The following is a 57,223-nucleotide window of genomic DNA, read 5'->3' on the forward strand; positions in this document are numbered from 1 at the left end:
GCCCGTACTGTGATACGGACGCCGCCGACGCGATCCTGGACAGGCCCCCTGGGAGCGGGGAGACGACATCCACGAAGCCTTCCTCGCCTCACCACCCCCTCATCACACACCGGCACATGAAGAGCCTTTGCGAGGACCTCTTAGGGACGTGCGACCATGCACTGCGTCTGTCCGATGAACAGTGGACCTGTCGCGCCGGGTATTCGAGTTGGCGGGCGGGGTGGCCGCCGTCGAGGCTGAGCGGGCGGGGCCACAGACGGCGTGAGCGCTGGACCGAAAGGGTTTGGCACGGGGCCACACATCGACGATGATCACCTCATGACCACCAGAAAGGGCCATGCCTTCTAGGCAGCCCGCTTCGCTCTCCACCGCTCGCGCACCGCCGCCGCTCACCGCAGCGCCCGAACGCCGTGACCGCCCACCCAGGAGAGCCCGCCCGTGCAGAAGACTGCCCTCGTTCCCTACGCCCACCTTCCCCGAGCGCACCACACCCGTCACGTCCTGACCAGCACCGTCGACGTCTTCGGCACCGCCCACTGGCTGCTTGTCGACCACGCTCCGCAGCCCGGCGGCGATGCCCTGCCCTACGAGGCGCTGGTCGTCTCCGTCCACCCGGGCGGCGACGTCGAACTCACCGAGCTGAGCGCCGTGCGGGCCCGCTGGCCGCACCTGGACCGCCTGCCTGACGGCGGGTTCGTCGTCGCAGCATCCCGCGCCCGCTGGTACGAGGACGCGGACCAGGTCCAGGTCTTCGACGCGCTCGGCCGCGAGGCCTCCTCCTTCTCCGTCGGGGACGCCATCGAGCACATGCTCGTGGACGAGGCCGGCCACATCTGGGTCGGGCACTTCGACGAAAACCCGGTTGGAATCCGCCGCTGGAGCCCCACAGGCCACATCTACTGGACGTCCGACGACGCAAGCATCCCTGGCCTCTTCGACTGCTACTCCCTGAACGTGTCGGGCACCACCGCCTGGGCGTGTACGTACACCGACTTCCCGCTCGTCGAGATACGCCCCGACCGGCCCGTGCGGGTGTGGCCGAACCAGGTACGGGGCGCCAAGGCAGTGGCCATCCACGGCGAGCGGGTCGCCTTCTACGGCGGCTACGGCGAAGAGATGCACCGGCTCACCCGCGGAGAGCTCACCGAAGCCTCCGTCGAGCCAACGGACGTCGGCCTGCTCACCTTGCCCGACGGCCACCTGCCCGGCCGCCGCCGCGCCGTCAGCCGAGGAAGCAGGATCTACGTCCAGGCCGAGCCGTTCACCGCGTGGGGCGTGGTCGACCTCAGCAGCTGAGCCCCGAAAGGAGAGACATGCGGCAAGATGCGGACGCATGCCCCTCTCATCGCGTTTCACCATGCCGGGCCAGGTCCGGGCTGTGGCCACATCCGACCCCTCTGGGCCACTGACCGTGACCGGCTACGGCCCGGATCCGCTGGTGACCGTCATCACGAGGGTCGACTTTTCAGGCCAGGTGGAGTGGCAGCGGACCTACCCCGGGACAGGCAAGCCGCAATCCCGTCTGGCCACGGACGGCGCGCTGTGGCTCGCCTGCCCAGACCGCGACGGTCAGCTCCTGGAAAGTATTCTGCCGGACGGTTCCACTGGGCCCACCGCCCGCCCGGAGTGCCGCGCCGATGAGGAGATCGGGGCAGTCGTCCTCCTCGACGACGGGTTCGTCATTTCCTGGGTCAGCGGCGGCTCCCGCGTGGTCCGTAGGCAACGAAGCCGACTCACCTCCGTACCGGAGCCTCGCGTGGCCCGGTACACGAGGGAGGGGGAGTGCCTCTGGTCCACGCCGATTGCGCTCGGTGCGATCTCATTCCCGGGTGTGGTGGAGATGGGAGACCGGACCGGATGGGAGATCCAGCCGTGCAGACCTTGGGTCCCGGAGGAGATCGGCATTGATCACTGGGAGCCACTGCTCGTCTCGGCCGACCGGATCGCAGCCAGTTTCACCGACACACGGGGTGGCATCGGAAGGACGTTCTTCCTCGACCTGGACAGTGGCGCGACCATCTCGGTTACCGCTCCCGCTCCCACAGGCCGAAAGGCGATAGCTGGCCCTGGCCAGTTCCTGCTCGGATCCCAGGGTTACGGTGCCTTCTCGACCGGCCGTTTCGGCCGGGACGGTGTCGAAACCGCGCGCTGGGCCAGCCATGGGGCAATGCTCGTCGACAAGAACGGCGGTGTCTGCGGCCCGGAGCTCGAAAACAGCCTGCCTTCGCGATCACGCTTCCGGCAGCTCGCACCGGACAACAGCCTGGTGGACGGGCCGCCGCTGACGGGTTACTACACGTCCTACCCCGCGATGGACAGCGAGGGAACCGCGGTGTTCTGGCGAGACGGCAAGCTGCTCGCTGTGGACACGGATCTCGCCGGACACGAGCTATTCGCCATGGATGACAGCCGAGCGGTTATCGGTCGTGCGCTACTGCTGAGCGAAGGCAATGTAGTCGTCTCCCTGGGCAACGAGGTTCTGGTCTTCCGTACACCGCTGGGGACCCTGGCCGAGGGACCCTGGCCATGCGGGGAAGCGAACCTCAGGGGCAATCCTCTCCTGAGCTGAAACTGCCTGCGTGACGGCGGAGGAGACGGAAGCTGAGCGTGGAGCTGGCAGGACGGAGCGCCTACAAGACTCGTTCACACGACGCGCTCAACAGCCATGTCGACTCGCCCTTCAGGCCTTGGTCGACGGGCTCGGGACGGGGTTGCGGTGAGTGGGGCTGTCGGTTCGCCTGTCCAGCTCGGTCCGGAGTTCTTGGATGACCTGGGCATAGACGGCGACGCACCCCAGGGCCCGGTGGCCGCCGCCGTCAGGGATCCTGCCCAGTTTCTTGACGTCGACGTGGACGAGTTCGCCCGGGCACTCACGCGGATCACGGCGCCGGTCGGCCGGTCCATCCACGACAGTCGGTTCAGCCCGTGACGGGTCAGGACGCGGTGGGCGGTCGCGACCGGCAGGCCGAGGACCGAACCGATCCGGTCAGGGCCGAGTTTTCGGGCCCGACGCAGGTCACAGGCCTCGTGCCCGAGGTATCCGGGATTACCGTCGGCGATCTCAGCACGCGCCAGAGCGCAGCCCGAGGCTGATCGGGGAAAGGCCGGGGGGCGCGGGCTCGGGGCGGCCGGGGGCTGGTATCACCCGGTGGCCGGGCCGAAGGCAACGCTGTCCGGGCTGCCGGTAAGGGCGATCAGTGCGCGTAGGCTTTTGCCCACGACTTCCTGACGCACTTCGAAACTCTGGCAGACCAGAAGAACCAGTTCCAGGCCGTGCTGGCCGACACGGGTGGGGTCGGCGGCGGAGGCCACCGGGAGAACCGATCCGGAGTCCCACATGACAATGCCTAGCGTGGTGCCATCGGCTTCCAGGTCCACCAGGCACGGCCCCGGTGCGTACTTGCACACGTTCGTGGCCAGCTCGCTGGCCACCAGTTGCGCCACATCCATAGCCCGTGCGGACACGACCCAGCCGCGGAGGTGCTGCGCGCTCATGAGGAACCCCCGCACGAAATCCCGGACCCTGGCTATGTCACCCGAGACCATCTCGTAGGAGGCGCTGTCCCGCATAACGGCGGTGTCACTCACACGTTCCTCTCCTCGGCCGGCGAGACGCCGCCCGGTGTTCCGTGACTCCCCCGTTGCGAACGGACGTGTTCGGCTCATATCGAAGCAGTACACACCCACATGTACCCGGCACACATACTCTCAGGCCATCCGGCGGGCACGTGCACACCGTCGCGTCCCTCGCTGCGGGGGCAGGCTGCGGCCAGGGCGTCCTGGACGCTCGGGTGGATACGCAGAACCGCGTCGGCGCCAACCACACTCAACAGCCGTGCCAGAGTCGCGGAGGGCGCGGCGATGCGAAGATCGGCTTCCTGGTGGGTGGCCAGCAGCAGCCCAAGAAAGGTGGAGTCGGCAAACGTGATGCCGGCAGCGTCCACCACCACCCCGCCGTGCGCGGCGACAGCGGTGTCGATCTGCGCCTTCAGAGGCGGCAGGGATTCCAGGTCGAACCCTCCGCAAGGGGTGATCACCGGCAGCGGCCCGGATCTGTGGCCTCAGGGTTCAAGGGTTGTCATTACGCAATTATCGCAACCCCGACCGCCGGCCCCTCACCGACCTCCCGATCCAGGTCACTGCCGCCGGCAGCGCATGCGGGACGCCAAGGCCATCGACACAGAGATCGCCGAGATGATGATCACCTGGCCGGTCTCGTCAGCTGAGCCCCGGCACAGAATTCGAGCCTGGGGGAAGGACGCGGAACGAGCTGCGCAGCGCGCGCAGCGGCTGGCCGCGGTCGATGAGGACTGGGACTACCCGTGGCCGCTGAACTGGCAGCTGCACTACCGGGTCCTCGCCGACCTGGTCGACGTCGGCAGGGTCCTGCCGGCCGTCGAGCACCCCCACAGCACCACGCACGAGACACAGAGCCTCTCCCTGCTCCGTCCCACCGCATCCGCTGCGCTGAAGCATCTGCCCCGAAACTGGTGGCTGGTCGAACTGGGTGCAGTCCGCCCGCTGACCTGGCGTGATGATCAGGGACAGCGGGCGGCAGCGGCAGTCCGCGCTCAGGTGGAACTTGCGCGTGCACCCGCCTCGCGAGCGCCCCAGGCCCTCACCTCCAGCACCACCTCCACCAGTCGGGCGACAAGAGTCTGCGACGACGTCTCGTCCTGGCGTTCCATCCCTGCGGCCCCCTCTGATCCCGGGGCCGGAGACGGGTCGGTGCGGGCGCCGGCCGCGGCCTGCACCTGCTGGAGCAGACGTTCCCAGGTTCCGTCGGCCGACCACAGGCCACGGCCCGAACCGTTAAGGCAGTTCACGCCATCGCACCCCGTTCGCACCCGGCGCAGAATTCCCGTCGATCACCTGCCGGTGATCCCGCCACCGGCCACAACGCCCGTTGCCCACCGACAGGAACTGCCGCAGCCGTTCCACTTCGCATCACTCAGATCGCCCCGCCCCACGCCCACAGGAACGACTCGGGCACGGAGCAGTCACATGAACGGCCGGAAAAGTCCTAGTTGAACGGGTCCAGCGTGATGTATGCCTGCTGCGGGTCGCCGTCGTGCACGAGCGATTCGTGCGCGCCCACGTCGTCGAAGGCGAAGCCGTATGCCTTGCCGTCGGCCATCTGGGCGTGGATTTTGGCGGAGTAGTGATTGGTGACCGCGTCCTTGTAGAAGTTTGTGTCGTTCGCGTCGGGCTGGTTGGGGTTGCTCAGCAGCGTCGACCGGTTGTATCCGGCGCACAGGGTGCGGGAGATGGGCCCCCGGACGAGGTCGTTGGGCGCGTCGAGGAGCTTGTAGCAGCCGAAGATGCTGTCCGAGTCGGGCTTCTGGAAGCTGGTGACGACTGCTCCCGTGCTGTTGGTGAAGTTCATGGTGTTGCCCTGGACCCGTCCGAAGTACTTGGTGTTCGGCTGGTCCGCGAACGGCTGGACGGTCAGAGTCTGCGAGGAGTACTTGCTCCACACCCGGTTGACGTAGTCGTTCATGACCGCGGCCGACAGCGCCCCGGCCTCGATGCCATGGCCAGGGGCGAGCGCCCGCAGGGGCGTCCCGTCGGAGCGGGTCCTGATGAGCCCGCCCCAGCCACCGGGCTGACTGCGCAGGGAGTCGAAGAACGCCTTGTAGCCACCGGGCTTGAGGTGGCCTGTCGTCAGGGTGGTCCCGTTCGGACGCTTCACCCCGACCGCGTAAGGGGCGGAGAACATGTCGACCTGGGTGCTGTTGATCCACAGGCCGGCGTCGTTGAGCGTGTACTCGGTCCAGTTGAAGAGGATGTTCGCGTTCGGGTCGCTCGGATTTTGCACCGCGGGCTGCACCAAGCCGCCGGTGGTGAGCTTGAAGACGAGCTTCTGCCCATAGGAGAAGTAGACTCGGCCGGAGAACTTGGGCATCCGGATCGTCTTCGACTGTCCCACGGCCGGGCCCGCGATAGACGCGTCGGGGGCGGGCGTCGGCGGGTTGCCACCGACGGGCCATGGATGGAAGGTGCCGCTCACGTCCGCCCAGCCCTGGCGTCCTGACGAGAGCTCGGTGCCGATCACATAGACGTACACCTGCTCGCCGCGTCCGGAGTTGTTGGTCAGCGTGAGCGGGATCGTCGCGGGGACGGCCGCAGCCTCGGTGGCGGCGGTGACCTGGGTAGCAACGAGGCATCCACCGGCCAGTGTGAGCGCGGCAACCAAGGCGGCAGCCCTGGTGCGGCGGGTACGGGGCGTGCGGGGCGTGCGGGGCGCGAAAGGAAGGTTGGCAGACAAGCTCAACTCCTCATCCGGAAGGCCGTGCTGTGGAGGTAGCCAGCGCGAGGCGCCTGAAGCGATCCTGAGAGCGCTCTCAGGGCGATTTCCGAAGCGTATCGACGGGTCAGGAACACGTCAATATTCTGGTCTGGACCAGAATTCGACCCCACCACCAGGAGAGATCACGCGACTTAGCGAAGCACTACTAGGGCGTGTTTCGAAAGTAGCGCCGTCCGCCCGGAGGACGGGTCCGGCGGCGTCTGGTGCGTGCGATCGCAAGGCGGAGGGTCGCCCCGATACCGGGTATATCGGGGCGATCCCGACAACGCGGCGAGCGTGCGTGCCAGACGTCGCCGGACAGGCGGGACTTTCGCAACACCCCCTAGCCGCCCTTCAAGATGGCCATGGACTGCACACCGAGGCGGCGGCACTTGACGTGCGTGCCGTTGAGGCGGCGCGCGGCCCAGAATTCGAGCCGGGCGTCACAGCACGACCACCGGGGCGGCTGCCGGACCGGCAGCTGCCCCGGTGGTCGTCGCTTCGCCCGGTCAGCCGCGGACGATGTTCTGCGCCTGCGGTCCCTTCTGCCCCTGCCCGATGTCGAAGGTGACGTGCTCGCCCTCCGTGAGCTCGCGGTACCCGCTGCCCTGGATCTCGGAGTAGTGCGCGAAGACGTCCGCGCCCCCGCCGTCCTGCGCGATGAACCCGAAGCCCTTCTCGGAGTTGAACCACTTCACAATGCCGCTGGCCATACTGATGATCCTTCGCTCATACCCGGGAACACGGCCCGACCATCCGTGCGTGCTCCGGTCCCTGGCAGCAGGAACCGCAAACGTTCTACCCCGCCCGGTCGCATTTATCCGATCAACGACACGCCCAGCCCCAAAGACCACCCCGCGCCCGCGTCCCGAACTCCTGAACCCTTGCCTTTTTCCACCTCGGCACCTGCGCCCCGACCTGCGCAAATCCCGTCCACCAACAGGACTGAAGAAACGCCCCGCTGCCAGGCCCGGCAGCTGAACGCTGTGGCCGGCGGCAGAACTGCCAGCCGGAAAACGACCAGTTACGGCGCGGCCGAGGCCGGGGCGGCGCCGGTTCGTCGGTCCGCTTTGCCCGGTGACCAACCTGTCGTATACGCACCTCATTGCCCGCAAGGCACGCACCCCGTGCCGGGGAGGTCACCCGACGCTCTCGCAGACCAGTTTCTCGTCACCGGGTCCGGTAAGACGGTCATGTTCGTAGCGGGCGGCGTCGAGGAGGCGGCTCCAGGAGGTGACCAGGGGGCGGCACCGCAACAGCCCTCCGCGCTCCCGCTCGGTCATACCGCCTCAGATTCCGTGCTCGATCCGGTGGTCCAGGGCGTAGGCCAGGCATTCGGCGCGCACCGGACAGCCGGTGCAAAGGGCTTTGGCGCTGTTCCGGGCTGCGCCGGCCACGAACAGCTCGTCCGGATCGGCTGTGCGGCCGACCGCGTGGCTGTGCCGGGCTTCCTGATCGTCCCCGTTCACCCGAGGCCGTCCTCTCCCCCAGTTCCGGCCCACCGGCATTCCCGGACCAGGCGGGTGAACGAACGGGATGGCATAGGCCGCCGGCATCGGTGGAATCGGCTCTGCAACCCTCCTTGCGAGTGAACGGAGCTTGACACGAGCAACCGCAGCAGGCTGCGAACTCGCTCTCGCCCGGTCGGTGCCGAGTACGGGGTGCTCAGAACGCGTCGCCCCACCCGAAGGTGATGTTGTACGCGCGCTGAAGCGCGTGCCGCCCATGGTCCTTGTCGGCGTAGACCCAGGCGAGGGCTGCGGAAAACCAGAGCAGAAACGCGGCGCTGACGATGCCCAGAGCGACCAGCTTGCCGTACCAGGCCAGGAGGGCAAGGGCGGTGGTTACGACCGCTGCGCCGAGGTGGGCTCCCCTGGAGTCGAGCAGTGCGTTTCTGCGCGCCTCTCTGCGCTGGGCCCGTTCCGCGGCGAAGCGCTCCTCTCGCACGGACTGCGGTTCGTTCTCTTCGAAGTTCATCTCATATCCCCTTGCCTGAAGCTACATGGCCTCCGGGCGCAGAGGAGCCTTTGGGTGACCGTGCGGGACCGGTGGATGGGGACTCCGGCGGCCCAGGGCAACATGTGCCCGCTGAGCGGGCGTTGCGGGCCGCCGCAGCACGGGGACTTCGTGGACGCGGAGCTACCGCACGGCCTGGTCGCCGAGCAGCTCGTGGCCGCGTGAGTTCTCGTTCCCGGCCGGCCGTTGCCGCCGATTAGTCTGCCCACCGGACAACTGAGTACGGGGGCGAGGCCGTGTCGGGGCAACAACTGGTCGCCGAAGTGCGGGCCGGGCGTGCGCATCTCGTGCGGGAGGCACTGTGGGCGGGCGCCGACCCGGAGACGACGGATGCCGACGGGGTCCCCGTACTGTGCGTTGCCGTCGCCGCGTTCGACGGGCATGTGGCGGACGCGCTGCTGGATGCCGGTGCCGATCCGCTGCGGCCGCTGCCGGACGGGAGCACGCCGCTGCTGCGGGCCGTGATCTCCGGCAACGCCGGCCTGGCCGCCGCCCTGCTCGGACAGGCCGCGGACCGGCTCACGGAGGGGGGCCGGGCCGAGCTCCTGGCCCGTGCGGGACGCTGGCGCGGGACCGGGGCCGAAGCGGGGCTGCGCCTCGCGACCGGTGCGACGGGTCCGGTGGTGCGCCGCAGGATCGCGGATGACTTCGGCGTCACCGCGTACGACATGCTCACGCTCGACGGCATGAGCGTGTACGACGGCCATTGCGCCGTTCTCACCCGTCTGGAGGCGATGTGCGGTGTGCACCGGCCGTTCGATGTCCTGCTCGCCCGTGCGCTGGCCCGTGCCGACGGGGACCACGCCGACTGGACGGAGGTGGTCGCGGTGCTCGCCGAACGGTGCTGTACGGAGGCCTGGGACCGGGTGCCGGCCCTTCGTTCGGCCTCCGACCCTCTGTGGCGGCTGTTCGCCGCGGATCTCGTGCGTCAGCTCCTCGCCCTCGACGCGGAGTCCGCTGAGCGACGGGCCGCAGACGTCCTTGTTCCATGGGCCGCCGCGGAGACGGACCCGGCGGCGCTCGCGTCGGTGCTCAGCGGGCTGACGTACGTCGACGATCCGGCGGCCGAGGGTGTGGGACTTGCTCACCGCGCGCACCCCGGACCCCGCGTACGCATGGTGGTGCCGTCCTTGCTGCAAAGGACGCGGGACGCGTACACCCACCCCGAGGCGTGGAACGTGCTCACCGCACTGGCCCGCGATCCCGAGGCCCGGGTTCGCGCGGCCGTGTGTGAGCTGTTGTACGAGTTCGAGGGCTGCGGCCCCGCCGGGGCCGACATACTGGCCGGATTCCTGGGCGAGGACGACCAGTTGGTTCGGATCAAGGCCGTGAGCGGCCTCGCCCTGGCCGACGACTCCCGCTGCGTGGAGGGTGCCCGGCAGATCGGTCCGGTCGACCGGTCGAAGTGGCCGGACACCTGGATCCTGGACGCGGCGACGCGCTACGAGCAGCGGCACGGCCGCTGAGCGGGCTCTCGCCTCCCCGGGCCGGGTGTCGCTGTCGCCGCGCGGGATCAGCCGAGCCGGGTGCCCGTGCCCTGGGCCAGCCGGTGGTAGCGGGCGGGACCTGGGGCAGTGGTGCCCGAGAAGGCTCGAAGGCAGCACCGCCCCAGTCGTCTCAGGCGGTGCCGGCGCGCTATCGGCAATCGTCTGGTGCGGCATCGGCGGCCATCAGCCCGACTGACCAGCGGAAAGGGCCGCGCTTCAAGGTCTTCTCCCTTGAGTTGGACGTGCGCCTCTTTGCGGAGCAGCGGTGCCACACTTCCCGACTTCGCCTCGTGTAAGGGCAGAGAGTGGCCAACTTGGCCATGGAGTGGTGCAGATGCTCTCTTTCGGCGAGAATTCACCGAGCAGCAGTGTCGATGCCGGGCCTGGAAATCGCGCCCGCGCGCATGACCACCGGCTCCTGTCCAGGCGAACGGTTCACGCCATCGGGGGCCCCGGCAAGATGGGAACGTGAGTTCAACGAACAGCCGGGGGCCCGTTCCGGCCATCAGCCTGTCCAAAGTAATCGAGTACGCGCCCGACCTGGTGCCCCACTACGAGGCGGCGGGCAGCAGTATCCGGGCCCATGGGCTGGAAGGAACGCGGGCCGCCGTGTACCTGGTGCTGGACCGTTCCGGGTCGATGCGGCCCTACTACCGGGACGGCACCATGCAGCGGCTGGCCGAGCAGGTGCTGTCGCTGTCGGCGCACCTCGACGACGACGGTGTCGTCCCGGTGGTGTTCTTCTCCACTGACGTCGACGGATCCACCGATCTGGAGCTGGGCCGGCACCAGGGGCACGTCAGCAAGATGCACGAGAGCCTCGGCCACATGGGCCGTACCAACTACCACTGGGCGATGGACGCGGTCATAGATCACTACGTGGACTCGGACGGCAGCGCCCCCGCCCTGGTCGTCTTCCAGACCGACGGGGGGCCGACCAGCAGGCTCGCCGCCGAGCGATATCTCTGCAAAGCGGCCCGGATGCCGCTGTTCTGGCAGTTCATCGGGTTCGGTAATCCTCAGGACAACGAGTTCGCGTTCCTGCGCAAGCTCGACACCCTCGCCGTTCCCGCTCGTCGCGTCGTGGACAACGCGGGCTTCTTCCACGCCGGCCGTATGCCGGGCGACGTCGACGACGATGTGCTCTTCGATCAGCTTCTGCAAGAGTTCCCGCAATGGATCGAGGCCGCGCGCGCCGCGCGGGTACTGGAAGCCTGACGCTTTCGCTGAGCCCGGGAGACGCGGGCGGGGAGAGCAAGGGCATATGCACCTTGAGCACAGTTTGCTGACCGATGCCTCGAAAGAAGGCAGGACATGACGTACGCAGCGCCCAACTGGCGCAGGGAAAGGATTGAGCGCGTCCGCTGCTTCTGATTCTGGGCGGGCCGGGGGCTCCTCTTCTGGGCCACAAGCGGATCTGCTCACACAGCTGCACGCCTTCGCCGAGGTGATGCCCCGGACACCCGGCGGGCGCGTCCTCACCGAGCTCATCGGCACCTACCAACCAAACCGAGGTGCAACTGGCCGCCTCCCACCGGGACCTGTACTCCGCCCCACGCCGCAGGCTCGCGGGCGAGCGGCTGTGGCACGCCCGGCACAGGCGCAGATCCGCCCCGACGTCGACGTGCAGGTCATGGTGGACCAGCTCTGGGGAGGCCATCTACCACCGCCTCCTGATACCCGACGAGCGGGTCACCGAGGCCTTCGTCACCGCCCCGGTCGACAATTCCACCTCGGGGTCACCGCCGCCCGGCACCCGACTCGGCCGGTCGAGCCGGGCGGCCCCGTGCGGGACCGCCTCCCCGCCCGCACGAAAGCTCTGTTTTTTCATCCTCATGACGGCCTCTTGCGATGCCGTGTTCACGTCAATACAGTTCCCCGTGTAAAGTTGCAGCGCTACCGGTGGCCCGTCCGCGGCCCCGCGGGGCGCCGCAGTGGAGAACTGATCGAAGGAGCCCTGGGTGGGATTCACGCGGCGCACGTTCTTACAAGCGGCGACGGCGGCGGGACTGACAGGAGTCATCGCGGGCGGGGAGGCCACGCTCGCGCACGCGGCGCCCGCGGCCAGCGGCCCGGGCGACGTGGTCGGCAAGGTGACCGTGGGGTACCAGGGCTGGTTCGCCTGCAAGGGCGACGGCGCCCCGATCGACGGCTGGTGGCACTGGGCAAGGAACTGGGGGGAGACCCCCTCCCCGTCCAACCACGCCATCGTCGCCTGGCCCGATGTCCGTGAGTACCCGGCCACCTACCGGACCGCCTTCGGCAACCTCGGCAACGGGCAGCCGGCCTCATTGTTCTCGTCCTACGACCAGTCCACCGTCGACACCCACTTCCGATGGATGAAGCAGTACGGCATCGACGCCGCGGCCCTCCAGCGGTTCAACCCGACCGGCGGCGAAGGGCCGACGCGCGACGCGATGGCGAGCAAGGTTCGCGCCGCCGCGGAGGCTGAGGGGGTCAAGTTCTACATCATGTACGACGTGTCCGACTGGACGTCCATGCAGACGGACATCAAGGCCGACTGGACCGCCAAGATGCGTGCGCACACCGCTTCTTCGGCGTATGCCCGGCAGAACGGCATGCCGGTGGTGTGCATCTGGGGCTTCGGCTTCAATGACGCCCAGCGGCCGTTCACCCCGGAAGCCTGTCTGGACGTGCTGAACTGGTTCAAGGCCCAGGGCTGTTACGTCATCGGCGGGGTTCCGACCTGGTGGCGAACGGGCGACCGGGACTCCCGGCCGGGCTTCAGCGGCGTCTACCACGCCTTCGACATGCTCTCGCCATGGCTGGTCGGCCGGATCGGCAACGCCGGTGACGCAGACAACTTTTACAACGTCGCCACCCTGCCGGACCTCGCCGAGTGCACCGCGCACGGAATCGACTACCAGCCGTGCGTCCTGCCCGGCGGGGTCACCGAACGCCAGCGCGCCCACGGCGACTTCATGTGGCGGCAGTTCTACAACATGGGCCGGGCCGGGGTACCCAGCGTCTACATCTCCATGTTCGACGAGTACAACGAGGGCAACCAGATCGCCAAGACCGCGGAGTCCCGGGACTGGGTCCCCACCGGGTCGGGCTTCCTCGCGCTCGACGAGGACGGCACCGCCTGCTCGTCCGACTATTACCTCCGGCTGACCGGTGACGGCGGCCGCATGCTCAAGGGCCGGCTCCCCGTCACCGCCACCCGGCCGACCCCGCCGCTCGTCGGCGGCAACGGCAACCAGCCGCCGACCGCCCCCGGCAATCCGCGTGCCACCACCGTCACCGACACCACCGTCGCGCTGGCCTGGACCGCCTCGACGGACGACTCCGGTGTGACGGGGTACCGCGTGCGCCGGATCACCGGTGACACGGCCACCCCCGTGGGCACCGCTCCGGGGAACACCACCACGTACATATTGAGCGGTCTCTCCCCGTCGACCTCGTACACCTTCGACGTCCAGGCGCTCGACTCAGCAGGCTCCGTGTCCGCGGCCTCGGCCCGGGTCACCGTCACCACGGCGACGGGCGGCGGCACCCCAACCGGCGACCTGGCGCTGCGCCGGCCGGTCTCCGAAAGCAGCCACACGCAGACGTACGGCGCGAGCAACGCCGTGGACGGCGATCCGGGCACGTACTGGGAGAGCGCCAACCACGCCTTCCCCCAGTGGCTCCAAGTCGACCTGGGCGCTACCACAGGCGTCCGGCGCGTCGTTCTCGCCCTGCCGCCGTCCACCAGCTGGGGCGCGCGCACGCAGACCGTCACCGTCCAGGGCAGCACCGACGGCGCCTCCTTCTCCGTGCTGCGCGGCAGCACGGACTGCTCCTTCGACCCGCTCACCGGGAACACCGCCACTCTGACCCTCCCCGCCTCCACGACCACCCGCCATCTGCGGCTCGTCGTCACCGCCAACACGGGCTGGCCCGCGGGCCAGATCGCGCAGCTCCAGGTGTACGGCACCTGATCTCGGCCGCGGCCGACGGCCAGGCACGACAAGTTCACCCGGAGGCCAGCGGAGCGTAGAAGCCCTGCGGCAGTACATCGCACACGGAGGGAAAACCACCGTCGGCTGGTTGCTCAGGCGAAGGCGGCTGTGCCAGCCGACACAGTCCGGTGCCCAGGCCCCTCCGCCCTACCGGCTCAGCGGACGCCCTGGCCACTGTCTCATCCGCCCGTTCTGGTGCGACGCCCAGGCTGCTCTCCTCGGATTCCCTTGCAGTTCCTCAGGCGCCGGGCGACCACCGTCCTGAGCAAGCGGACACAAAGCATCAGGCATTTGACCGGTCGCGTCATCCGCCCCCAGGGACTCGGGCGAGAACGAGCCCCCGGACATCGGTGGCTCCGGTCGCCCGGAGCCGGAGTGCGACCTGTTGGAGTTGCGGTCCGGTGGTGAAGACGGTGTCGCGTTCGACGGCGGGCCAGGCGGAGGTGAGAGCGAGCCGGTCGTGCTGGTCCGAGGTGAGCGTGTCACGGGTCGCGCGCTGGATGAGCTGGTGGACACGGACGGCTTGATGGGGGGTGGCGGGGGTGCGGTCGACGAGGCCGAGCCGGTGCAGGGCCCGCAGAGCGAGCACGGCGTTCTCGGCCGAGGCTGCGCCCAGCTCGTGGATGCCGCCCGCGCCGGTTGAGGTGCGGTGCTCGGTGAGGTGCGTGAGGGCGGCTTGATCGGTGAGGACCGTAGCGGGGATGCCGTTGAGGCCGAGGAAGGCGGCCGGCTGGAGCATGGGGCGGGCCAGGCCTGCCGGGCCGATCTGGTTGGCACGTCCGATGGACCTGATCGCCCCTCTCAGCGCGTATGGGGCTGGCGGCCGCGCCTCTGACGACCCGCTCCCGGCGCCCCGGACGGTTCGTTCTTCTGGGAGGGCAACATTGCCTGATCACACCGGCCGAGTTCGCGACCACACTGTGACTGAGCGTTTCACTTGGCGAGTTGAGCGCCTCGGTTGGCGGCCATGGCGGGGAGGGGGCGCCAGTTGGCGGGGACGTCGCGCATGATCAAGGCACAGTCCAAGGTCGCGCTCCCTGGTGGGAAGCGCTCCGGGTCGTCGAAGAATGATGACGCGGCGGAGCGAACCCGGCCGGCTTCCACGTGCCAGGCGTCGGTGTGCAGTTCCATGCCGTCCAGGTAGCGGCCGGAGCGGGTGGCCGAGTAGCCCTTGGCCCCGTCTCGGAAGAAGCGGGAGGCCTCGGCGAGATCGGCGAAGAGTTCGCTGTCTCGCAGCTCGCCGGACGGCTCGACAGTGACGTCCGCCCGGGTGTCGTCGTCCCACGTCGCGAAGGCGACACGCATTTGGCCGGGTATTTCGTGCACCTCGAAACCGGCGCGGCCGTGTTTCCCGGGGAAGATACGGCCTCCGGCCCAGACATTCAGCCGCGAGGCGGTGTCGCGACGTGGGATGTAGACGCCGGTCTCCACGCCATCCGATCCGTCCCATTCGACGGCGATCCGATGCGCCGCGTTCTCGCTGCGCAGCCCGAATGCCTTGGGGGCCCAGACCGGCCGGACACTTCCCAGCCGCAGGAGGCATATGCCTGCGACCGCGTGACCGTGCACCAGTTGCGGGCGCAACGGCAGGGGAAGCAGGCGTGCCGCAGTGTCCGGGGCGACTCGGTAGTTCACCAAAAGCCGTCGTTCAACGACGCTGGACAGGCGTGGTTGCCTCATGATCCCTCGCTCTGCGCCCCGGGGCGCCATGTGGTGTGGCGCAGGACGATCTGTTCGGGGCAGACGGCGCTGAGAAACCGACCGATGCATGTGGCCAGGCGGTCCTCGGCCAGTGTGTAGAGGATCCGGTTGCCGTCCCGGCGCTCGGTGACCAGTCCGGCTCCCCTGAGCACGCCGAGATGCCGTGAAATGGACGGCGCGCTGATCGCGAACCGGCTCGCGATCTCCCCTGCCGCGAGCTCACCACCTCTTAGGTCTTCGAGGATCTGGCGCCTCGTGGGATCAGCGAGGGCACGGAAGGCCCCCGCCTCATCCTGAGCTTCTGTCATGGCAGGTATATAGCACATAAGCTAAATACCTAACAATGGGCCGGATGGGCGAATCCCGTGTCCGTGGAGGCGAGGCCGAGCTGGGTGTGGTGGAACCACGTGTCGCCGAGCCTGGTGCCTTCGTTCTTGGTGGTTCGGGCACGCTTGGCCTGTAGGCGGCTCCGCCAACGGTGATGCTGGTGAGCTGATTGCAGTCCGACCACGACTCCCCTCTGCGGGCAGTTCCGCCAGCCGGGGCGGCGCCGGTTTCGTTGCCGGCGGCCGCTTCGAGGACAAGGAACAGCTGATCAACGCTCTCACCGAGCGGATGCTGGACCGCCGCAAGGAGTACGTCGCCGGGAAGCTCCGCGAGGCCGAGCCGTCCCTGTCCGGTCTCATGGGTGCCTACGCACACGCCCTAATGCAGTCCTGCGCCGACAGCAGCAATCTCATCCCCGAGCTGCTGCGTGCACGAGGTGCCAGTCCCACCAACCGCGGCGCGCATACCATCACCGAGGTCCACCGGTTCCTGCTCGAAGCGGCGGGCTCCCTACACGAAGGAGATCCGCCGCTCCGACCCGCAGGCGGCGCTGGACACGGCGGCCCGCGCCCTCCTTGGCGCCTGTATTCACCACTCTGTACGACCCGGCCCGATGACCGGCGAAACAGCCCGAGGCCGGTAAGCGGACGAACTCGCCGACATAGCCGTCGTCGCCTACCTCCTCACCCCCGACCGTCAGGGGCCCGCCCGCACCTCACCGACACCTTGGTGAGATGCGCATGCAGCAGTTCCTGATGTGCCTGTTCCACCTCAGTACATGGCACCGCCGCCGGAGGTCGCGCTCGCCCTCCATGCTGTCGTCGCCCTCGTCCCCAACGAGGGCGTGCGTCCACATCTGGGTCCGTTGGACGGCCCGGATCCTCTGGACGAGGGCTCTCGGGCCCCTCTCCCGGTACCGGGACCGGCGCCGACCTGTGCTCGGGCCGCAGGCGCTGCCACCCACGGGGGCGTCGAGCGGCCCAGCGGCGTACCGGGGCGGCCTGGCGGTCCGCAGTGTCCGGTGCTCTCGCACCATCGACGTGTGTGTGCCCTATGGCCGGTGCTGGTCCACGGCGTGGCCCAGGACTTCGGACATGGCTCGGGTCGAGCGCAGGAGTTCGGCCGAGAGGTGGGCGATGCCGTGTTCCGTGAGGCCCCTCGCGGGCATGACCAGGGTTACAACGAGCGGAAAAGACTCACCCGCCGTGAAGACGGGGGCCGCCACCGAGGCGATGCCGGGGATGACGCCCCCGACGGTGGAGGCCACGCCATCTCGTCGTACGCCGGCCCTGATCCGGTCGACACGCTCCCGGGTGGGCTCGTCCAGCGTCTTCACTTCCAGTTGTCCGCAGAGCACCGGCTCCGTGAGCTGCTCGGGCAGGTGGGCGAGGAACGCTCCTCCCATCGCCGAGGTCAGCAAGGGCATGGTGGCACCGACCCGGACGGTGATCGGCAGCGCGTGAGCACCGTACTCCCAGCGCACGACGACCGGACCGTGGTCGCCCCACACCGACAGGTTGACCGCGTGCGAGGTGCTGTCCCGCAGTCCTGGCAGGTGCTCGCTCACCAGCGCCACCTCGTCCATCCTGCGCAGCGACTCCACGCCGAGCCGCCGCATGGCGGGGCCCATGTCGTAACGCCCGGAGCTGGGCGACTGGGCCACCAGGCCGACCCGGGCGAGGCTGACCAGATAGCGGTGGGCCTTGCTGGGCTGCATGCCGCTGGCGGCGGAGATCTGCGTCAGCGTCATCGGGCCCCGTCCCTCCTCAAGGGCCTGCAGGACCGTCATCGCCAGTTCGACGGACTGGATTCCCTGCCGGGCCGGCGGCGCCTCGCCGGGCGGCGCGGAGTCGGAGGGGCGCTGTGTGTTCACGGGAGCGATCATAGTGACCGGCCCCCGGCGTGGCCCCGGGCCGTCAGCCCGGGAATCACGGGCAGGAACATCAGGCGTCCGCCCCGGTCTCCCCGGCCGTCACCTCGCCCCGGATCGCGCCCAGGAGTTCGGCCGCCAGCCCGGCCACCGCGTCGGAGCCGCGCGCCGTCCCGTACACGTAGAAGTCGGGGCGGACGGCAACGGCCGAGCAGTCCAGCTCGGCCATCCACGCGCGGTAGGTGCCGTCCACGTCCTGGACGACGGCCGCGCCTTCATGGTCGGCAGAACGCTCACCGGGTACGACAACGCGGACCCCGGCGTCGGCGAGCTCGTCGAGCAGCCGCTCGTTCTCCAGCGCGGCCAGGTGTCCTTCGCCGACGAGCAGGTGGAAGCCCCCGCCCACGACCTGGTCGAGGCGGTCGCGCTGGGTGCCGTCGTCCACGACGCCGTGCACCGACAGGTGGCCCCGGCCGGTGCCGACGCCCCGTGAGAGCAGGCCGTCGGCCAGGTCCGGGAAGCGCATGGGTTCGGGTGCGGCGGACTCGGCGCGGCGCGCGAGCAGCGTGCGGTCCCGTTCGGCGGCGCGCTCGGGGTCGCGCAGGGTCTGGAGGTGCCCCAGCTCGATGCCCTTCTCGGTCACCGCGCGTACGTGGGGCTCGCGTTCGGTCTGGTACGTGTCGAGGATGCGGTCCGGTGCGGTGCCCCGGAGCACCAGGTCCAGCTTGAACGCGAGGTTCTGCGCGTCGCGAAAGCCGGAGCACATGCCCTGGCCGAGGAATGGGGGCATCTGGTGGGCTGCGTCGCCGGCGAGCAGGACACGGCCTCGGCGCCACTCGTGGGCGATGAGGGAGCGGAAGGTGTACGTGGCGACGCGGATGAGGTCGGCGTCGTCGGGGCCGAGGTAAGTGGCCACTCGCTTCCAGACGCGGTTCGGGTCGCTCTCGGTCCCGAAGTCGCCGGCCGAGTCAAGCATGAAGCTGAACCGGTGGTGCGTGGGGCCGAGCGAGATGATCGAGGTGGGGCCCAGGGGGTCGCCGAGCTGGAGGGCGCGGGGGACCTCGGTGGGGCGGCGGAAGCGGAAGTCGCACACCATCCACGGCTCGGAGAAGCCGTAGTCGTGCAGTCCTACGCCGAGCGCGGACCGCACGAAGCTGTTGCCGCCGTCGCAGCCCAGTACGTAACGGGCCTCGATCGCCCGGCTCCCCCCGGGGCCTTCCAGGGTGACCGTGACGCGGTCCTCGTGCTGCTCCAGGCCGACGACGGAGCTGGAATGCCGCACCTCCACCTGGGGCATGGAGCGGCACACGGTGTCCAGCGCCTCTTCGAGGTCGGGCTGGTACATCATGTTCCACTCCGCCCAGCCGCTGCGTCCCTTCGCGGCGAAGGTCTGCTCGATCAGCAGGTCGCCGCTGCCGTTGCGCCACTCGTACGTGGGCTGCACGCGCACCTTGGGCAGCAAGGTCTCCGCCACGCCGAGAGTCGCCAGGGTGCGCATGGTCTCGTCGTCGAAGCTGGCCGCGCGCGGCAGGTTGTAGAGGCCGGCGTAGCGCTCCAGGACCAGGACCCGGTGGCCCGCCCGGCCGAGCAGGGCGGCGGCAGCCATGCCCACCGGGCCGTACCCCACCACGATCACGTCCACGGGGCTCCCGTTCGCATCCGGGCTCCCCTCGGCGACATCCGTACACGTCATCGAGCGCCTCCGTTCCACTCGGCCGTTCCCAAGGGTTGACACCGACGGAACGTACGTTTCACCATCGCTGAAGTCAATGCATATAAGTGAAATGAGGCGCGCGATGCGGACCATCGGTCTCGAGGAACACTTCGTCACCCGGGAGTTGGAGGGTTACGGCGCCTCGGCGGCCGCCATCATTCAGCCGGACAAGTGGCGCGAGGCATCCCGGCGCCTTCTGGACATCACCGGCGAGCGGCTGGCCGAGATGGACGCCGCGGGCCTGGACATGCAGGTGCTGTCCCTCAACTCCCCGGGAATCCAGGCCGAGAAGGATGCCGGCATCGCGGTCAGCCGGGCGAAAACGGTGAACGACCTGCTGGCCGGCGTGGTCACCGACCACCCCGACCGCTTCGCCGGTTTCGCCGCGCTGCCGTTGCAGGATCCGAAGGCGGCCGCCGACGAACTGGAGCGCGCCGTCTCCGAGCTGGGCATGTGCGGCGCCCTGGTGAACGCGCACACCCAGGGCCGATACCTCGACCACCCGGAACTGCGCATCGTATGGGAGCGTGCGGCGGGCCTGGACGTGCCGCTGTACCTCCACCCGGCCAACGGCGTCGACGTCCCGGATGTCATCCAGGGCCATCCGGAGCTGATCGGCCCGATGTGGAGCTGGGGGTCGGAGACTGCGACGCACTTCCTCCGATGCGTGTTCGGGGGCGTCTTCGACGACTTCCCGGACGCCAAGATGCTGCTGGGCCACATGGGCGAGGGCCTGCCGTACATGCTGTGGCGGCTGGACTCTCGCTGGGAGTACCACAACCACCACGGTGTGGAGCTCGTCCGGAAGGACCCCTCGGAGTACGTCCGCCACAACCTGTACATCACGACGAGCGGCGTGTGTTCGGCCGCGCCGCTGCTGTGCGCGCTGCTGGCTCTGGGTGCGGATCACATCCTCTTCGGCACCGACTACCCCTTCGAGGAGATGGGTGCGGCCACCGAGTTCCTGCGTACGGCCCCGATCAGCGAGGCCGACCGCGCGAAGATCGCCCACGGGAACGCCGAGCGGCTCCTCGGTCTCTGAGCCCCCTTCCTTTCCCACCGAGCAAGGAGTCCCCGACATGGCACGAGAGAGTTCCGCACGGCATTGGATCGACGGCGAGTGGGTCGGATCCGCCCGGACCTCCGACAGCATCAACCCGGCAACCGGCAAAGTGATCGGCACATACACGGACGGCGACGCGGAGACAGGGCAGCGGGCCATCGACGCGGCCGGCCGTGCCTTCGAGGAGGGCGACTGGCGGCTCGACCCGATGGTGCGCGCCACCGCCCTCAGTCACCTCGCCGACGCGTACGCCGCGCGCATGGACGAGGTCATCGACACGTTGTGCCTGGAGAACGGCAAGCTCCGCCACGAGGCGGGCTTCGAGTCGCACTTCATTCTGCGCGCGCTGCGCTTCGCGGCAGGTCTCGCGGTCCAACCGCATGGCCGGGTCACCGACACTCAGCCGGGCCGCCAGGCCATGTCCATCCGGCAGCCGGTCGGCGTCGCCGGCATCGTCGTGCCCTGGAACTCCCCCGCCTACCTGTGCATCCGTGCGCTGGCCCCGGCTCTCGCCGCGGGCTGCACGGCCGTGGTGAAGATGCCGGGGCAGGCCGCCCGCACCGCCGCCCTGATGAGCGAAATCCTCAGCTCCGTGCCCGAGCTGCCGAGGGGCGTGGTGAATGTCGTCATCGAGTCGGGCTCGGACGTCGCCCGCCTGCTGGTGGACTCCCCCCGGGTGCCCGTCATCAGCTTCACCGGCAGCAGCGCCACCGGACGGCTCATCGCCCAGGGTGCGGCGGCCCGCTTCAAGCGTGTCGGCCTCGAACTGGGCGGCAAGACACCGCACTTGGTTTTTGCCGACGCGGACATCGAGGCCGCGCTCGCCGCGGCCGTCGCCTCGTGCACCGTCTTCGCCGGGCAGTTCTGCATGACGGGCAGCCGGGTTCTGGTCCAGCGCGAGATCGCGGACGAGTTCACGGCCGCGCTGGCCGCTCGCCTGGAAGGTGTGCGGCCCGGCCCTGCCGCCGACGCCGCGAGCCAGATCGGCCCCCTCATCGACAAGGCGTCGGTCGCCCGCGTCGATGCCGCCGTGGAGGCGGCCATCGCCGCCGGTGCCAAACCGGTCGTCCGGGGCGGCCCGAGCGCCCGCCCCGAGCTGGCCGAGGGTGCCTTCTACCACCCGACGCTGCTCGCGGTCACCGACTCCTCGCTGCCGATCGTCCAGGAGGAGACCTTCGGTCCCGTACAGACCGTCCAGGTCTTCGACACCGAGGAGGAGGCGATCGCCCTCGCCAACGACACCGAGTACGGGCTGAGCGCCTGCGTCTGGAGCCGCGACGCCGACCGTCCGATGCGGGTCGCACGGCGGCTCGACGCCGGCCTCATCTCCATCAACAGCTGGGCGAACCTGACCGTCGAGTTCGAGGAAGGCGGCTTCAAGTCCAGCGGTGTGGGGCGGCTGGGCGGCCTGGCGTCCGTGGAGGACTTCCTGGAATACAAGCAGATCACTCAGGACTACGTGCCACAGCAGCACTGACGGGCTCGGACGGCACCCCTTCCTCTCGCGCACCGTTGCTGTTATTACATATAACGCTCACGCTCCCCGGCACGCCGGAACCCACCCCTGGCAGGAGGCCATCCATGGCCAAGCAGCGCGACCTTCTGACCTTCGAGGTCGACGGGCACACGATCACGGCGCTTCTCGCGGCACCCGCCGAGCCCACCCGCAAGCCCCTGATCGCGGCCCTCCACGGCGGCACGTACACCGCGCGGTACTGGGACGTGGCGGGCTCCCCCGCCGGGTCCTTCCTGGACATCGCCGTCGCGCACGGCCATACGGTGGTGGCCTTCGACCGGCCCGGCTACGGCGGCAGCACCGCGCTGACCCCGGACGCCAACACCTTCGCCCGGCATGTGGAGTTGCTCAATGAAGCGCTGGCGCAGGCCGTCGAACAGTTCGCGGCCGACAGCGTGTTCCTCGTCGGCCACTCGATCGGCGGGATGATCGCGCTGATGATCGCCGCTGCCCGGCCGGGAATTCCTCTGATCGGTGTCTCGGCGACCGGCATGGGCGCCGTCATCCCGAGCGGCGGCGCGGCCGAGGCGCTGGGCGCCCTGCCTGCGGACTCGACGGTGGATCTGCCGTACGAGCAGCGGGACCAGGTGATGTTCGGCCCGAAGCACACCTACCGGGCGGAGGGGATACGCCAGGCGCACGAGTCGTACGCGCCCACTCCGGTGCGGGAGTTGATCCAGGCACCGCGGTGGCCGAAGGAGCACCTGCCCGCCCTGGCACCCGAAGTCCGCGTACCGGTGCACAACGCGCTCGCCGAGTTCGACGCACTGTGGAGCAGCGGCCCGGAGAACGTCGCGAGGTTCGCGGCGCTCTTCACGGCGGCGCCCTTCGTGGACGCGAGTGTCGCCCGCGAGACGGGCCACTGCATCGACCACCACATCCTCGGCCTCTCGACGCAGCTGCGGCAGCTCGCGTTCGTCGAGGAGTGCGCGCACTGGGCGGCGCGGCAGAAGAGCGAGCGCTGATGTCCTCCGTCGACAACGAGCGCATCCCCCGGCATGTACGGGTCCTCATCGCCGGTGGCGGGCCGGTCGGCCTGGCCGCCGCCGTCGAGCTGGGCCGGCGCGGCATCGACGTACTGGTGGTCGAGCCGCGCGCCGCCGTGTCCCACGCGCGCCCGCGCTGCAAGACCCTCAATGTGCGCACGATGGAGCACCTGCGCCGCTGGGGCCTGGCGGAGCGGTTGCGTGAGCGTGCCCCGCTGCCTCCTTCCTGGTCTCAGGACGTGGTGTTCTGCACCTCTCTGTCCGGGCGGGAGCTGTCCCGGTTCAAGGGTGTCCTCGGCCTGGTGCCGGAGGGTGACCGATTCCCGGAGACCGGGCAGCAGGCTCCGCAGTACGTTTTGGAAGAGGTACTGCGTGAGGCGGTGGAGGAGATCACCCCGGGGCGGCTCGTCCTGGGCTCGAAGGTCGTCGGCTTGCGCCAGGACGACGAGTCGGTGACCGTGACCGTCGATGACGGCACCGGCCGGCGCTCCGTCGTCACCGCCGACTACGTGATCGGCTGCGACGGCCCGCGCAGCGTGGTGCGGGACGAGATCGGGGCCCGTTACGTGGGCGGGGAGGCCCTGCGCCCGAACTTCGGCATGGTCTTCGAGAGCCCCGGCCTGTGGGAGCACGTGGCGCACGGCCCCGCGGTGCAGTACTGGGTGATCAATGCGGTGGCTCCGGCGCTGGTCGGGCCGCTGGACCGGACGGACACCTGGTGGGCGATCGGCTTCGGTGTCGACCGGGAGACCGGGGAGCGCGAGGCGCGCCGGATCATCGACGGCGTGGCGGGTCGGCCGGTGCGGGCGAAGGTGCTGTCCACCGACCCGTGGACGGCCCGGATGATGACCGTCGACCGGATGCGCGACGGCCGGGTCTTCCTCGCCGGTGATGCCGCGCACCTCAACCCGCCGTTCGGCGGGCACGGGCTCAACACGGGCATCGGGGACGCGGTGGACCTGGGCTGGAAGCTCGCCGCCGTGCTGGACGGCTGGGGCGGGCCCGGCATCCTCGACAGCTACGAGAGCGAACGCCGCCCGGTGCAGGAGCGCGTCATCCGCGAGGCGACCGCCAACATGCGGGTGCTGTCCACCGAGTTGTACGCGGACGACCTCGACGCGGACGACGAGGCGGGCGCAGAGGCCCGGCGGGCGGCGGGCGCCCGGATCCAGGAGTCCAAGAAGGCGGAGTTCCACTCCCTCGACCTGGTGCTCGGTCTCCGTATCGCCGCCTCCCCGATCGTCCCCGTCGCGCGCTCCGTGTGGGCGGGGGCCCGGCTGCCCCATCTGTTCCTGGCGGATGGCCGTTCCCTGTACGACCTGCTCGGTGCCGGCCTGACGCTCCTCGCGCTCGCGGCGGACGCGCCGGTGGCGGCTGTCGAGGAGGCCGCGCGCCTGCGGGGCGTACCGCTCGCCGTGCTCCGGCTGCCTGAGCCGGTGGCCGCCGGATATGCCGCGGAGCTGGGCGCCCGCCTCGTCCTGGTCCGCCCGGACCAGGTGGTGGCCTGGCTGGGCGACGAGCCTCCCGTGGATGCCGTCGCCCTGATCGACACGGTCGGCGGTGGTGCGCCCCGGCCGGTGAACACCCTCCCGGAAAGGAAACACCACGTATGAGCGCTGCCCAGTGGACGAGACGCAAGGTCCTCAACACCGCGGCGGGAACGGCGGCCCTGGCCGGCGCGTCCGCGCTGGCGGCCCCGCGCGTCGCCGAAGCCCACGGCGGCGGGCCCAGCCAGCACGACAGGCTGCGGATCATCGCGATCGAGGAGGCCATCATCCTCCCCGGCCTCATCACCCAGGGCACGGCCCTGAACGGCGCGATCCCCTTCAAGCCCGAGGTCACCGCCGAGTGGTTCAAGCGGCTGCCGGACGTCACCGAGTACCGGCTCGCCGACATGGACGCCAACGGGGTCACCATGCAGGTGCTGTCCCTCACCCCGCCCGGCGTCCAGATGCAGCCCGACGCGGCCATCGCCGTACGGGACGCGCAGGTCGCCAACGACGCGCTGGCCACCGTCATCGCCGCGCACCCGGCCAGGTTCGGCGGGCTGGCCGCGCTGCCTCTCCAGGATCCCCGAGCAGCCGTGCGCGAGGCACGACGCGCCATCCGAGACCTGGGAATGGCCGGGTTCCTGGTCAACGGCCACACCAACGGGCACTATCTGGACGAGCCGCAGTTCCGGCCCGTATGGGGGGCGTTGGAAGAACTGGGCGCCGCCCTCTACCTGCACCCGACGCCGGCGCCCACCGGCGACTGGGGTCTGCTGAAGGACCGTCCCGAGCTGGTCGGCCCCCTGTACAGCTGGGCGGCGGAGACCGGAGGGCACGCCCTGCGCGTCGTACTCGGCGGGGTCTTCGACGACTTCCCCGGCGCCAGGCTCATCGTGGGCCACATGGGCGAGTTCCTGCCGTACATGATCCCCCGGCTCGATGTGCAGATCCGGAACATCGAAACCAGGGTGCCGCTGAAGAGGAAGCCCTCCGAGTACCTGACGGAGAACATCGCCATCACCACCTCGGGTGTGATGGACGACAACATGCTCCAGGCCGCCATCCGGTCGGTGGGCATCGACAACGTGCTCTTCGCCATCGACTACCCCTTCGAAAGGAGTGAGCAGGCCGTCGGCTTCCTGCGCAACGCGAGCCTCTCCCCCGGTCACCGCCGGAAGATCGCATCCGGCAACGCCGAGCGCATCCTCAAGCTCTGATCCCCCGGCCGGTCCGCCCCGGAGCGTAGATATAGTTGATATCAACCACCGGACGGCCGAAACGAGGGACAGAGCGTGGCGACATCCCGAGGGGCTCTCCAACCCATCACGTCGCGGTCCGTGGTGGAGCAGGCCACCGAGGAACTGCGCCGGGCGATCCTGGCCGGACAACTGGCTCCCGGGGGCGAGTACTCGCTGCGCGAGCTGGCCGGGATGCTCGACATCAGCTTCATCCCCATCCGCGAGGCGCTGCGCAGTCTGGAGAGCGAGGGGCTGGTCATCATGCGACCCGGCCGCAGCGCTGTCGTGGCCCCGCTCGACTTGGACGACCTGCGCGGCATCTACCGACTGCGGCGTGCCCTGGAACCGGACATCGCGCGGCGTTCATGCACCCTGCTGAGCGACAAGGACCTGGACCGGCTGGAGTTCCAGGCCACCGATTTCGGCGCCCGCGAGCACGGCATGGCCGACATCTACGACGACCATCACGCCTTCCACCTGGCCCTGTTGGCGCCGGCCGCCACCGCCTGGGACATCCGTGTCCTGACCACCCTGTGGCGGGCAGGCGAGCGCTACATCCGTATCGGCTTCGGCCGGCTCGACCCCGACCCGGCCGAGCACGAGCGGCGCGGCAGGGCCCATGCGGACCTCGTGGCCGCCTTCCGTACCCGTGACCCGGGCACGGTCGGCGACGCGGTCGAGCGGCACCTCGCACGCAACGAGAAGATCGCTTTCTCCGCCCTGTCCTGAACCCGGCCGCCGGAAGCGCCCGGGGCCGTAACCGGCACACGGCGAGAGTTGCTGTTATCACATATAGCAGCTACGGTCGAACCGCTCTCCCGTGAGCGGCCTCACCGGCCGCCACCGTCCAGGCCGCCCGCGTATGCCCGTAGGGCCCGGGCCGCCGCCTCTTCAACCCACCGCGTCGACTGCCGGTCATGGCCTGCACTCCGCGGACCCGAATCACGCACGACGTTCTTTCCGACCCGCCCGGCAGAAAGGCACAACGATGTGTGTCAGCGACACGAACCGACGTGACTTCTTCAAGACGGCCGCAGCGGCCGGCATCGCCGTGGCGGGAGTGCCGGCCCTGGCCGGGCCCGCCTCCGCCCACGCACCGGAACGCACCGGCTTCCTCGGCGAACGGATCGCCCTGACGAATGCCCGGATCTTCGACGGCGACCAGGTGACCTCTCCCCGCACCGTGGTCATCGACAACGGACGCATCGGCATCAACGCGCTCGGCGCGCGCCGGTTCGACTGCGGGGGCGCGGTGCTGCTTCCCGGGCTGACCGACGCACACCTCCACCTGCGGGATGCCGGCACGCTGCACGCGTTGGCCGGTGCCGGGGTGACCACCGGCCTGGACATGGCGTCCTTCCCGCCATCGCTGGTCGATTCACTGCGCGGACTGCCCGGCCTGACCGACATCCGCAGCGCGGGCACGCCCGCGGTGGCGCCCGGGAGCCCGCAGAGCCAGATCCCCACCTTCCCGGCGGACGCGGTCCTGACCGGCCCCGAGCAGGCCGCCCCCTTCGTACGCGGCCGGATCGCCGAGGGTTCGGACTACATCAAGATCATCATCGACGAGCCGGGACTCTCGCCGGAGACCGTCAAGGCGGTGACATCGGCCGCGCACTCCGCCGGCAGGCTCGTCATGGCCCACGCGACCTCAACGTCCGCGGTGGTACGCGCACTTGACGCGAAGGTCGACATGATCCATCACGTGCCCATGGACAGTGCGCTGTCGGCCGCGGTCGCGGCGCGGTACGTCTCGACGGGTACTGTCGCGGTGCCGACCCTGACGATGATGGAGGGCTTCGGGAACCTCGGGATACCCGGCATGGACTACGCGGCCGCCGAAGGCAGCGTCGCCGCGCTGCGCGGGGCGGGGGCGCGGATCCTGGCGGGCACGGACGCGAACCTCACACCCGGCATTCCCGTGCACCCGCCGTACGGCGCCGGGCTGCACCACGAGTTGGAGCTGTTGGTCCGCGCGGGTCTCACCAACCGCGAGGCACTGCGGGCGGCCACGAAGCTCCCCGCGCAGGCGTTCGGCCTGTGGGACCGCGGCACCATCCGGGTCGGCAACCGCGCCGACCTCGTCCTGATCGACGGGGACCCGCTCACCGACATCACCGCGACGCGCGCCGTGCGGCGCGTATGGATCGGCGGTGCCGAGTACGCACCCGCCGCCACGTGATCCCTGGCTTCCGGCGGCCGGTCCCAAGGGGGCGACAACACGTCGCCCCCTTGGGGCCGTTCACCGGTGGGTCACTCCGTCAGGTCCAGTGCCGCGGCGACGATGCTGTCGGTGTCGATGCCGTGGTGACGGTAGACCTCCGCCAGGGAGCCGGACTGCCCGAAGCGGGTGACGCCGAGCCTGCGCGCCGGTACGCCATGGATGGCCGCCAGGAACGCCAGCGTGTGCGGGTGACCGTCCAGCACGGTGACCAGCGGTGCGGCCCGCCGCGCGGGGAAGACCTGGTCCAGGATCCAGTCGGGGGCCTCGCCGTTGCCCGCGCGGGCGTCCATGGCCTTGTAGAGCAGCCCCGGGCTGACCACGCACACCACATCGGCCGGAATACCGAGGCCCTGCAACCGGTCGGCGGCGGCCAGGGCCTCGGGCACCATGGCCCCCATGGCCGCGATGGTCACCTTCGCGTCGTCGTGCCTGCGCAGCGGATACGCGCCGGCCACGACCTGGCGGCGGCGGCGTTCCCGAGCCGCCGGGTCGGCCGGGACCCGGGCGAGGGTCTGGTCGACGGGCCGGGTGGACAGCCGCAGATAGGCCGAGCTCCCGTCGGGCCGGCCGAGGCGGGACAGCGCCGCCAGCAGAGTCCACTCGGTGTCGAGGGCGAAGGCCGGCTCCCAGGTCGTGCAACCGGGCTGCTCGACACCGAGAGAGGGCGTGGTGATGGACTGATGGGCCCCGCCCTCGGGCGCCAGGGTGACGCCGGAAGGGGTTCCGACCAGGATCGACTGGCCGCCCGCGTAGATGCCGTAGGACCAGGGCTCCAGGGCGCGGTTCACGAAGGGGTCGTACATCACCCCGATCGGCAGCAGCGGCTCGCCCCAGCGGCTCCAGGTGGCGCCCAGCTCACCGAGGAGACCGACCAGGTTGGTCTCGGCGATGCCCAGTTCGATGTGCTGGCCGGTGGGCCGCTCCCGCCAGTGCAGGATGGTCTCCGCGTCGTCGGCGAACCAGTCCACGCGCTCGGTGGGCGACCAGACGCCGACCTTGTTGACCCAGCCGCCCAGATTGGTCGAGGAGCTGACGTCGGGGCTGACGGTGACCACGCGGCGGGCGGCATCGGGCGCGGTGCGGGTCAGGTCGAGCAGCGTACGGCCGAGGGCCGCCTGGGTGGTCGCGACGCCCGTCGGGGTCCGGCCCGTGTCGGTGGGCATCGCCGGCGGCGCCATCTGCCGGACGGGGTCCCGGCGCAGCCGCGCCCCGGTCTCGGCGCACAGGCGTGCGGCGGCGGAGTCCGCGGGGAAGCCCTGCCAGGGGTTGTCGGGATCGGCGCCCACCTCGGCGGCCAGCTGCCGCATCTGGTCCTCCGTCAGCAGGGAGGAGTGGTTCTGCGGGTGCCCCTGGGTGGGCAGGCCGTGGCCCTTTACGGTGTACGCGAAGATGACCGTGGGCCGGTGGTCGTCCACCTCGGACAGCGCGGCGTCGAGGGCGGGGAGGTCGTGGCCGCCGAGGTTGCGGACCGCCTCCATGAGGGTGGCGTCGTCGGTTTCCGCGAGCAGGGCGCCGATCGCCGGGGCCTCGGCGCCGGTGCCGGGCAGCCGCTCGCGCAGTTGCCCGGCCGAGCAGCGCAGCAGCCGCTGGTATTCAGGGTTGCTCATTCTGTCGATGCGGGCTCGGAGCGCGGCGCCGCCCGGGCGCTCGAACAGCTGGTCAAGCAGGTTGCCGTACTTGAGGGTGATAACTTGCCAGCCGGCCGCGGCGAACATGCCGTGCAGCCGGCCGGCCGCCATGTTCGGCACCACGCGGTCGAGGGACTGCCGGTTGAGGTCGACGATCCAGACCAGCTCACCGAGGTCCGCGACCTGGGGGTCGAGCACCGCCTCCCACACCGCGCCCTCGTCCAGCTCGGCGTCGCCGACCAGCGCGTACTGGCGGCCCTTGAAGCCCTCTTCGGCGCTGCGGTCCGCGTATCGGCGGGCCAGGGCGCCCCAGATCGTCGCCGTGGCGCCGATGCCGACCGAGCCGGTGGAGTAGTCGACGGTGTCGGGGTCCTTGGAGCGGCTCGGGTAGCTCTGGAGGCCGCCGAAAGCGCGCAGCGTGGGCAGGTAGGACGCGTCCAGGTCACCGAGCAGGTGGTTGATGGCGTGCAGCACCGGCGAGGCGTGCGGTTTGACGGAGACGCGGTCCTCGGGGCGCAGATGGCGGAACCAGAGTGCCGTCATGATGGACACCATCGAGGCGCAGGACGCCTGGTGCCCGCCCACCTTGAGCCCGGACGGGTTGGGGCGCACCCGGTTGGCGTGGTGCACGATCGCGCTGGACAGCCACAGCACGCGGTCCTCGATCCTGTGCAGCACGTCGAGGGTCGTGTCCGGGGTCCGCCGGAGGGCGGTTGGTGCGGTGGTCATGGCGGAAGCGGTCTCCTCGCGCTGGGCACGGCCGGAGCGCGCGCGGACGTGCGGTGGCCGTGACGTGGGACGTACCACGGGCGCCTGCGGAGCGCACCGGGTGGGCCCCGGCGCACATCTGCCGGCTCCCCGACCGGTCACGGTCGGGGGCGTGCTGCCAGGGGCGGATCGTTGCGAGGAGGAGACCACCGGCCCGGGACCCCGCACAAGAAGCAGCGCAGAAATCACGCAGAATGCCCAATCACCCATCCCCCGAACCCAAGAAGGTGCGCATCGTGCCCAGTTCCGAGCGGATCGATCCCACCGACGCACGCCTGCTTCTGGCCCTCGCCGCTCATCCCCGAGCCACCGCGGTGGCGCTCGCCGAGGCGAGCGGGCTGAGCCGCAACACCGTCCAGGCCCGCCTGGCGGCTCTGGACCGGGGCGGCGCCGTGGCGTCCTTCGAGCGGCGCATCGAGCCGGCGGCCCTGGGCTATCCGCTCACCGCGTTCGTCACCACCCAGGTCGCCCAGCGCAGGCTGGACGAGGTCGCCCACACGCTCGCGGCGATCCCCGAGGTCCTCCAGGTGCACGGGCTGACCGGTGACACCGACCTGCTGATCCATGTGGCGGCTACGGACGCCGAGGACCTGTATCGGGTGGCCGGCCACATCCTCGGCGTCCCCGGGGTGGAACGCACCACCACGTCACTCGTCATGCGCCAGCTGGTCCCCTTCCGGCTCACCCCGCTGCTGCGCCGAACCGCAGCCCGCTGAGTCGTTCCGTGAAGAAGAATGTGGCCTTGCACCCTTGCTGTTATCACATATAGCGACCTACGGTGTAACCAGCACCTCAGCCCCCGTCGGAGCGCCGAGCGTCGCACCCACCCCCCGGAACACAGGAGCAACTCCGTGCGCATCGCCAACCTTTCCGGCCGCCTGGTCCTCGTCGTGGACGGTGCCGCCGTCGACGTCGAGGAGGCGAGCGGCGGCCGCTTCGCCGCGGACCCGCAGGCCGTCTACGAGCAGTGGGAGGAGTTCCGCCGGTGGGCGGCTCGGGCCGACCTGCCCGAGGGGCGCCCCTTCGAGCCCTCCCTGCTGGGTGCGCCCGTGCCGGCGCCGCGGCAAATCGTCGCCGCCGGCCTCAACTATCGCGATCACGCGGCCGAGTCGGGCTTCGCCCTCCCCGAGACCATGCCACCGGTCTTCACCAAGTTCGCCAGCAGCATCACCGGCCCCGTCACCGAGGTCACCCTGCCCCCGGGCGGCCACACCGACTGGGAGATCGAACTCGTCGTCGTGATCGGCGCCCGCGCCCACCACGTCTCCGCGGAGTCTGCCTGGGACCACGTGGCCGGGCTGACCGTGGGCCAGGACATCTCGGAGCGCATCACTCAACTCGAAGGTCCGGCGCCGCAGTTCAGCTTGGGCAAGTCCTTCCCGGGCTTCACCCCCATCGGGCCGTACGTGGTCGTGCCCGACGCGCTCGACAACCCGGACGACCTGGGTCTGCGCTGCACCGTGAACGGCGAGGAGGTCCAGAAGAGCCGCACCAGCGACCTGATCTTCTCCGTACCGGAGCTGATCTCCCGGCTGTCCTCGGTGCTTCCCCTGCTGCCCGGCGACATCGTCTTCACCGGCACCCCGGCCGGCGTCGGCCTGGGCCGTGAACCGCAGCGCTGGCTCGCTCCGGGAGATGAACTGGTCAGCACCATCGAGGGCATCGGCGAGCTTCGCCAGCGCTTCGTCGCGCAGAGCTGACACCTTCGGCAACCACGTTCCCGCGAGACCGCACGTGCACCCCGCAAGTTCGATCGAGGAGGCTCGGATGACCGCCACACCGAAATTCGCCCACGTCGTGTTCCAGACCAGCAACCCCAGCGCCATGCGGGACTGGTACTGCGCCGTTCTCGACGGACACGTGGTGTTCCAGAACGACAGTCTGTGCTTCATCACTTACGACGAGGAGCACCACCGCGTCGCGCTGCTGACTCCCCCGGTTCCACTGGAGCGCAAGAAGCCCACGACGGCCTCGGCCCACCATGTCGCGTACACCTTCGACCACCTCGATTCCCTGCTCGCCCGCTATGAACTGCTGCGCGACAAGGGCGTGGTGCCGGCGGTGTGCATCGCCCACGGGGTCACCACGTCCATGTACTACCAGGACCCCGACGGCGGTTTCGTGGAGATGCAGATCGACAACTTCGCCGAGCCGGACGAGGCCACCGGCTACATGGAGGGACCGGAGTACGGCGCCGACGCCGTCGGCCCCGCCTTCGACCCGGAGGCCATGCTGGCGGCGCGCCGTTCCGGAGCGCCGGTGGACGAACTGATCCACCGGTCCTGGGCCCTCCGGAGCCCCATGCCCGACCCGATGCTGGTCCTCACGGGGACCGCCTGAGAACGATGCCCGTATCCACCGTCGAGGGGAACCATTGAACCCGTCCAGCCTCCACGCCGACTGCTTCATGTGCGGTCTGGAACAGAGTGAGGAAACCTCCGTCGTCTTCCAGGACCCTCTGTGGTCGGGGGAGTTGGTGCCCGGCTACGACGTGCCAGGCTGGTTCGTCCTGCGGGCACGGCGGCACGCCGAGCGCATCACCGGGCTCGACGACTCCGAGCTGGCGTCGTTCGGCCGCCGTGCGCGCGACCTCGTCGCGGCAGTCACGGAGGCGACCGGTGCGCCGGCGACCTACTTGATGGTCTTCGGCGAGAACCATCCGCACTTCCACGCGCTGATCACCGCCCGCGACGAGCAGGTCCCCGCGGACCGCCGTAGCGGCGACATCCTGCGTCTACGGACGGAACGCGCGGACCCCGATGCCGCCGCCCGCCTGGTACCGGCGGTGCGCCGCGCCTACGAACGGCTCGCGGGCAGCGATGCCCGTCCGCTCCCGGCCTGAACCACCCTCGTCATCCAGGAGGTCCTCGGCAGGCCAGGAACGCGCTCACCGGACCGGGCAGTTCGCCCTGTCCGGTGACCGTCATGATGTCCACCCCGACCACGACGGTCAGCGGCCGGCGTACGACACCCTGCAGTGCGATGTCCTCGGTCCCCGCCGGGACGACCGCGATCCCGGCCCCGGCTGCCGCAAGGGCCGGCGCACCGAGCATGCCCGTTACGAGGTGAACGGGCGCACCCCGCTCGACCGGAGCGGGCGCCAGTCGGGCGAGAACCCCCTCGTCCCCAACGGTGGCCGCGCACACGATCAGCTCCCCGCCCACGCGCTCGGCCGGAGCCACCGAGGACCGCCCGGCAGCGTGTCCTCGCCGAGCTGCTGATGACCGAGTGCGATGACCGGGCCAGGCGCCGTTCGGAACGACGGATCAAAGCGGCGGGCTTCCCACGGGAGAAGCCCCTGCGGTCCTCCGACTTCGACGCCGGCCCGAACATCGACGCCGCCACCGTCCACACCCTCGCAAGTTGCGAGTGGATCAAGAAGAGTCAACCTCTGGGGCGATGCAGTGCGGTCTGGCCTGGCGCTTACGGCCTGTCCGGCTTCAGCGGCCGTGCCTCCTGGTCGGGGCTCCGGCGACACACCGGACGTCAGCGACGAAACCGCGCCGACATGCCCGGTGAGCTGGAGGGCGATCTGCTCGCAGTCGCGGGGTCAGAGGCACGGGTCGTTCCACGCGAGTCCGGCGGTGACGAGGGCCTCGTGCGGGGCGCTCCAGACGGTTCTGCCTCGATCAGCCCGTGGGGAGCCCGGACGGAAGGGGCACAGCCGCGGTCAGCACGGGCGTTCAGCGCCGGGGAGAGCCAGCCGAAGGCGGCCGTAGACCGCCCGCCTTCGGCTGAGGGCCGGCGTGTGTGGGTCCGCTCCACGTAGCAGACGCGCACGGTTCGCATCCTCCAGGAGCCGTGCGGGCTTTGCTCGGGCAGCCGCCTCGGGTACCCAAACCCCCCTTTCGCTGCCTGTGCGAACCACTCTGCCCATCGACCGATGAACTCGTCCAGGTCCCCGACGACAAGTGGGGTGAGAGGCCAGGCCGCCTGGTGCATCACCCACACCTGCGGCATGACCACCTCCGACAGTCGCCGTGTAATCCTCCGCCGCACCGGCAACGGCCCCCACGGCGGCTGATTCACGAACTGCTGCAGGGCCTGCATGGTCCCGCTCGGCCATCGGCTGGATCGACTTACGCCGACCATCCAGCGTCGGGCCGCGCAGACAACAGGCACCCCACCGCCGCTGATCCCGCCGTGGCAACAACCCGAACACATCACTCACGACCTCCGCCAACTCGCCACGGAGCCGCCCGACATCGCCCGGCTTCACTCTCGAAGGATGCCCACCACCAGGCACGATCACTCAAGGTAACGAAGCACTACTAGTTCGTCAGGGTGGGCGGCAGGGCAGGCGGGGGCAGCAGCCGGCTCCTGCGGCGCGACCATACGCGGTGGGACCACCGCACAGCGAAGCAGGCACCGCCGGTGATGGTTCCGGCAGCGACCGCCATACCACTGTGGTGCTGGAGGAACTGCCTCACGGCGTCCGCCGCGGCAGCGATCATCACCAGCCACAGGAAGCAGTGAGCGGTCCAGAACACGATCGCGATCACGAGGTCGACGCGTCGCATACGGGCGAGCTGCGAGCGCACGTAGCGTGTGCTCACGTCGTCGAGGACCACAGTGGACATGGCAACTCCCTGTTCAGCGCGCGCAGGTGGCGGCAGGTGACCGGCCGGGCCGGTGTGCCGGGGATCCGGCATGCGCACTGTAGGAAGCTCTGGCGGGGCGGTCTGCCTTTTCCCGGCGGGATGTATTTCCTCCCGCGCTCTGACCTGTGGCATCGGCCGGACCGAGCGGGAGCGCTTACCCTTTATCCCGGGACAAGTCGCCGAGCGCGGCACGGGAGGGAGAAGCGGTGGGCGATCGTTCGCCTGGGCGGCCCGGTCGTCCGTTCAAGGAGCTGGCGCCCCAGCCCGACGCGAAGCCGCATGTGGTGGACTTCCTCCGCAAGCTGCTCATCGAGTTCGGGCTGCACCAGCAGGACTTGATCGAGCCGCTGGGCATGAGCAGGAACAAACTGTCCGACCGGTTCAACGGCCGCGGCCTGAAGAAGGAGTTCGTGCTGAGGGTCGTAGAGGTGTGCACCAAGGACCTCGACTCTCACGCCCGGCGTAGGCGGCGCGCCACCGCCGAGCGGCTGTGGGACAGGCCGTCCCCCGGCCTGGACCCGAGGCTGTCGGCCGACGCCAGGAACACGGTCCTCACCGCGACCGCCGTCATCGCCCGCGCCGAGGCCGGCCGGGCCGAGGCGTTGCAGGAGTTGGTGGACAAGCAGCGGCAGCTCGACGAGGCCGAAGATGCAAGGGTGCTGGCCGAGGAGACATTGCAGGCTGCCAGCGCACTGTCCGCGGTGCTGGCTGTGTGGGTTGTCATCCTGGCCGACGAAGTGCAGCGCCGGCACGTGGACCGAGGCGCCGTCGCCGGCCGTTCCCCTGTGGATCGTGACGAGCTCGTGCGGGTGGAGACTCTGCTTCATCTGACCGTCCGCCAGCACGAGCGCGTGATACGCGACAAGGAGAAGGTCAGCGGCGACTTCGACCGGGCCTCGTCGGTACTCGCGGGGCTGATCATCACCGCGCGCCATCTGCACGAGGAGATCGCGCGGCTGCGCGGGGACGAGCCGCCCGGCTCGCACCCTCACAGTCCCGGCGCCGGCGCGATCGCCATGGTTCCCTTCGACGCCACACACGAGTTCACCGCCAACATCGACCAGGCCATCTCCCGCGCGGAGGAGTTCAGCCGCACCATCGGCCGGCAGGTCCAGCAAGCCGCGGGCGTCCTGGCCGGACTCGACCCACAGGCGGTCCCCGGCAGCACCTGCCAGCCGCAGACACCCGGTGCGCACCACGACGGCTATCTGCCCGGTTCCTTCCTCGCCCTCCTCACCCCCGACGACCACAACGACCTGCTGCACCTCGGGCGACCGCACCGCACACAGGAACTCGACGGGCTGTCCCACCGACAAGGTGTGGTCCTAGTGCTGTCTGGCACGCTGCTGCGGAAGATCCGCACCAGCGCCGGGTCGTTCAACGTCGGCGTGTGCAACGCCGGCGACATCGTGGGCGACGCCTACGCGCTGACGGGCAGGCTCAGCAACGAGTACATGGCGTATTGGAGCAACGGCGACACCGTCGTCGTCCCCCACCAGGAGTTCGCCCGGTACATCAACGACCGCCCCTCGGCGGTACGCGCGCTGCTCGCCTCGACCGCACACACCAGCGCCGAGCAGAGCAGGCGCACCGGCAGGGGAGCACGCGCCACGCTCATCAGAGCTCTCGTCCGCCTCGCGGAGTCCCATAGCGCCACGCTGGACGGCCCCATCACCCTGGCCATCTCCGAGGGAACCTTCCACGAGCTCGTGCCCCAGGGCCGGGAACGACTCGACGCCCTGGCCGGCGAGGGACTCATCCGCACAACAGATGATGACCAGATGATCATTCCCGACCTGCGCGCCCTGCGCCTCAGGTTGCCGGCAGCCGACGGGGAACCGCCCGACGCAGAATCCGAAGACGCCAGCACGAACCAGCACGGTCAGCAGAACCAGCAACCGGGCACAGCCAAAGCCCAGACCAGCCACTCCCCCACCCCGCACACGCAGGGATGACGCCTACCCGTGTCTGCAGCGCCCGACGCAGACGGAAGGGTTACTGCTACTGCTTCATCGGCCAAATGTCAGGCAGGGTGTTGCACACGGTGGCGAGAGCAACGTGGCCAGGACTCAGCGGGTTGCCCCGGCACGACTGATGGCAAGGCGGTGACCCGGTTGCGGACCGGTTCCTCGCCTCGCTGCTCGCGGATGGGTCCGTCAGCGGAGGCGGGCGACCGGGTGTACCGCTCGCCGACAGGCCCCCTTGTCCCTCGGGCCGCAGCCACGGCGTGACCACGCCGACTACGGAGCGCCTTCCTGCTGGGCCTGCACCTCGCTCTTACGACTCCGCAGGCCGCGGTTCTGAGCGGACCAGTGCACGACGTGGTTCACCGCGCTTCCGGACAGCAGGCCCTTCGCCCGAAGGTTTAACCCGGCTCAACCTCCCTTTATGTATGCGGTGTTGTTCCCAAGGGCTCCCAATGCCAGCGTGGAGGCATTCCATCTCCCCCTCTCACAGGAGTGACACATGCCCGTACGTGAACAGGTGAGCTTCGTCGGCGCCAAGGGCAAGCTCGCAGGCAATCTCTATCTGCCCGACGCCGATGCGGCCGCCGTGGTCGCAGGCGTGCTGGTCGCCGGTACCTGGACCTCGGTCAAGGAGCAGATGGCCGACCGCTACGCACAGGAGCTGGCCGCGGGGGGCTACGCCGCGCTGTCCTTCGACTTCACCGGTTACGGCGAGTCCGAGGGCCTGCCGCGTGATTACGAGTCGCCGGCGTTGAAGGCCGGCGACCTGTGCGCTGCGGCCGACTTCCTCGCCGACCACCCGGCCGTCGCCGACGGGACTCTTGGAGTGCTCGGTGTCTGCGCCGGCGCGATGTACGCGAGCGCCTTCGCCGTGCAGGACGCCCGGGTGCGGTCGCTGGCGCTCGTCGCTCCCTGGCTGCACGACCGCCGTATCTGCGAGGACAACTACGGCGGCCCGGAGGGCATCGCGACGAAGATGGAAGCGGCGGCCGAGGCACGGCAGCGGTACGAGGAGACCGGTGAGGTCACCTATGTGCCGGTGGTCAGCGGCAGTACCCCGGACGCGGCCATGCCCTTCGACATCGACTTCTACCTGAATCCGGAGCGCGGCGGGATACCGCAGTGGCCCAACCGGTACGCCGTGATGGCCTGGACCGAGTGGCTCGACCACGACGCCATCGCCCTCGCCCCGCGCGTGACCGTACCCACGCTGCTCGTGCACAGCGAGGACGCCGCGATCCCGGACGGCGCCCGCCGCTTCCACGCCGCGCTCACTGGGCCGGCGGAATTCCTGTGGACGGACGGCATCCAGTTCGACTTCTACGACCAGTCACCCCAGGTCCGCCTGGCCGTCGATGCCGCTGCCGAACATTTCGCCCGCACGCTGTGAACAACGCCGCCCGCTCGACCCGTAAGGACAGGATGACCACCATGCCCGAAACCGCCGAGTCCATCGCCGCCAAGTACGCCGTAGCCGAGACCTGCACTCGGATGGCGGTGTATGCCGACCGCCGTGAATGGGACAAGCTGGGCACGCTGTTCGCCGACAAGGTCGTGCTCGACTACACGAGTCTGAACGGTGGTGAGCCGGTCCGCCTTACGCCGAAGGAGATCACCGGTGCCTGGGCCGCCACGCTCTCGGGCTACGACTCCACCCAACATCTCCTCGCCAACCATCTCGTCGATCTCGCCGACGACCGTGCCGTGTGTACTGCCTCCTTCCAGGCCACGCACCGGCTGGCAGCGGCCCATGGCGCCTCCTTGTGGACCTTGGCCGGCGATTACCGCTGGGAGCTCGTCCGCAGCGGCGACCGCTGGCTGATCGACACGGTGGTCATGAGTGCGGTTTGGGGCGACGGCAACCAGGCGCTGTCCGCGCGGGTGGCGGGGTGAGGGCGACCGGCCCTCTGGCCAAGGGCGTCTCGTCGCCACGGACTGCCGTCCGCAGTGGTTCTTCCGCCGTTCTGGGTGCCGCCCTGCTGGGCTTCTTCCTGATCTCCCTGGACGCGTTGATCGTCACGGTGGCCCTGCCCGACATCGGGCGCAGCCTCGATGTGGGCATGTCCGGTCTGCAGTGGGTGGTGGACGGCTACACGCTGATGTTCGCTGCCCTGATGCTGTCCGCGGGCGCGCTGTCCGACCGTGTCGGCGCGAAGCGGGCCTTCGCCGGCGGCCTGGTCCTGTTCGCTTTGGCCTCCATGTCATGTGGGCTGGCGCCCGGGCTCGCGGTGCTCGTCGCGGCCCGGCTCGTGCAGGGCGCCGCGGCCGCGGTGATGATGCCGGCCTCGCTGGCACTGGTCCGCCAGGGCTACCCGGATCAGGCTGAACGGGCGCGGGCGATCGCCGTCTGGACGGTCGGCGGCGCGGTCGCCGTGGCGGCCGGGCCGGTGGTGGGCGGGGCTCTGACCGCGTCGGCTGGCTGGCGATGGATCTTCTACGTCAACCTGCCGGCCGCCGTGTTGGCACTGGCCCTCCTGGCCCGGATCCCCGCGTCCCGGCGGCTTCCGGCGCGACTGGACTGGTTCGGACAGGGGACGGCGGTCCTGGCGATGGGCGGGCTGACGTACGGAGTGATCGAGGGAGGAGCCGAAGGATTCGGCCACCGCCCGGTAGTGGTCGCTCTGTCGGTGGCTGCGGCCGCGGCCGTGGGGTTCCTCGTCGCCCAGGCGCGAGGGTCCCATCCGATGCTGCCGCTGCCGCTGTTCCGGACCCGCGTGGTGACGGTGTCCCTGGTCGTGGGTTTCATGCTCAACGCCGCCTACTACGGCGGGGTGTTCAACTTCAGCCTCTACCTCCAGCAGGAACGCGGACAGACGGCTTTGCACGCGGGCCTGATGTTCATCCCGATGACGGCTCTGGTCGCGGTCGTGAACCTGGCCTCCGCCCGGCTGGCCGCCCGCTATGGACCGCGCGTCCCCATGGCAGCCGGTCAGCTCGTCGGCACGGCAGGGCTCCTCTCCCTGCTGACCGTGGGTACGCACACCCCTGTATGGGTCGTCGCCGTGCTGATGGTGCCCGTCGGCCTCGGCGGCGCGCTCGCGGTACCCGCGCTCACCGCCATGCTGCTCGACGCCGTACCCGCCGACCGCGCGGGAACGGCCGGCGCCGTACTCAACACCGCCCGCCAGGTCGGTGGTGCGATTGCCGTGGCTGTCTTCGGTGCCCTGCTGGCCGGAGCGGATTCTTTCCTCGCGGGGATGCACTGGAGCATGCTGCTCGCGGCCGCCGGGCTACTCGCCACCGCCGGCGCAACGCTGACACTCCCGGGGGCCGGGCGCGCCGATGCACCGGCAGCCGCCTGACGACCCGCCGGGCACCGAGGCGACCTCGACGACCGTCCCGATGAGGGCCTGCAACCTCGGCGAGGCATCCCCGTCCCGCCACATGAGCGCGTACTCGACGGGCCGCGCATCGTCGAACGGGATATAGGCGATGTCGGGCCGGACGTGATACGTCCCAGCGGCGACAGCAGCCACGGTGGCCCCTTTCCCGCCACTGATCAGGGACAACACCCCCTCCCAGCCACCGGCCGACGGACCGTGCTCGATGTCCCTGCCCTGCGGCGTGCGGACGGGGAAGAACTCCTCCCTGAACGCCTTGGACACGCCGGCCGCCGTCACCAACGGAAGCACCGCGAGATCCTCCAACGTCACCGTCCGCCGCCGGGCCAGCGGGTGAGCGGCGGGAACCACCAGAGCCCGGCGCTTCCTGAACAGCACCGGCCCCACGACGACGTCGGGCTCCTCGACCGGCGGTTCGGCGACGAGCAGATCCACCTGCTCCTGCCTCAGGGCGGCGATGGCGGCGCCGTAGGTCACGTTCACCAACTCGACCGTGCAGCGGGGATAGCGTGCGGAAAGAACGTCACCGGCCTTGACAAGGATCTCGCCGCTCCACGGCGCGGTGAAGCCGACCCGCAGCGCACCATGAATGCCGGAATGGGCAGCCGTTACGTCAGCGACGGCGCGCTGGATCTGCTGATACGCCGGCAGGACGGCATCGCGGAGTTGCAGTCCGGCAGGAGTAAGAGCGACGCGGCGGCTCGAGCGTTCGAACAACGGGCCGCCCACCCGTCGCTCGAGTGTCTTGATCGTCTGGCTGACCCGCCCAGGGGAGACGTGCAATCGTTCTGCGGTCCGCGCAAAGTGCAGCTCATCAGCGAGGGTCAAAAAAGTCTCGATTTCGTACCGTTCCACCAGACCCCCAGCCAGTCAGCCACTACTGCGGCGCCCGCCTGATCATCATAGTTTCGCGCATATTCCCCCGCCCTCGTCGCCCCATTTCCGCCGCACTCCCTCTCCCGGGCTCCCTCGCTCAGAATCGGCACAGACTTCGCGAGCGTGCGATGCCACGGGACGGGCAACAACTGACGTTCGCTGAGCTGCTCGCCGCCACCCGCCGAAGAGCACACCCTGCCAGCGACCCGCGGACGGGGCCGTGCTCGACGGGCAGTCCGAAAGGTGCACGGGAAGGACACAGCCGGTCACCCCGCAAACGGGGCGCGGCGTTGCGCTCCTTGTGTGTCTCGGCGTCGAAGCCAGGCGGGCGCCGCTCCGCATCCCACCTCATGCAGGTGGGCAAGCAGGACATGCACCGCGGGAGTCCATGGCCCGGCAGGACGGCGAACGGTGTCCCCTACGCGGCCAAAAGTCCATCCATCCGGCCCAGGTCGGAGCAGACGGGGCGCTGGGGCTCGGGCCAGGAGCCATCCCGCGCAACCTCACCGCGCGTCGGTCCCTGGCACTCCTGGGTGGCGGTGACGGCGTGGTGCTTGCAGGTGTCGCACAGCATGGGTGGGTATCGACGAAGCGGCCCCGGTCCGTCTCCTCGGCGGCCTCCCACCGTACGTCGGGCCACAGGGGGCCCGCGCAGCCTGCCGGATGAGACCCTGCCAGTGTCTTCTCCCGAGGCAGCGGCCCGTGCTCCTGGATGTTCGGTAGTTGGGGAGCCGTTTCCTCGGTCTACGCCGCATGCGGACGGTCCTATCGCATGTGCATGTTGAATCCCTTGATCTCGCGGTCGAGCAGCCCCTGCAACTCTGTCCAGGCCGCCACGTCGCCGGTGGTGGCACTGATCGGTGTCGTGCCGTCCAGGTCGGCGGCGGTGAGTTCGACGACGGCGTCGGCGTCGGCGTCGACACCGTCCTCGACCACGAGCACTTGGTGGCGGACCCGCACCGTGACTTCCTCGCCCGTATCGAACCGCAGCCCGACGGCGAGCGTACGGCCAACGGCCTTCTCGGCGTCGAGGAGGTAGCGCCAGCCACGGACGGTATCGACCGGGCTCTGCGGTGCTCCGAGGAGCCCCAGCATGGCTCGCAGCAGGTCCCCCGTGTCGAAGGCTCCCTCCAGTTCCAGAGCGCCGGTGAGGTACCAGGACCGGGCGATCGGGTTGAGTTCCTGGTAGCCGCGGGCACGCAGGGCCGCCGCCTTGAGCAGCCTTGCGTCCTCGTGATCGGGGGCGGCCCGGACGGCGAGCTGCGTCAGCTCGGCGGCGAGCTGGTGGTCGCCCGCCTCGTGGTCGGCCTTGGCCGCCGCGACGACGGCGTCGACTCCTCCCATGAGCTCGACCATCCGCCTCGCCCTGTGCGCGGGGGGGGAGGGGAACAGCTCGGTGGAGTCGCCGCTGAACCAGCTCACCCAGCCGGTGAAGAATTCCGGGACGGTGGTGAACGGTGTGCCGTACATCGGCACCACGTAGGGGGCGTCCCAGACTCCCTCGGGCAAGTCCTTCAGTGCGTGCTGGAGCTCGGTCGGGGTGTAGCCCTTGTTGATGAGCCGCACCGATTGATCCCACAGGTACTGGGTGGTGTCCCGGTATTTGGTGACGACGTCGCGGATCCTGTCCTCACCCTCGATGGGCTGGATGTGGGATCCGAGCAGCCAGTGCGGGCCGATCTCCAACACGCGGTCCAGCGCGGTGAGGTAGTTCTCGGGCATGCGTGGCTTGGACCCGCGGATGGTGTGCATGTTAGGGATGCCGGTGAAGAACTCGTCCGCGATGATCACCGCGTCCAGGTCGGGCAGGTGGATGCCGAACTCGCTGATCGCCTCGCCGCCCGTGTAGAAGGCGTTGATCCGCACGCCGGCGATCGTCAGCGTCTCATCGCCGTGCAGCAGGTCGGTGGGTGGGATGAACCCGGCCTCGCCGCCGGCGGGGACGGTACCGATGCCGTGGTGGTGCCTGTCTTCCGGGGACAGGAATGCACCGCCGTAGTAGGCCGAGCCCATCGACTGGCGCGGCAGGATCTCACCGAACTCGTTGTCGCGCTCGGCGATGAAGTTCTCCCAGGCGTAGATCTTCACGGCGCCGGACTCGACGTCGGCCGGGTCGACGAGCGCGCGCGTCCCGTTGTAGTGGTCCGTGTGGTGGTGGGAGTAGAAGATCGCCTTGACCGGCTTGTCCGAGATCTTCGCGATCTCAGCGGCGATGACCCGGCCCGCCTCCATGTTCACACCGGTGTCGTAGACGATCAGGCCGTCGTCGCCCTCGATGATCGTAGAGTTCCCGAGGTAACCCGCCGGGCAGTAGACGGTCCACATCGGCAGTTCCCCGCACCGGTAGGTGCCTGCCTGCTCGACGGTCAGCCGACGGTGCTCGAGGAAGTAGTCGGGAAAGCTTCGCTCGACGTCGTAGGGGTTCACCATGGCTGCTCCACGGTCGTAGCGGTGCGACGGACACCATCAACCTAAGGTCAGCGCAACTCATCCGCGACCTAAGTCCTGCGCTTCGGCCGTGACCCTCTCGCCCTACCAACCCGAGGAACCCGTACCCGACAAAGCTCTCGAGCTGGAAATCACCAAACGCACCTGGAAGCTCGGCCGCTTTGACTACCTCACCACCTGGTCCACGGACACCACCGTCGAACTTTACGGCCTTAACACCACCAGTCGATGGTTCCGACCTCGGCTCCTGGTCGGCGACGCCCTGGTCAAGCTGGGCAAGACCCGTGTCAACGCCCTCCCGAAGCCGTAACAGTCCTGGCCCTGGGTCGGAGCGCGCCGCTTCACCTACATCGAGTCCTTCTACTTCGGTAACCCCGGAGGCCGCCGAACCTGGTACGTCGGCATCAACGACATCGGCTACCGATCCTTGCCCCCCGGAGAAGGCATCGAAAGGTCCTCTGCCGAGCACCGGGCCTTCCGCGCGACTGCCCGCGTCAACACCGTCCTCGTCGGCACGGCCTTCTTCCGTGAAGCCCCCGACGCAACGCTCTTCGGCAATTCCTTTGGCCCTGACCAGGACCAGACACGACTCCTCGAACCGCGCATGCAGCTCGCCCAGAGCAGGACAGCCGCCCTACGCGACCGCCTCCACTCCGGGCATTGGCGATGGATGCGGCACCACAGCAGCACCCAACGCCGCTACCTCACTCGCGACGCCGTACGACTCGGAGGCGATCAGGTCGCGGAAGCAGGCGGGCGGCTCGGCGAGGGAGCCGGCCGAGGTGGTCGTGGGGGCGGCGAGTGTGGTCATCGGGGCAGTCCTGCCTGGTATTCGATGCTGTCGGCGGTGAGTTCCATGAATGCCTCTTCCAATGGGGCCGCCCGGGTCGTGGGTTCGTTGAGCAGGATCCCGTTTTCGAAGGCGAGCGCGGCGATCCGGTCCGACGGCAGTCCGGTCACGGGCGAGCTTCTCGGCGCCCGCCGATCCTTCCGGCTCGACCGACGCGCCCGCGGCGCTCAGCACCGCCGTCAGCTCGGCGGCCTGCCGCGTGCCCACCACCACGCCGAGGCCGGTGTTGCGGGCCGCGAACTCCCGTACCGACTCGGCGGCGATGAGCTTGCCCAGGCCGATGACGACGAGCCGGTCGGCGGTGTTCTCCATCTGCGACATGAGGTGGCTGGAGAGGAAGACCGTACGGCCCTCGGCCGCCAGGCGCCGGAAAAGGCGGCGCATCCAGAGCGCGCCTTCGGTGTCCATGCCGTTGACCGGCTCGTCGAACATCAGCACCGGCGGGTCGTCGAGCAGGGCAGTGGCCACCCCCAGCCGCTGCTTCATTCCGAGCGAGAACCCGCCGATGCGACGGCCCGCCGCGTCGGCCAGGCACACCTCGTGCAGCAGCTCCTCCACCCGGCGCGGGGAGATGCCGTTGCTGCGTGCCGGGGCCGACATGTGGGCTGTGGCGGTGCGTCCGCCGTGGACCTGGCCGGCGTCGAGGAGGGCGCCGACGTGCCGCAGTCCGCGGGAGTGGCTGCGGCAGGGAAGGCCACTGACTGTGGCGCCGCCGCCGGTCGGCGTCTCCAGGCCGAGGATCATCCTCAGAGTGGTGGTGCCGGCTCCGTTGGGACCGAGGAAGCCGGTGACCTGCCCCGGCCGCACGGTGAAGGACAGGTGGTCGACGGCGGTCTTGCCGCCGTAGCACTTGGTGAGTTCCGACGATGACGACTACGTCTACGGCGCGCTCCGGGCCGGAGCGAGCGGCTTCGCGGTCAAGGACATGTCACTCGACGACATCCTCGCGGCGATCCGTGTGGTCGCCGCCGGCGACGCGCTGATCGCGCCCGGTGTCACGCGCCGCCTGATCGCGGAGTTCGCCGGGCGCCCCGAAGCCGCCCCGAAGCGGTCCCCAGGGACGGTCGAGGGCATCACCGAACGGGAACGGCAGGTCCTGACCCTGGTCGGGCGCGGCCTGTCGAACACCGAGATCGCGGAGGACCTCTTCATCACGGTGGCCACCGCCAAATCACACGTGTCACGCCTGCTCACCAAACTGGGTGCCCGGGACCGGGTCCAGCTCGTCATCACCGCCTATGAGATGAGGCTCGTCGCTCTCCCCGGTTGAGCACGTCCCCGGGCCGCTTGGGGCGTGTTTCGAAAGTCCCGCCTGCCGGGCGACGGGCGGACGGCGCTACTTTCGGAACACGCCCCAGTACTCCAGTCAGATCTCGTGTCCCGAGCTGGCTCTTTTCAGGTAGTGGCATCGTTGGGCGATGGCTTGGCGGCGTCTGCGCCAGTGGGCGCATCTCAGAGCGTGCTGACGCGGTTTGAGTTCGGGGCCGGGGTGGGGCACGAGAGCGTCAAGGAGCCGTCGGATTTCCGCCACGGTGAGGGCTCTCGACCGTCTCGTGCCAGGTGGGTACAGCACCAGGGCCGGAAGCGGCTTACGCCTGGACCGGAACACGGGACGGGGTTCGTCGGGCAGCCCGCTCCAGACTCTTGTTCGTGCCGTTGACGAAGCCCTTCGCCCACTTATCCAGGTCTCGCCTGTTGCTTCCACCGCGGGCCACGTTGCCCTCCTGTCTCGGGCACCTCACTCAAGGGTACGGAGGGGGTCGGACTGTGGGCCTTCCTTTTGCCGGGCTGCTCGGGTCTGGGGTGTGCACAGCCCAAGGAGCCGCCCTGAAGCGACGCGGCCGCTCGGGCTGCTGCTCGTCGTCCCTGGCCGTACGACAAGAACAGCGCGCCCGTCTGCGTAAGTCTCCGGGGCGAGCTGTCGTTGCAGGCGATGGCATGGTCCAGCAGGGCCCACATGCGGGCCCGTTTGCCGGTGGTGACGGCCGTGCCCGGGTCTGTGCGAGCAGCCGTACCGCCCCTGTGACCAGGGAGGCCACCGCCAGAGCAGCATCTGCTGATCTGTAGTGAGCCATGGCACGTCGTGGACCGTGCACGGCACTGCGGCCAGAGCGCTGCGCGTCACTTCATCGGCGCCGCCCGTGCCGTCGATCATCACGCCGTGGGGGCCCGTGCGGTCGCACCCCTTCGGGGCCAGGGAGGCCGTCGCCGTCTCGATCGCTTCCGGTAGTTCCCCGGCGAGCCAGGCGCCGACCGGGCGGGGCGTCGGCGCACCGGGCAGAGAGCGGATCCATGCCGCTGCCCGGCGGCCGCAAGGGCCTCCTCCTCGCCCTCCCGCAGCTCCAGCGACCTCCGCCACTTGGCTGTGTGTTCACCGGTGCGGGATGCAGCTGGGCTCCCGAGGGAATCGCACGTCCTCCAGATGAGCGCCACGCTCGCGATGGCGACGCCATAACCCCCGCAGCCGTCTGCGACGATGGCAGGCATGGATGTGCGGAGCAGGAACCATGTGAGGGTCACCGGGCTGCCCGGTGCACCGGTGGTGGTACTGGCGCATGGTTTCGGGTGCGATCAGAACATGTGGCGTCTGGTGGTGCCGGCACTGGAGCGGGACTTCACCGTTGTCCTCTTCGACCACGTCGGCGCGGGGAACTCGGACCTTGCCGCGTGGAGTCCCGAGCGGTACTCCACGCTGGACGGGTACGTCGACGACGTCCTCGAACTGTGCCGGGAGCTGGCGCTCGGACCGGTGACGTTCGTCGGGCACTCGGTGAGCGCGATGATGGGTGTGCTGGCCGCTGCCAGGGAGTCCGAGGCGTTCGCAGGACTGGTCCTGCTGGCTCCCTCGCCTTGCTTCATTGACGACCCCGATGCCGGCTACCGGGGCGGGTTCAGCGCCGCGGACATCGACGAGCTGCTGGAATCCCTCGATGCGAACTACCTGGGCTGGTCGGGTGCGATGGCCCCGGTCATCATGGGCAATCCGGAGCGGCCGGAGCTGGGGGAGGAACTCACCAGCAGTTTCTGCCGCACCGACCCGAAGATCGCCAAACTGTTCGCCCGGGTGACGTTCCTGTCCGACAACCGCGCCGACCTCGACAAGGTGACGGTGCCCACGCTGGTCGCCCAGTGCTCCAGCGACGCGATCGCCCCACCCGAGGTCGGCGCCTTCGTCCACGCGCAGATTCCGGACAGCCGGCTCGTCACGCTGAGCGCCACCGGGCACTGCCCCCAGCTCGCCGCGCCCGAGGAGACCGCCGAGGCGATCGCCGCGTTCGTGAGGGCCGCCCGATGATGTGCAAGGCCAATGGCGAAGGGCAGCAGGGACGGGAGGGCGAGGGGCCGGTCGATGACCAGGCACAGTTCTCCGCGCTGCTGGAGGACAGTGCCGAGGATCTGTACGAGCACGCGCCCTGCGGCTACCTCTCCACCCAGCTGGACGGCCGGATCGCGAAGGTCAACACCACTCTGCTGGACTGGCTCGGATATCAACGCGATGATCTCGTGGGCCGCAAGCACTTCTCCGACCTGCTCACCGTCGGCGGCCGGCTCTACCACGAGACCCACTTCGGCCCGCTGCTGCGGATGCAAGGCGAGATCAGCGGCATCGCTCTGGAGCTGAAGGCCGCCGACGGCACCCGGCTGCCGGTCCTGGTCACCTCCACCGTGAAAACGGGCAGCGACGGGCAGCCCCTGCTGATCCGCACCACCATTTTCGACGCCCGCGACCGCCGCGCCTACGAAACCGAACTGCTACGCGCCCGCCACGAAGCCGACCTCGAACGCGACCGCCTCCAGGTCCTGGCCACCACCTTGCAGAAGACCCTGCTACCACCGGCCCTGGTGAACGTTCCCGGCCTGGACGTGTCGGCGTACTACCACATCGCCTCCGCCGACGAGGTGGGAGGCGACTTCTACGACCTCTTCCCCCTGGCCGCCGGCACCTGGGGCCTGTTCCTGGGCGACGTGTGCGGCAAGGGCGCCCCCGCAGCCGCCATCACCTCCCTGGCCCGCTACACCCTGCGCGCCGCCGCCGTCTACGACCCCGCCCCGGCCGCCGTGCTCGTCAACCTCAACACGGTCCTCAACCACGAGTTCCAAGGGACCGACCCTCGCTTCTGCACCGTCGTCTACGGCCTGCTCACCCCCGACCCTCTCCAGGGCGGCTTCCGAATCACGCTGGCCAGCGGCGGCCACCCCCCGGCCCTGCTGATGCGCGCCGACGGCACCGCCGACTACCTTCCCACCCCTGGCGGCCAGCTCATCGGCGTTCTGCCCGATGCCCACATCGCCACCACCACCGTCCACCTCGCTCCCGGCGACACTCTCCTCCTGCACACCGACGGCCTCACCGAAGCCCACACCCACGCCGTCCCGGGCGGCAAACAGCGCTACGGCGACGACGCCCTCCTCGAATTCGGCCGCCGGCTCGCCCCCACCACCGCCTCGGACACCATCCACGCCGTCCGCGACCTGCTCGACACCTTCGGGACCGGCGTCGACGACGACACCGCAGTCCTGGCCATCCACGTACCCCGACCCCCCAGTGAAGAGCAGCAGTGACCAAGCACCTGACCCTTCACACCCGCACCACCGCTGCCGGACCGGTCCTCGAACTCGTCGGAGAACTGGACCACCGCACCGCGCCGGAAGTCCGCGCCGTGCTGCCCGGCCTCACTCCGAGCCCGGGCCAGCAGCTCGTTCTCGACCTCGGTGGCCTCGCCTTCTGCGACTCCACCGGCATCACCGTCCTGATCACCGCCCGCAACCACGCCCTGGCCGCGAACGCGACCGTCGTCCTGGCCGCGGTCCCCAGCCACCTCGACCGCATCCTCCGCATCGTCGGCCTCGACCATGTCTTCGCCGTCCGCCGCACCGCACAGGACGCCGAAACCGCCTGGCACACCTCCTCCGGCTGACCCGTCGTACCTGCCGGAGGAAACTCTCGCCCCCGTGGAAAATCGAACAATCACCGTCGCAGTGCGCCCGGCTCCGTTTGGTCCTGGCCCTCCGAACGGTGATGCAGTGTCTGAGCCGGCTGCACGGCGACGAGGTCGCGCCGCTCGCACCGACCACAGAGGGTGGGGTGGGTGTCCGCCGGAGTCCCCCGGTCGGTGGCCTGGGCCCGCTTCCAGCGTTCGTCGGTGAACTCTGACCCGCAGCGCGCACACGCCGGGTGCCGCGCTCCCCGCTCCGCCGCGCGCTGTTCGGCCTCCTGGCGCTCGCGCCCCCGGGCCTCACGACGCGGTCGGCAACCCTAGCCGCCAGGCCGTCCTGGAACGCCACTGGGCTCAGCAGCGGGCCCGCGTGCGAAGAGGGCCCCGCAGGCCAGAGCGTCGGAAGACGGCGCCGTGCGGTCCGTGGGCGCGGAGGTCGGCCAGGGTGGTCGTGATGACAGGGAGCTTGCTGTCGTAGTGGTGGAAGGCCTCTTCGTAGCCCTTGGTCCCGGCCCAGAGGTGGCGGGTGAGGGCGGCCAGGCGCGGGAGGCAGGGCGTGGAGAGAGTGGCGCCGTCGCCTGCTGTCGGCTCGATGCGCGCTGTACTTCGAGAAGTGGGAGGCGCGGGCATCGGCGCCCGATACGCGCGGATCACCGTACCGACTCCCGGCAGTCAGTGGGGCTCTACCGGTAGAGCCGTACGCCGCCGTTCGAGCCGAGGGCGTTGAGTTCCAGTACACCGCCGTCCGAGGTGACGTACACCGTGCCGGAGGTGAAGTGCCAGGTGCCGATACCCGCCGACAATTCCGCGACCGGGGAAGCGCGACCGGAGCGAGGATCGATGGCGATGAGCCGCGGGGAGCCCGACGTGGTGACCGCGTACACCTTGTCGTCCGCGCGGGAAGCGGCGACGGCGAGCGCGGCGGAACGGATGGTCCAGAGTTTGGCGCCGGTGGTGGTGTCGTAGCCGTCGATCACCGGGCTACCGGAAGCCAGGGCAGGGGTGACCAGGACATTGCCGTGGAACTGTGCGGAGTGGTCGGCGCCGGTGTTGTTGCCGGGCATGAGCTCATCGTCACCGACAGCCAATTTGCGGCCGGTCCCAGTGATGCCGAGGACCCGCACGGCGTCCTGGCGCGCCGTGTGAACGGCGGCGACCAGTGGTTTGCCCGACAGGATGTGCGTCACGTCCGAGTGGGCGCTCTCGGACTTCCGCCAGATCACCTTCCCGGTGCTGCCGTCGTATGCGGTGAGGGTGAACCGGGTCTTTCGGTCGAGGCAGTAGTCATCCACCAGCACGACGCCGTCAGCGCCCCAACTGTAGGCGTTGCAGTAGTGTCCGCGAGGCTTGTAGCCCCAGACGCGGCTTCCGGTGCCGACGTCGATACCGCCGAGAAAGCTCTCACTGACGATGGTGGCGACCTCGCCCTGCACGTACGTCGAGGCAATCATCGCCGTTGAGTGTTTGCTGTTGGTCAGCGGCATTGACCAGAGGATCTTGCCGGTGGACGTATCGACACCTGCCAGCCGGGTGCAGGTGCTGGCGTCCTTGCCGAAGGCGACCGTGCCGATGCCCTTGACGCCGAGCGTCGGCGACATGGCGCAGGAGATCGTGTCGCGCCTGTCACCGGTGCTGGGGCCCGCGGCGCTCCACACCTGTTTTCCGTCGGTGAGGTCGTAGGCCTGCAGGCCGCCTCGGCTGCTTGCTCGGACGAGCAGCTTGTCGGTGAGCCAACTGCCGATCAGGGTGTCGTCTTCGCCAGGCGCCGATATCTGCCAGGCCGGCGTCAGCGTCTCCGAGGCGACGGCCTGCGCGTCCTGCTGCTTGAGCACGACAGCGGCGGCACCTCCTGCGGCGAGAACGGCGAGGGCGAGCACAACCTTTCCCGCCCACTTGGTCTTCCTGGCCCGTCTACCGCCCGCGCGCGCAGGAGGCTGCGGCTGCGTGGCGACAGCCTCCGGGGAACGGGGGGCCGCCCGGCCGCGGACGGCGGCCGAAGCCGACGGATTTGTCGATGGCGAAGGGTTCCCGGACCGCTGCTCCGCCGGTTCGTCGCTGCGGCGGGTGTGCGGAGGTATCCGGTGCCTCGGCTCGTCGACGGGTTCGGGGGTGCCGGAGTACGGTTCGGAGAACCGCATCGGGGCGGTGGTGTCCCACCGAGTGCCGGAGGGGCTGCCGTACGACTGGGCCGGCTGCTGGTTGGACGACTGGGCCGGCCACTGACTCTCCCACGTCCCGGCCGAGTCATTCTGCTGCTGCGCGTACGGATATTGGTCCCCGTACAGGTGCTGGTCCCCGTACAGGTGCTGGTCCCCGTACAGGTGCTGGTCCCCGTACAGGTCCGGGACGGCAGGAGACCTGCTGGATGGAAAGGCCCAGCCGTCCTCCCCCTGCGGACCCTCTTGGCCCGGCGACGATTCGGTCGTCATCTCCGTGATCTCCCCTGGTCGGGCGATCCGCATGCGTCAACTGCGGCGAAGTCGCCCTGATCTGTACCGTTACGTATGGGCTGAGTTGCGCCCCTCGCTCTGCAAGCCCTGTGTCAGCCGTTCTTGAACGAATGACCAAAGCTGCTGCGGGCCGACTCCACCTGGAACGCGGCCCGTGCGCCCTGCGAGGTGCTGATCCGCCAGTCCATCAGCTGCTTCCCGCCCGGCCAGTCCTTGCGCTGGTCGTACCAGACGAGCCCGATGACGCCGGCTTTCGCAGCGCCCTGGAACAGGTCACGGATATGCGCCTCCTTCTGGTCGCTCTCCGCCACCCCGGTCTCCGCGATCAGCACCGGCTTGCTGGAGAAGTCCGCGATCCGGTGCAGGGTGGGTGTGAACAAACTGGAGAAGGCGCCGCCGTCGATTGGTCCGTAGTAGCCAATGAGACCGACCCAGTCGACGTAGGCGTCGCCTGGGTAGTAGGGGCGCAGCTTGGCGGGCGTGCCCGAGTCGACCACGTGCGGGGTCCATACCCAGATCACGTTGGTGACGCCTCGCGCAGAGAAGACGTCATGTACATGCCTCCAGGCCGCGACGAAGTCGGCGGGCTTGGCGTGCTCGGGCCCCCAGGAGTTCCACGGGCCGTTCATCTCACCGGCGAAGGAGAGGGCCAATGGACCGTCGTATGCGGCGATCTGGTCCGCCAGCTTACGGATGTAAGCATCGTCTTCACCCTTGGCGGTATCGGCGAGCGGGGCGTCGGTGGGCACCAGCGCCATCATGGGCAGCTGACCGTGTTGCCACAGGAAGGCATTGCCCTCCGCGTCGAAGTCGTCGCCCCACGAACTGTAGTACTCGCGGATGTCAGGGGCCCGACCGGCTTCTTCGGTGAAGGTCTCGACGATGCCGTACTGCCAGGGCGTCTTGGCGTCGACGACGCCCAGCGCGCGGCCGGACGGCTTGAGGAGGGGCGACACCTGGTAGCGAGCAGCCGTGGCCGAACCCGTCTTGGCGCCGCCCCCGCTTCCCGCGCCGCAGGCGTCCACCAGGAGCGAGACGGCGACCATGAGGATCGCCGCGACCATCAGGCGACTGCGAGAAGTGGCCATGCGTGGAGATCCGTTCGGGCGGGATGCAAGTGACTTAGCCGGAACTGTACGAGACGCACGTGACATTCACCGAATCTCCATACTACTGTTCGTGCGTGATCGGGGACGGGTCGGACAAGTTCCCTTAACTCGCATATTGGTCATCTTCTGCACCACCCAACCCTTCGGCGGCGCCGAGCTCGCAGTTGCACCACGATGAAAGAAGCTCGAGGCTGTCGATGACCAGAACCCCCACCACTGTCGAGCCGGCTCCCGTCTTCGTGGACCAGACCGGTCAGCGCGGTCGCCGACTGCGCGGTTTCGGCTGGCTGATGGGCATCCTCTGCACCGGGTGCGTGGTGGCGATGATCTCCGGCCTGATCGGAACCCAGTCACAAGCGCCCGCGCTCACCACCCCCAGCACCGCGGACACCAAACCGCCCAACCAGTACCTGAACGCGCCGCTGCCTGCGGCTCCCGGTGTCACCCACCCCGAGAAGGCCACCGCCGCCCCGGCGGGCACTCCCGACGCCACCGCGCCGGTGACACCTTCCGACGCCACCACGTCGGCCACCACTACGACGGCGGCTGTTCCGGCGGCATCGAGCCCCGTGACCGCCGCCGCACAGTAGCCAGACGCGACCGATCAGGAAGTCCATTGCCCCGCCCCCGCCATCAGCGCCACAGGCAATCCATCGCACGGCCGCGCAGGCTCGCCGCGCCCCCGCTGCGGTTCTTCTTGCCGGTGACCGTACTGGCGACATTGCTCGCACTGATGGTGCTCCGAGGCATGGCCAACAACGAGGCCTTCCACGACGACCACATAGCCGTGTCGGTGGACAAAGGCACCGTCCCGACCAGAGTGCTGGAGGGGGGCCCAGTCGTTGACGCACGTGGCGACAAGAAGAACAAACCGGTCAACTACACGATCCCGGACAAGACCGTCGTCCTCTCCTTCGACGACGGGCCGTCCGCAGAGTGGACGCCGAAGATCCTCAAGGTGTTGAAAGAAAAGAACGTCCGCGCCGACTTCTTCGTCACCGGCTCGATGGTCACGCGCAACCCGTCGCTGATCCGCCGGATCGTGGCCGACGGCCATGAGATCGGCCTGCACACCTTCACTCACCCGGACCTCGCGCTGCACTCCGGTGCCCGGCTCACTTGGGAACTGGGCGAGACCCAGCTCGCCCTGGCCGGTGTCGCCGGCATCCACTCCAGCCTTTTCCGTCCCCCCTACTCCTCCACCGTGGACGCCCTCGACGACTGGTCGTGGCCTGTGACCAAGCAGGCCGGGGCCGAGGGGTACCTGACCGCCTTCATCGACAAGGACACCGACGACTGGAAGCGCCCCGGCGTCGACTCCATCGTCAAGGCCGCTATGCCCGACCTGCCCGGCCAGGGCCAGATGATCCTGCTGCACGACGCGGGCGGCGACCGGGCGCAGACTCTGGCCGCTCTGCCGATCATCATCGAAAAGCTCAAGGCACAGGGCTACACCTTCAAAACCACCGGCGAGGCGCTCGGCACCGGCTCCGCCAACACCAAGGTGACCAGTTACAACCTGTGGGTCGGTAAGGCGTTCCTGTGGTGCACCACGTTTTCGGTGGGGCTGCTGCCATGGCTGGTCGGCCTGCTCGCGGTCGTCGGCGTTCTGGTCATGGCGCGGTTCGCGTTGATGTTGGTGCTCTCGGCCGTCCACGTGCGGCGTGTCCGCAGGAGGGGCTTCTCCTGGGGTGCCCCGGTCACCGAACCGGTAACCGTGATCGTCCCCGCGTACAACGAGCAGGAGTGCATCACCAACACCCTGCTCTCCCTTGCCAGAAGCGAACATCCCATCGAAGTGATCGTGGTCGATGACGGGTCGACAGACGACACTTCCGCCATAGTCGAGGAGCTCGACCTGCCGATGGTCCGGCTGATCCGGCAACCGAACAGTGGCAAGCCCGCCGCCCTCAACACGGGTGTGGCCGCCGCCTCATACGACCTGATCGTCATGATGGACGGCGACACAGTCTTCGAACCCGCCACCGTCCGGGAGCTGGTGCAGCCCTTCGGTAACCCCCGCGTCGGCGCGGTGGCCGGCAACGCCAAGGTCGGCAACCGCGACACGCTGATCGGCGCCTGGCAGCACATCGAGTACGTGATGGGCTTCAATCTCGACCGCCGGATGTACGACGTCCTCGACTGCATGCCGACCATCCCGGGTGCCGTGGGCGCCTTCCGGCGTACGGCGCTGCAGCAGGCGGGCGGGATGAGCGACGACACGCTCGCCGAGGACACCGATGTGACCATGGCCCTGCACCGGGCCGGCTGGAAGGTCGTCTACGCCGAGAACGCGCGTGCCTGGACAGAGGCCCCCGACAGCTTGAAGCAGCTGTGGTCGCAGCGGTACCGCTGGAGCTACGGCACCATGCAGGCGATGTGGAAACACCGGCGTGCGGTGCTCGAGCGCGGCGCGGCCGGCCACTTCGGCCGAGTGGGCCTGCCGTTTGTCGCCCTGTTCATGGTGGTCACTCCTCTGCTCGCGCCCGCCATCGACATCGGCATGGTCTACGGCGTGGTCTTCGTCGACGCGTACAAGACCCTGGCCGCCTGGTTCGCGGTGATGGCACTGCAGGCATTCTGCGCCTGGTGGTCCTTCCACCTGGACAAGGAGAAGGCGTGGCACCTGATCGCGCTGCCGGCCCAGCAGGTGGTCTACCGGGTGCTCATGTACATGGTGCTGCTGCAGTCCGCCATCACCGCTCTGACCGGGGGCCGGTTGCGCTGGCAGAAGCTGCGGCGTACCGGTGAGGTTGGTCTCGATGTCACGACAGGGGCGACGTCTTCATGAGTATCGCGGAACCAAATTCCTTCGGCATCCAGAACTCCTCGGACACCGTCGCCCTGCGCGTGACGGACTTCGCCGTGATCCCCCCGCAGCGCGTTCCGCAGCCCGAAGGGGCCGGCCCGGGGCCTGCGCGCAAGCCCGTCCGCGACCGCTATCTCGACCTGCTGCGGGCGCTTGCCCTGGTTCGCGTGGTGGTTTATCACAACTTCGGCTGGACTTGGCTGCCAATCGTCTTCCCCTCCATGGGCGTCATGTTCGCGCTGGCCGGGGCGCTGATGGTGCGGTCACTCAAGCGTTCCGCCCTCAGCGTGATCCGGGGCCGGTTGCGCCGGCTGCTGCCGCCGATGTGGCTGTTCGGCGCGGTCGTGGTGCCGCTGATGCTCCTGGAGGGCTGGCGGCCTGCTCCCAGCCACCCCAACTGGTGGTGGGGTGATCTGGTCTACTGGATCCTGCCGTTCAGCGAGCCGCCGTTCGGGGCATCGCTGCACACTTTCGGCGGGCACCTGCCCAGTTCCTGGGCCGAACAGATCTGTGTGCCGCTTTGGTACCTGCGCGCCTACCTCTGGTACGTACTGCTGTCGCCGCTCATGCTCAAGGCGCTGCGGAAGCTTCCCTGGGTCACCCTGTTCGTGCCGCTGGGGCTCGCGTTCTTCTTCAACTCCGGCCTGGTCGACCAGGGTGGCCGATTGATGGAAGCCGCCACCGACTTCACCACCTTCGGCTCCTGCTGGCTCCTCGGCATGGCCCACGGGGAGGGGCTGCTACGCAAGATCCCACGGTACGTCGTGCCGTCCCTTGCACCGCTGGTGCTCGTCTTCGGCTACTGGTGGCTATTGCAGTCGCCGGTGGACAACCCCCGGCTCGGGCACGACCTGGAAGCAGTACCGGTCGCCCAGGCGATCTGGTCGTTCGGCGTGGTGGTGCTGCTACTGCACCTGAGCCCCTCCTGGGAGCAGTGGCCCAAGCCGCTGGAGCGGTTCAACGGCGTGATCAGCCTGCTCAACTCCCGCGCAGTGACCGTCTACCTGTGGCACTCCGTCGCCCTGGTGCTGACCGAGCCACTGATCGACCCGCTGTGGAGCAACACCTTCCTCTACCAGCACGCGCAGTGGCTGCTGGGAAGCCGCTGGACCCCGCTGGTGGTCGCCGTCCCGCTTATCTGCCTGGCGATCGTGCTCTCCGGCTGGATCGAGGATGTGGCCGCCAAGCGCAGCCCGCGGCTCTTTCCCTACCCACGCCGCTCCAAGGGCCGCCGCCGGGTCCGCTAGGCACTGTTTCCCGGATCTCCCGACGTGCGTGGCGTGGTGGGGTCAGTGCCGGTGATCACGCCACCGCCCGCCTCGCTTCGGTGTCCGGTCGGGACAGCAGCGGCTCGATACGTGCCCACTGGGCGTCAGTGAACGACACACACCTCGGCCGCTCTGCCAGGCTCCACCCATGACCTTAGGCCGCCCCGCCCGAGCCCGCCTTCGTCGTTCTCGCGGGCCCTGACGGCATCTCTCCTGCGTGGGTGACCTGAGCCGTGCCCCAAGCGGTGGGGCCGAGCCCCATGGAAGGGTGGCGTGACCCGAACT

At 69.4% G+C, this 57,223-nt stretch carries 46 protein-coding genes and 8 pseudogenes; 31 read left to right on the top strand and 23 right to left on the bottom strand.

Annotated elements, in window-relative coordinates:
- The first annotated feature begins 438 nt into the window (after positions 1-438).
- Together ACN6LM_RS17045 and ACN6LM_RS17050 are read left to right on the top strand one after the other, a co-directional pair.
- Positions 439-1,296, top strand: a complete 858-nt coding sequence (locus tag ACN6LM_RS17045; RefSeq protein WP_445066201.1) for a hypothetical protein — start codon at positions 439-441, stop codon at positions 1,294-1,296.
- Between the two features lie 82 nt (positions 1,297-1,378).
- A complete protein-coding gene (locus ACN6LM_RS17050) occupies positions 1,379-2,569 on the top strand; it encodes a hypothetical protein (protein ID WP_445066202.1) in 1,191 nt (396 codons plus the stop codon).
- Between the two features lie 222 nt (positions 2,570-2,791).
- Here the strand turns inward: ACN6LM_RS17050 and ACN6LM_RS17055 are convergent.
- The 7 genes and pseudogenes from ACN6LM_RS17055 to ACN6LM_RS17085 form a co-directional block, all read right to left on the bottom strand.
- A pseudogene (locus ACN6LM_RS17055) lies at positions 2,792-3,015 on the bottom strand (IS481 family transposase); the annotation flags it as partial.
- Positions 3,016-3,141: 126 nt separating this feature from the next.
- Entirely contained in the window at positions 3,142-3,570 is a 429-nt protein-coding gene (locus tag ACN6LM_RS17060) for an ATP-binding protein (RefSeq protein WP_445066246.1), read from the bottom strand.
- Between the two features lie 92 nt (positions 3,571-3,662).
- The gene (locus tag ACN6LM_RS17065) at positions 3,663-4,037 is read right to left on the bottom strand and encodes an STAS domain-containing protein (protein ID WP_445066203.1); all 375 of its coding nucleotides are present in this window, start codon (positions 4,035-4,037) and stop codon (positions 3,663-3,665) included.
- Positions 4,038-5,023: 986 nt separating this feature from the next.
- On the bottom strand, positions 5,024-6,268 hold the full coding sequence (locus ACN6LM_RS17070; RefSeq protein ID WP_445066204.1) for a glycoside hydrolase family 64 protein: 1,245 nt from the start codon (positions 6,266-6,268) through the stop codon (positions 5,024-5,026).
- 530 nt (positions 6,269-6,798) lie between these two features.
- The gene (locus ACN6LM_RS17075; protein ID WP_164403683.1) at positions 6,799-7,002 is read right to left on the bottom strand and encodes a cold-shock protein; all 204 of its coding nucleotides are present in this window, start codon (positions 7,000-7,002) and stop codon (positions 6,799-6,801) included.
- 426 nt (positions 7,003-7,428) lie between these two features.
- A pseudogene (locus tag ACN6LM_RS17080) lies at positions 7,429-7,758 on the bottom strand (WhiB family transcriptional regulator).
- A gap of 196 nt (positions 7,759-7,954) precedes the next feature.
- The gene (locus tag ACN6LM_RS17085; RefSeq protein ID WP_445066205.1) at positions 7,955-8,266 is read right to left on the bottom strand and encodes a hypothetical protein; all 312 of its coding nucleotides are present in this window, start codon (positions 8,264-8,266) and stop codon (positions 7,955-7,957) included.
- 54 nt (positions 8,267-8,320) lie between these two features.
- Between ACN6LM_RS17085 and ACN6LM_RS17090 the strand changes: the two genes are divergently transcribed.
- From ACN6LM_RS17090 to ACN6LM_RS17105, 4 genes are all read left to right on the top strand, one after another.
- Positions 8,321-8,470 (top strand): hypothetical protein, encoded by a 150-nt coding sequence (locus tag ACN6LM_RS17090; protein ID WP_445066206.1) that lies wholly within the window; start codon positions 8,321-8,323, stop codon positions 8,468-8,470.
- 71 nt (positions 8,471-8,541) lie between these two features.
- Positions 8,542-9,771, top strand: coding sequence for a HEAT repeat domain-containing protein (locus ACN6LM_RS17095; protein WP_445066207.1), 1,230 nt, complete (start codon positions 8,542-8,544; stop codon positions 9,769-9,771).
- Between the two features lie 489 nt (positions 9,772-10,260).
- Entirely contained in the window at positions 10,261-11,010 is a 750-nt protein-coding gene (locus ACN6LM_RS17100) for a VWA domain-containing protein (protein WP_445066208.1), read from the top strand.
- Positions 11,011-11,753: 743 nt separating this feature from the next.
- Positions 11,754-13,736, top strand: a complete 1,983-nt coding sequence (locus ACN6LM_RS17105) for a discoidin domain-containing protein (RefSeq protein ID WP_445066209.1) — start codon at positions 11,754-11,756, stop codon at positions 13,734-13,736.
- Between the two features lie 325 nt (positions 13,737-14,061).
- On the opposite strand, the gene ACN6LM_RS17110 is transcribed toward ACN6LM_RS17105, so the two are convergent.
- From ACN6LM_RS17110 to ACN6LM_RS17130, 5 genes are all read right to left on the bottom strand, one after another.
- A complete protein-coding gene (locus ACN6LM_RS17110; RefSeq protein ID WP_445066210.1) occupies positions 14,062-14,496 on the bottom strand; it encodes a hypothetical protein in 435 nt (144 codons plus the stop codon).
- A gap of 194 nt (positions 14,497-14,690) precedes the next feature.
- Complete coding sequence (locus tag ACN6LM_RS17115) at positions 14,691-15,437, bottom strand: DUF2071 domain-containing protein (protein ID WP_445066211.1); 747 nt, start codon at positions 15,435-15,437, stop codon at positions 14,691-14,693.
- Positions 15,434-15,766 (bottom strand): metalloregulator ArsR/SmtB family transcription factor, encoded by a 333-nt coding sequence (locus ACN6LM_RS17120; protein WP_445066212.1) that lies wholly within the window; start codon positions 15,764-15,766, stop codon positions 15,434-15,436. Before ACN6LM_RS17120 ends, ACN6LM_RS17115 begins: the two co-directional genes overlap by 4 nt.
- A 1,070-nt stretch (positions 15,767-16,836) precedes the next feature.
- A complete protein-coding gene (locus ACN6LM_RS17125; protein ID WP_445066213.1) occupies positions 16,837-17,658 on the bottom strand; it encodes an IclR family transcriptional regulator in 822 nt (273 codons plus the stop codon).
- 70 nt (positions 17,659-17,728) lie between these two features.
- Positions 17,729-19,348 (bottom strand): bifunctional 3-(3-hydroxy-phenyl)propionate/3-hydroxycinnamic acid hydroxylase, encoded by a 1,620-nt coding sequence (locus ACN6LM_RS17130; protein ID WP_445066214.1) that lies wholly within the window; start codon positions 19,346-19,348, stop codon positions 17,729-17,731.
- A gap of 103 nt (positions 19,349-19,451) precedes the next feature.
- On the opposite strand from ACN6LM_RS17130, the gene ACN6LM_RS17135 reads away from it, so the two are divergent.
- From ACN6LM_RS17135 to ACN6LM_RS17165, 7 genes are all read left to right on the top strand, one after another.
- On the top strand, positions 19,452-20,411 hold the full coding sequence (locus ACN6LM_RS17135) for an amidohydrolase family protein (protein ID WP_445066215.1): 960 nt from the start codon (positions 19,452-19,454) through the stop codon (positions 20,409-20,411).
- A gap of 37 nt (positions 20,412-20,448) precedes the next feature.
- Positions 20,449-21,909, top strand: coding sequence for an aldehyde dehydrogenase family protein (locus tag ACN6LM_RS17140; protein WP_445066216.1), 1,461 nt, complete (start codon positions 20,449-20,451; stop codon positions 21,907-21,909).
- Between the two features lie 104 nt (positions 21,910-22,013).
- A complete protein-coding gene (locus ACN6LM_RS17145; protein WP_445066217.1) occupies positions 22,014-22,913 on the top strand; it encodes an alpha/beta hydrolase in 900 nt (299 codons plus the stop codon).
- The gene (locus ACN6LM_RS17150) at positions 22,913-24,547 is read left to right on the top strand and encodes an FAD-dependent monooxygenase (RefSeq protein ID WP_445066218.1); all 1,635 of its coding nucleotides are present in this window, start codon (positions 22,913-22,915) and stop codon (positions 24,545-24,547) included. Before ACN6LM_RS17145 ends, ACN6LM_RS17150 begins: the two co-directional genes overlap by 1 nt.
- Positions 24,544-25,641 carry an amidohydrolase family protein gene (locus tag ACN6LM_RS17155; RefSeq protein WP_445066219.1) on the top strand — a complete coding sequence of 366 codons (1,098 nt, stop codon included), beginning with the start codon at positions 24,544-24,546 and terminating at the stop codon, positions 25,639-25,641. Before ACN6LM_RS17150 ends, ACN6LM_RS17155 begins: the two co-directional genes overlap by 4 nt.
- A gap of 75 nt (positions 25,642-25,716) precedes the next feature.
- Entirely contained in the window at positions 25,717-26,391 is a 675-nt protein-coding gene (locus ACN6LM_RS17160; RefSeq protein ID WP_445066220.1) for a GntR family transcriptional regulator, read from the top strand.
- A gap of 259 nt (positions 26,392-26,650) precedes the next feature.
- Entirely contained in the window at positions 26,651-27,844 is a 1,194-nt protein-coding gene (locus tag ACN6LM_RS17165) for an amidohydrolase family protein (protein ID WP_445066221.1), read from the top strand.
- 71 nt (positions 27,845-27,915) lie between these two features.
- Here ACN6LM_RS17165 and ACN6LM_RS17170 read toward each other — a convergent pair whose 3' ends face one another.
- Positions 27,916-30,243, bottom strand: a complete 2,328-nt coding sequence (locus ACN6LM_RS17170; RefSeq protein WP_445066222.1) for a transketolase-like TK C-terminal-containing protein — start codon at positions 30,241-30,243, stop codon at positions 27,916-27,918.
- A 275-nt stretch (positions 30,244-30,518) separates the two neighbouring features.
- Here ACN6LM_RS17170 and ACN6LM_RS17175 point away from each other — a divergent pair, with 275 nt between their 5' ends.
- The 4 genes from ACN6LM_RS17175 to ACN6LM_RS17190 all read left to right on the top strand — a co-directional run bounded on the left by ACN6LM_RS17175 (position 30,519) and on the right by ACN6LM_RS17190 (position 33,124).
- Positions 30,519-30,998: an Lrp/AsnC family transcriptional regulator gene (locus ACN6LM_RS17175; protein ID WP_445066223.1), complete on the top strand. Its 480-nt coding sequence runs from the start codon at positions 30,519-30,521 to the stop codon at positions 30,996-30,998.
- A 135-nt stretch (positions 30,999-31,133) separates the two neighbouring features.
- A complete protein-coding gene (locus tag ACN6LM_RS17180; RefSeq protein ID WP_445066224.1) occupies positions 31,134-31,982 on the top strand; it encodes a fumarylacetoacetate hydrolase family protein in 849 nt (282 codons plus the stop codon).
- A gap of 67 nt (positions 31,983-32,049) precedes the next feature.
- Positions 32,050-32,622 carry a VOC family protein gene (locus ACN6LM_RS17185; RefSeq protein WP_445066225.1) on the top strand — a complete coding sequence of 191 codons (573 nt, stop codon included), beginning with the start codon at positions 32,050-32,052 and terminating at the stop codon, positions 32,620-32,622.
- 34 nt (positions 32,623-32,656) lie between these two features.
- A complete protein-coding gene (locus ACN6LM_RS17190; RefSeq protein WP_445066226.1) occupies positions 32,657-33,124 on the top strand; it encodes a hypothetical protein in 468 nt (155 codons plus the stop codon).
- A gap of 10 nt (positions 33,125-33,134) precedes the next feature.
- Here ACN6LM_RS17190 and ACN6LM_RS17195 read toward each other — a convergent pair whose 3' ends face one another.
- A complete protein-coding gene (locus tag ACN6LM_RS17195; RefSeq protein ID WP_445066227.1) occupies positions 33,135-33,335 on the bottom strand; it encodes a hypothetical protein in 201 nt (66 codons plus the stop codon).
- Positions 33,336-33,487: 152 nt separating this feature from the next.
- Here ACN6LM_RS17195 and ACN6LM_RS17200 point away from each other — a divergent pair.
- Positions 33,488-33,676, top strand: a pseudogene (locus ACN6LM_RS17200) (ATP-binding protein); the annotation flags it as partial.
- Positions 33,677-34,203: 527 nt separating this feature from the next.
- Here ACN6LM_RS17200 and ACN6LM_RS17205 read toward each other — a convergent pair.
- Positions 34,204-34,501 (bottom strand): annotated as a pseudogene (locus ACN6LM_RS17205) (transposase); the annotation flags it as partial.
- 52 nt (positions 34,502-34,553) lie between these two features.
- The gene (locus ACN6LM_RS17210; protein ID WP_445066228.1) at positions 34,554-34,862 is read right to left on the bottom strand and encodes a hypothetical protein; all 309 of its coding nucleotides are present in this window, start codon (positions 34,860-34,862) and stop codon (positions 34,554-34,556) included.
- Between the two features lie 227 nt (positions 34,863-35,089).
- On the opposite strand from ACN6LM_RS17210, the gene ACN6LM_RS17215 reads away from it, so the two are divergent.
- The 4 genes from ACN6LM_RS17215 to ACN6LM_RS17230 all read left to right on the top strand — a co-directional run bounded on the left by ACN6LM_RS17215 (position 35,090) and on the right by ACN6LM_RS17230 (position 40,152).
- Complete coding sequence (locus tag ACN6LM_RS17215; RefSeq protein ID WP_445066229.1) at positions 35,090-36,838, top strand: hypothetical protein; 1,749 nt, start codon at positions 35,090-35,092, stop codon at positions 36,836-36,838.
- A 511-nt stretch (positions 36,839-37,349) separates the two neighbouring features.
- Positions 37,350-38,240 (top strand): alpha/beta hydrolase, encoded by an 891-nt coding sequence (locus tag ACN6LM_RS17220; RefSeq protein WP_445066230.1) that lies wholly within the window; start codon positions 37,350-37,352, stop codon positions 38,238-38,240.
- A gap of 32 nt (positions 38,241-38,272) precedes the next feature.
- Positions 38,273-38,743 carry a nuclear transport factor 2 family protein gene (locus ACN6LM_RS17225; RefSeq protein WP_445066231.1) on the top strand — a complete coding sequence of 157 codons (471 nt, stop codon included), beginning with the start codon at positions 38,273-38,275 and terminating at the stop codon, positions 38,741-38,743.
- Between the two features lie 14 nt (positions 38,744-38,757).
- Positions 38,758-40,152 carry an MFS transporter gene (locus tag ACN6LM_RS17230; RefSeq protein ID WP_445066247.1) on the top strand — a complete coding sequence of 465 codons (1,395 nt, stop codon included), beginning with the start codon at positions 38,758-38,760 and terminating at the stop codon, positions 40,150-40,152.
- On the opposite strand, the gene ACN6LM_RS17235 is transcribed toward ACN6LM_RS17230, so the two are convergent.
- Both ACN6LM_RS17235 and ACN6LM_RS17240 read right to left on the bottom strand, forming a co-directional pair.
- Entirely contained in the window at positions 40,081-41,046 is a 966-nt protein-coding gene (locus ACN6LM_RS17235; RefSeq protein WP_445066232.1) for a LysR family transcriptional regulator, read from the bottom strand. The genes ACN6LM_RS17230 and ACN6LM_RS17235 overlap by 72 nt on opposite strands.
- A 786-nt stretch (positions 41,047-41,832) precedes the next feature.
- Positions 41,833-43,497 (bottom strand): alkyl sulfatase dimerization domain-containing protein, encoded by a 1,665-nt coding sequence (locus tag ACN6LM_RS17240; RefSeq protein ID WP_445066233.1) that lies wholly within the window; start codon positions 43,495-43,497, stop codon positions 41,833-41,835.
- Between the two features lie 88 nt (positions 43,498-43,585).
- Here ACN6LM_RS17240 and ACN6LM_RS17245 point away from each other — a divergent pair.
- Positions 43,586-44,017: pseudogene (locus ACN6LM_RS17245) on the top strand (ETEC_3214 domain-containing protein); the annotation flags it as partial.
- 305 nt (positions 44,018-44,322) lie between these two features.
- On the opposite strand, the pseudogene ACN6LM_RS17250 reads toward ACN6LM_RS17245, so the two are convergent.
- A pseudogene (locus ACN6LM_RS17250) lies at positions 44,323-45,184 on the bottom strand (ATP-binding cassette domain-containing protein).
- 31 nt (positions 45,185-45,215) lie between these two features.
- Between ACN6LM_RS17250 and ACN6LM_RS17255 the strand changes: the two are divergent.
- The 4 genes and pseudogenes from ACN6LM_RS17255 to ACN6LM_RS17270 all read left to right on the top strand — a co-directional run.
- A pseudogene (locus ACN6LM_RS17255) lies at positions 45,216-45,635 on the top strand (LuxR C-terminal-related transcriptional regulator); the annotation flags it as partial.
- 1,215 nt (positions 45,636-46,850) lie between these two features.
- Positions 46,851-47,660 carry an alpha/beta fold hydrolase gene (locus ACN6LM_RS17260; RefSeq protein ID WP_445066234.1) on the top strand — a complete coding sequence of 270 codons (810 nt, stop codon included), beginning with the start codon at positions 46,851-46,853 and terminating at the stop codon, positions 47,658-47,660.
- Positions 47,660-48,928 carry a PP2C family protein-serine/threonine phosphatase gene (locus ACN6LM_RS17265; protein ID WP_445066248.1) on the top strand — a complete coding sequence of 423 codons (1,269 nt, stop codon included), beginning with the start codon at positions 47,660-47,662 and terminating at the stop codon, positions 48,926-48,928. Before ACN6LM_RS17260 ends, ACN6LM_RS17265 begins: the two co-directional genes overlap by 1 nt.
- On the top strand, positions 48,925-49,284 hold the full coding sequence (locus tag ACN6LM_RS17270) for an STAS domain-containing protein (protein ID WP_445066235.1): 360 nt from the start codon (positions 48,925-48,927) through the stop codon (positions 49,282-49,284). The genes ACN6LM_RS17265 and ACN6LM_RS17270 overlap by 4 nt, the downstream gene beginning before the upstream one ends.
- A 372-nt stretch (positions 49,285-49,656) precedes the next feature.
- On the opposite strand, the gene ACN6LM_RS17275 is transcribed toward ACN6LM_RS17270, so the two are convergent.
- The 3 genes and pseudogenes from ACN6LM_RS17275 to ACN6LM_RS17285 all read right to left on the bottom strand — a co-directional run.
- Positions 49,657-49,932, bottom strand: a complete 276-nt coding sequence (locus ACN6LM_RS17275) for a hypothetical protein (protein WP_445066236.1) — start codon at positions 49,930-49,932, stop codon at positions 49,657-49,659.
- A gap of 53 nt (positions 49,933-49,985) precedes the next feature.
- Entirely contained in the window at positions 49,986-50,366 is a 381-nt protein-coding gene (locus tag ACN6LM_RS17280) for a hypothetical protein (protein ID WP_445066249.1), read from the bottom strand.
- A gap of 30 nt (positions 50,367-50,396) precedes the next feature.
- A pseudogene (locus ACN6LM_RS17285) lies at positions 50,397-51,191 on the bottom strand (outer membrane protein assembly factor BamB family protein); the annotation flags it as partial.
- 55 nt (positions 51,192-51,246) lie between these two features.
- On the opposite strand from ACN6LM_RS17285, the gene ACN6LM_RS17290 reads away from it, so the two are divergent.
- Positions 51,247-51,525, top strand: a complete 279-nt coding sequence (locus tag ACN6LM_RS17290) for a hypothetical protein (RefSeq protein ID WP_445066250.1) — start codon at positions 51,247-51,249, stop codon at positions 51,523-51,525.
- 319 nt (positions 51,526-51,844) lie between these two features.
- Here ACN6LM_RS17290 and ACN6LM_RS17295 read toward each other — a convergent pair whose 3' ends face one another.
- Positions 51,845-52,840, bottom strand: coding sequence for a glycoside hydrolase family 26 protein (locus tag ACN6LM_RS17295; protein ID WP_445066237.1), 996 nt, complete (start codon positions 52,838-52,840; stop codon positions 51,845-51,847).
- Between the two features lie 218 nt (positions 52,841-53,058).
- Here ACN6LM_RS17295 and ACN6LM_RS17300 point away from each other — a divergent pair, with 218 nt between their 5' ends.
- The 3 genes from ACN6LM_RS17300 to ACN6LM_RS17310 are packed head-to-tail and all read left to right on the top strand — an operon-like array spanning position 53,059 to position 56,917.
- Positions 53,059-53,451, top strand: a complete 393-nt coding sequence (locus ACN6LM_RS17300) for a hypothetical protein (RefSeq protein WP_445066238.1) — start codon at positions 53,059-53,061, stop codon at positions 53,449-53,451.
- 26 nt (positions 53,452-53,477) lie between these two features.
- Positions 53,478-55,652, top strand: a complete 2,175-nt coding sequence (locus tag ACN6LM_RS17305) for a bifunctional polysaccharide deacetylase/glycosyltransferase family 2 protein (RefSeq protein WP_445066239.1) — start codon at positions 53,478-53,480, stop codon at positions 55,650-55,652.
- Positions 55,649-56,917, top strand: a complete 1,269-nt coding sequence (locus ACN6LM_RS17310; RefSeq protein ID WP_445066240.1) for an acyltransferase family protein — start codon at positions 55,649-55,651, stop codon at positions 56,915-56,917. Before ACN6LM_RS17305 ends, ACN6LM_RS17310 begins: the two co-directional genes overlap by 4 nt.
- The last annotated feature ends 306 nt before the right edge of the window (positions 56,918-57,223 follow it).

It is taken from the genome of Streptomyces sp. SAS_281 (assembly GCF_052542855.1).

Bases quoted from the DNA above. Each gene is read 5' to 3' on its own strand.
- ACN6LM_RS17185 (WP_445066225.1), top strand. From the start codon at position 32,050: ATGACCGCCACACCGAAATTCGCCCACGTCGTGTTCCAGACCAGCAAC.
- ACN6LM_RS17060 (WP_445066246.1), bottom strand. From the start codon at position 3,570: ATGCGGGACAGCGCCTCCTACGAGATGGTCTCGGGTGACATAGCCAGG.
- ACN6LM_RS17135 (WP_445066215.1), top strand. From the start codon at position 19,452: ATGCGGACCATCGGTCTCGAGGAACACTTCGTCACCCGGGAGTTGGAG.
- ACN6LM_RS17240 (WP_445066233.1), bottom strand. From the start codon at position 43,497: ATGGTGAACCCCTACGACGTCGAGCGAAGCTTTCCCGACTACTTCCTC.
- ACN6LM_RS17220 (WP_445066230.1), top strand. From the start codon at position 37,350: ATGCCCGTACGTGAACAGGTGAGCTTCGTCGGCGCCAAGGGCAAGCTC.
- ACN6LM_RS17310 (WP_445066240.1), top strand. From the start codon at position 55,649: ATGAGTATCGCGGAACCAAATTCCTTCGGCATCCAGAACTCCTCGGAC.
- ACN6LM_RS17295 (WP_445066237.1), bottom strand. From the start codon at position 52,840: ATGGCCACTTCTCGCAGTCGCCTGATGGTCGCGGCGATCCTCATGGTC.
- ACN6LM_RS17225 (WP_445066231.1), top strand. From the start codon at position 38,273: ATGACCACCATGCCCGAAACCGCCGAGTCCATCGCCGCCAAGTACGCC.
- ACN6LM_RS17195 (WP_445066227.1), bottom strand. From the start codon at position 33,335: ATGCTCGGTGCGCCGGCCCTTGCGGCAGCCGGGGCCGGGATCGCGGTC.
- ACN6LM_RS17155 (WP_445066219.1), top strand. From the start codon at position 24,544: ATGAGCGCTGCCCAGTGGACGAGACGCAAGGTCCTCAACACCGCGGCG.
- ACN6LM_RS17110 (WP_445066210.1), bottom strand. From the start codon at position 14,496: ATGCTCCAGCCGGCCGCCTTCCTCGGCCTCAACGGCATCCCCGCTACG.
- ACN6LM_RS17130 (WP_445066214.1), bottom strand. From the start codon at position 19,348: ATGACGTGTACGGATGTCGCCGAGGGGAGCCCGGATGCGAACGGGAGC.
- ACN6LM_RS17165 (WP_445066221.1), top strand. From the start codon at position 26,651: ATGTGTGTCAGCGACACGAACCGACGTGACTTCTTCAAGACGGCCGCA.
- ACN6LM_RS17115 (WP_445066211.1), bottom strand. From the start codon at position 15,437: ATGAGGCAACCACGCCTGTCCAGCGTCGTTGAACGACGGCTTTTGGTG.
- ACN6LM_RS17300 (WP_445066238.1), top strand. From the start codon at position 53,059: ATGACCAGAACCCCCACCACTGTCGAGCCGGCTCCCGTCTTCGTGGAC.
- ACN6LM_RS17280 (WP_445066249.1), bottom strand. From the start codon at position 50,366: ATGCCCGGCAACAACACCGGCGCCGACCACTCCGCACAGTTCCACGGC.
- ACN6LM_RS17140 (WP_445066216.1), top strand. From the start codon at position 20,449: ATGGCACGAGAGAGTTCCGCACGGCATTGGATCGACGGCGAGTGGGTC.
- ACN6LM_RS17145 (WP_445066217.1), top strand. From the start codon at position 22,014: ATGGCCAAGCAGCGCGACCTTCTGACCTTCGAGGTCGACGGGCACACG.
- ACN6LM_RS17150 (WP_445066218.1), top strand. From the start codon at position 22,913: ATGTCCTCCGTCGACAACGAGCGCATCCCCCGGCATGTACGGGTCCTC.
- ACN6LM_RS17210 (WP_445066228.1), bottom strand. From the start codon at position 34,862: ATGTCCACTGTGGTCCTCGACGACGTGAGCACACGCTACGTGCGCTCG.
- ACN6LM_RS17120 (WP_445066212.1), bottom strand. From the start codon at position 15,766: ATGACAGAAGCTCAGGATGAGGCGGGGGCCTTCCGTGCCCTCGCTGAT.
- ACN6LM_RS17265 (WP_445066248.1), top strand. From the start codon at position 47,660: ATGTGCAAGGCCAATGGCGAAGGGCAGCAGGGACGGGAGGGCGAGGGG.
- ACN6LM_RS17260 (WP_445066234.1), top strand. From the start codon at position 46,851: ATGGATGTGCGGAGCAGGAACCATGTGAGGGTCACCGGGCTGCCCGGT.
- ACN6LM_RS17275 (WP_445066236.1), bottom strand. From the start codon at position 49,932: ATGCCCGCGCCTCCCACTTCTCGAAGTACAGCGCGCATCGAGCCGACA.
- ACN6LM_RS17085 (WP_445066205.1), bottom strand. From the start codon at position 8,266: ATGAACTTCGAAGAGAACGAACCGCAGTCCGTGCGAGAGGAGCGCTTC.
- ACN6LM_RS17170 (WP_445066222.1), bottom strand. From the start codon at position 30,243: ATGACCACCGCACCAACCGCCCTCCGGCGGACCCCGGACACGACCCTC.
- ACN6LM_RS17075 (WP_164403683.1), bottom strand. From the start codon at position 7,002: ATGGCCAGCGGCATTGTGAAGTGGTTCAACTCCGAGAAGGGCTTCGGG.